Genomic DNA, 56,594 nt, shown 5'->3' with positions numbered 1-56,594 from the left:
GGGGGGGGTGCTGGCGGCGTGCTTGACGCGGCTCTGGCTGTATGTGTTTGGGGGCGCCCGGGATATCCCGGGCGCCCCCATCCACGTACAGCGAAGGAAATCAGACCTCTCGGCGGTGCTGCCCGGCCGCGGCCTTGCGCTCCTCTTCCGCCTTCTCGGCGGCCTCCATCTCGGCGAAGACGTCGATCGGCGCCGGCGCCTTCGCCAGGAAGACCCAGGTCAGCCAGACGGCGAGCAGGAACGGTGGGATCTTCAGGGCGATCAGGACCCAGCCGAACTGGGTCGTGTCCGCCCACCAGTAGAGCGGGAAGAGGATCGCGCACTTGGCGAGGAGGATCAGGCCCCAGGCCCAACTGGCCTTCGTGTACGCCTTCTTGCGGCCGGGGTTGCGGGTCCGCCAGGAGAGGTTCTCCTTGAAGACCGGGCCGAGGATCAGGCCGATCAGCGGGACACCCGCGATGGCCGTGATGATGTAGGCGAGGGCGAGGCCCAGGGTGTAGAGCATGCCCGGCAGATAGAAGTCCTTGGCGTTGCCGGTCATCATCGCGAAGACCACACCGAAGGCGACACCGAAGACGCCGCTGAAGGCGTGCTTGACGGTGTCCTTCATGACCAGGCGGACCGCCACGAGCACCAGGGACACCGCGAGGGCCGCGATGGCCGACATGTGCAGGTCCTTGTTGATCGTGAAGATGGTCACGAAGAGGAGGCCGGGGAGGACGGTTTCCACCAGGCCCCGCACGCCGCCGAAGGCCTCGAAGAGCGCGGCCTCGGTCACGGCCCTGGATGCGGTGTCCTGGTCCGTGCTTCCCTGGTCCGTCGACTTGTCGAGGGACGTCACCGGCTACTCCCGTCCGAGGGGTCTGAGTTCGTACTTGGGGTTGAAGAGCACCCGTCGGCCCCGGCTCATCGAGATCCGGCCCGACGCGATCAGCTTGCGCCCCGGTTCTATCCCCACGATGGAGCGCCTGCCGAGCCACACCACGTCCAGCGCCGCCGACCCGTCGAAGAGCTCTGCCTCCAGGGCCGGGACCCCGGCACGTGGTCGCAGGGTGACCGTGCGCAAGGTACCAGTAACCGTCACTATCTGGCGGTCCTGGCAGTCTCCGATGCGGATGCAGCCGGTCGTCTCGGAGTCCTCACGCAGCTCTTCCGACTCCAGGTCCTCCTGGGAGGAGGACAGCCGGTCGAGCATGCGCCGGAAACGGCCCGCCGGCTTCTCTGAACCAGGAACAGCACTCATACAGGAAGCGTACCGGGGGTCGCCGACAGCGCCGCAATGGGTGCGCTCATCTGTGCTTATGCCCGCTCAGTCCCGGATCGACCCTTGACTCACCGCTCGAACCTGTAACCCATCCCGGGCTCGGTGATGAAGTGCCGCGGATGCGCGGGGTCCGCCTCCAGCTTGCGGCGCAGCTGGGCCATGTAGACGCGCAGGTAGTTCGTCTCCGTGCCGTACGAGGGGCCCCACACCTCCTGGAGCAGCTGCTTCTGGCTGACCAGGCGTCCGGTGTTGCGCACCAGGACCTCGAGCAGATGCCATTCGGTGGGCGTCAGGCGTACGTCGCGTCCGTCGCGGTTGACCTTCTTGGCGGCCAGGTCGACCGTGAAGTCCTCCGTGTCCACCATCACGTCGTCCTCGCCCGCTCCGACGGGCTCGGCCCTGCGGATGGAGGCGCGAAGCCGGGCCAGGAGCTCGTCCATGCCGAACGGCTTGGTGACGTAGTCGTCGGCGCCCGCGTCGAGGGCCTCGACCTTCTCGTCCGAGCTGTGCCGTGCGGAGAGCACCAGGATCGGTACGCGGGTCCAGCCGCGAAGACCCCGGATGACCTCCACGCCGTCCATGTCGGGCAGGCCGAGGTCGAGCACGATCACGTCGGGGTGGCGTGCGGCGGCGAGCTGGAGCGCGGTGGCTCCGTCCGGGGCGGCGTCCACCTCGTACTTGCGCGCCTTCAGGTTGATCACGAGGGCGCGTACGATCTGCGGCTCGTCGTCGACCACGAGCACCCTCGTGGGGGTCCGGAGTTCTCCCCCGGGAGCGTGCAGCATGCGTACCTGCCTTTCGGGCTTATCGGTCCTGTGGATGGTGGCGGTCACGAGGTGACCTGGGCGGAGAGATCCGGGCGGACCGGCGGCCGCCCCGCCGCCGCCCGCAGCGTGAGGACCATGGTGAGGCCGCCGCCCGGGGTGTCCTCGGCCTCGAGCGTGCCGCCCATGGCCTCGACGAAGCCGCGGGCGACCGCGAGGCCCAGGCCGACGCCCGCACCGCGCGGAGCGTCACCGTAGCGCTGGAACGGCTCGAAGATACGGCTCTTCGCCGTATCCGGGACGCCGGGGCCCCGGTCGACGACGCGGACCTCGACGCGGTCGCCGAGGGCGCTCGCGGAGACGAGGACCGGTTCGGCGTCGGGGCTGTACTTGACCGCGTTCTCGACGATGTTGGCGACCGCGCGCTCCAGGAGCCCCTTGTCGACGGCGACCATGGGCAGCGTCTCGGGGATGTCGAGCTCCGCGCTGCCGTCCGGGACGCCGCCGAGCGCCATCGGGACGACCTCGTCCAGGTCGATCTCGCGGATCAGGGGGGTGACGGTGCCGGTCTGCAGGCGCGACATGTCCAGAAGGTTGCCCACCAGGTGGTCCAGGCGGTCGGCGCCGTCCTCGATGCCCTCAAGGAGCTCGGCCTGGTCCTCCTCGGACCAGGCCACGTCGTCGGAGCGCAGCGAGGTGACGGCGGCCTTGATGCCCGCGAGCGGTGTACGCAGGTCATGGCTGACGGCGGCGAGCAGCGCGGTGCGGATGCGGTTGCCCTCGGCGAGTGTGCGGGCCTGGTCGGCCTCGGACTGCAGGCGCTGGCGGTCCAGGACCACGGCGGCCTGCGCGGCGAACGCGGCGAGCACCCGGCGGTCCTCCGCGGGCAGCACCCGTCCGGAGAGGGCAAGCGCCATGTGGTCGCCGACCGGCATGTCCACGTCCGCGTCCTCGGGGCGGCCGAGCGGCTGCGGACCCACGCTGCCCGCGCAGGTCCAGGGTGCGACGTCGCTCTCGCGCTCCAGGAGGGCAACGGACTCCATGCCGAAGGTCTCGCGCACCCGCTCCAGGAGGGCGTCCAGCGAGGTCTCGCCGCGCAGCACGCTACCGGCGAGGAAGGAGAGTATCTCCGACTCGGCGCGCAGCCTGGCGGCCTGGTGGGTGCGGCGTGCGGCGAGGTCCACCACGGAGGCGACGGAGATCGCGACGCCCACGAAGACGATGATCGCGACGATGTTCCTGGAGTCGGCGATCGTCCACAGATGCAGCGGCGGCGTGAAGTAGTAGTTCAGGAGCAGCGAGCCGACCGCCGACGACGCCAGGGCGGGCAGCAGGCCGCCGAGCATGGCCGCCGCCACCGTCAGCGTCAGGAACAGCAGCATGTCGTTGGCGAGGCCGAGATCGGCGTCGACATGGGTGAGCAGCAGCGTCAGGAGCGCGGGGCCGCCGATGCCCACCAGCCAGCCCCAGATGATCCGGGACCGGCCGAGCCGTGCCCCGCGGGCCACGGGCAGTCCGCGCCCCTTGGCGACCTCGTCGTGCGTGACGATGTGGACGTCCAGGTCGGGGCCCGAGTCGCGGGCCACGGTCGCGCCGACACCGGGCCCGAAGATGTACTGCCAGGCCTTGCGGCGCGAGGAGCCGAGGACGATCTGGGTGGCGTTGACACCGCGGGCGAAGTCGAGCAGCGCGTCCGGTATGTCGTCGCCGATGACGTGGTGGAAGGTGCCGCCCAGGTCCTCCACGAGGGTGCGCTGGACCGCGAGCTCCTTGGGAGAGGCCGCGGTCAGGCCGTCGCTGCGGGCTATGTAGACGGCGAGGATCTCGCTGCCCGACCCCTTGGCGGCCATGCGGGACGCGCGGCGGATCAGGGTGCGGCCCTCGGGGCCGCCGGTGAGGCCGACGACGATGCGCTCGCGGGCCTGCCAGGTGGAGCGGATGTTGTGCTCGCCCCGGTACTGCTGGAGGTATTCGTCGACCCGGTCGGCGACCCAGAGCAGCGCGAGTTCGCGCAGGGCGGTGAGGTTGCCGGGGCGGAAGTAGTTGGAGAGGGAGGCGTCGATCCGGTCGGGCTTGTAGATGTTGCCGTGGGCCATGCGGCGGCGCAGTGCCTGGGGCGACATGTCGACCAGCTCGATCTGGTCGGCCCGGCGCACCACCTCGTCCGGCACGGTCTCGCGCTGGCGTACGCCGGTGATCGACTCGACGACGTCGCCCAGCGACTCCAGGTGCTGGATGTTCACGGTCGACACGACGTCGATGCCCGCCGACAGCAGCTCCTCGACGTCCTGCCAGCGCTTGGCGTTGCGCGATCCCGGCACATTGGTGTGCGCGAGTTCGTCCACCAGGGCGACGGCGGGCGACCGCTCCAGGACGGCGTCGACGTCCATCTCGGTGAAGAGGGTGCCGCGGTACTCCAGCTCATTGCGGGGCAGCTGTTCGAGGCCGTGCAGCATCACCTCGGTGCGCGGCCGGTTGTGGTGCTCCACAAAGGCGACCACGCAGTCGGTGCCGCGCTCGACACGGCGGTGCGCCTCGGAGAGCATCGCGTACGTCTTGCCGACGCCCGGTGCCGAACCCAGGTATATCCGAAGCTTGCCGCGTGCCATGGCCCCATTGTCTTCCTGAAACTGCTCTGTACGCAGCGTCGACCTTACGGCCAACAATTCTCGCAAAAGGTACGAGGGGGTACGGGAGGGCGCTCCTTGACGCAACCCTGATGTGTGGGTCGGGGCTCGACCGCAGGGCGTCAGTGCTCCACGATCTCGCCGTCGCTCAGTTCCAGGACCCGGTCGGCGAGGTCGAGCAGCGCCGTGTCGTGCGTGGCGACCAGGGCGGTGACGCCCTCGCTCCGGACGACGGCGCGCAGCAGCTCCATCACGGCGAGCCCGGTCTCCGCGTCGAGCTGACCGGTGGGTTCGTCGGCGATCAGGAGAGACGGCTCGTTGGCGAGCGCGCGGGCGATCGCCACGCGCTGCTGCTGCCCTCCGGAGAGCTCACCCGGCCGCTGCCCGGCATGGTCGGCGAGCCCGACGAGGGCGAGCAGGAGCTCGACCCGCTCCTCACGCGCGCGCGGATCGGTCTTCTTGAGCCGGAGGGGTACGCCGACGTTCTCGGCGGCGCTGAGGATCGGGATGAGTCCGAAGGACTGGAAGATGAAGCCGACGCGGTCGCGCCGCAGCTCGAGAAGTCCGTCCTCGCCGAGGCCCGCGAGTTCGAGACCCTCGACGGTGATCTTCCCCGCGTCCGGGGTGTCGAGCCCGCCGACGAGGTTGAGCAGCGTGGTCTTGCCGGACCCCGACCGCCCCTTCAGGGCGACGAGCTCGCCCCGCGGGACGGTGAAGGAGACGCCGCGCAGGGCGTGCACGGCGGCCGCTCCGGTGCCGTACGACCGATGCAGATCCTCGACGACGACCGCGTCCTGCGTCATGCACACTCCCCCGTACGGTCCTGTTGGGCCGGGCGCCAGTATGGTCACCGTACGCCCGGCCCAACAAGGTCCGGATCAGCTCGGGTTGTTCGCGTGGGCAGCGAGCCGTCGGACGCGAGATGGACGTAGGCGGCCGTACGGTACGGAACTTCGCCATCGCCTTGTCGTACGCCCCTTGTCGTCGAGGAAGAAGGAGATGCCGATGGCGGCCTCCATCATCGACAGCTCCCAATTGCCGTTGGAGTTGGAGCCGTTGATGATCTCGGGCAGATAGACGTTGCGCAGCAGGGCACGGACGCCCAGGCCATCGCAAGAGCCCGGTGGAGTTAGAGCTCCTGCTCCGGGCCCGGCCCGTCACCCCAGACCCCGATGTGGTCCGTCTCCTCCGTGAGCCGCACCCGCCCTTGCAGCCCATAGCGCTCCACGTACTCACGCGGCAGCTGCAACCGCCCCGCCCGGTCCAGAACCGTGAACTCCTCTCCCGTGCCGCCCTGTTCACGCAGCGTCTCCGTAGACGTACGACCGTCCCGGATGCGCACGGTGCGGCGGACCTGCCCGGAGACCAGCGGGTCGTGCGTGACGACCAGGACGGTCGCGCCGAGCTCCTCGTTGGCGCGGCGCAGCGCGGCGAACACCTCCTCGCCGCTGGCCGTGTCCAGCTCCCCGGTGGGCTCGTCGGCCAGCAGGACACGCGGCGCGTTGGCGGTGGCGACCGCGACGGCGATCCGCTGCTGCTCGCCGCCGGACAGCTCGGCGGGGCGCCGGTCGCGGCAGTGCGCGACGCCGAGCACGCCGAGCAGTTCGACGGCCCGCGCCGCGCGCTCGCGACGGGGCACGCGCGCGTACTTCATCGGCAGCGCGACGTTCTCCAGGGCGGTGAGGTAGGGCAGGAGGTTGCGCCCGGTCTGCTGCCAGACGAAGCCGACGGTGTTCCTGCGGTAGCCGAGGCGTTCGCGGCGCCCCATGGTGAGCAGGTCGTGGCCCGCGACCCTCGCCCGTCCCGCGGTCGGCAGATCGAGCCCCGAGAGGATCGACAGGAGGGTGGACTTGCCGGAGCCCGAGGCACCCACGAGGGCCACGCACTCCCCTTCCCCGACCACCAGGTCGAGCCCCTGGAGTGCCTGCACCTCCACCGCGTCGGTGCGATAGACGCGTACGAGGTTGTCGCAGACGACCATGCCTTCGTCGCCTGCGGGACGGCGCGCGGCGGTCGCCCGGGCCTCCAGGTCGGCGAGTTCAGTCATCGTTCCTCCCCAGTCGCAGGACGGCGCCGAGACCCCGTCGCCGTCCGAGCCATGTCTCCACGCCCACCGCGGCGGCCACCAGGGCAAGGGCCCCGGCGGCCGGAACCGCGGTGAACAGCGCGTCGGTCCGCAGGGTGGGCGCGGTGGGCCCGCCGGTGAACTCCCGCAGGTCGAGGGCGGGTCCGAGCAGCTCAGGCAGGGTCAGACCGAGCGTGACGCCGCCCGCCACGGCTGCGAGCACCAGCGGAAGGAGCTGGAGCAGATGCAGTCCGGCGACGGCACGGCCGCCCAGGCCGAGCGTGCGCAGCCGGGCGGCGGTGCTGCCGCGTGCGGGGGCGGACAGCAGGAGTTCGAGTACGAGGGCGAGCAGCGCGAGGAGCACGGCCACGGCGGTGCACTCGGTGTGGGCAGCGGTCACCGCGGCGATCAGGCCGTCCTCGTCGGCCTCGGCCTGCTCCTCGGCGCGGATCCGCAGCTCTCCGCCGCCGGCGCCCGGCGCGCTGCGCGGGACGACGGAACGCAGCCGGTCCGGGTCCAGGCGCGGCCCGTACAGGAGCAGGGCGGACTCCTCGAACTCGCTCGCTTCGAAGGCCTCCAGGTCCCGGTTGTCGGCGAGCAGGAGGTGCTCTCTGCCCTCGGTGCCGTCCCGTACGGGGCCGAGGGCGGGGTCGCTCTTCACCGCGTCGGGGAGGGGGCCCACGACGCGCAGGCGCCGCTCCTTGCCGTGCACGGTGATGGTCAGCACGTCGCTCGCACCGGCGGCGTCGGCGAGCACCCGGATGTCACGGCTGCCACCGCCCCCGCTGATCCCCGCGTCGATGAGCGCGCGGGCCGCGGACGAACTCCCCGCCGCGGACCGCAGTTTCACGCCGTCGACCCCGACCAGGCTCGCGATCCCGTACCGCCCGCCGTCCGTCCCGCTCATCGGGTCGACCCGCAGCTGCCGCACCGTCACCGTCTCCCGCACCCCACGCGCGCGTGCCAGGCGCTCTGCGGTCTCGGAGTCACGCCCCGCCCCCAGGAAGGAGGCATCGGCACCCACCCGCCAGGCGGCCGCGTCCCGCCGCCCCTCCGTCAGCGTCCCGGTGACCAGACCGCCGAACACGGTACCGGCGAGCGTCACCACCAGGACGAGCAGCGCGAGCGCCCGGGCGGGGGCCTCCTTGGCGGCACGGGACAGCGCGATGAGGACCACGGCTCCGCGCCACCGGGCCGACCAGCGCGCGACAAGGCGTACCGGCAGGGGATAGAGCCGCACAAGGACCACCACGGTGGCGAGCCCGAGCAGCACGGGCACGGCAGCCAGCAGCGGATCGTCCCCCGAGCCGCCGGTCGTGCCACGGGCCCGCAGCGCCAGCACACCCCCCGCCGCGACCACCACCACACCCGCCTCGGCGACGACACGGCGGCCGCCACCGGAACCCCTGTCACGGAGAAGGGCCCGGTCCCGCACGGCCCACCAGGTGAGCAAGGGCAGCAACAGCCACCCGCACAGGGCGACGAGCAGCCCACGCCCGTACGCAGACGACGCTGACGACGACACACCCGGCAGCACCGAGGCGCCCGCGCAGCCGGCCACGAACCCCAGGACCACGGCCGGCGCGGTCCACAACGCACGCCCCAGAGCGATCCCCGATGCCGATGCGCCACGCGCGCGTTGCAGACGATGAACGTCAAGCCGACGGCGTACGGAAAGCAGCGAGGCGACCACGACGGCGGCAAGGCCCACTGCCGTCACCGAGGCGAGCGCGAAGGAGATCACGACACTCGCTTGCCGCCACTGCCGCTGGAACTCGTCCAGGGTGTCCGGCAGTTGGGTCGTGGTCTCCATCTCCGTGGCCGGATGCGAGCCGAGGGCACAGGCCATGCCGCCGTACATCCCGAAGTCGCAGGTGACGCCCTGCACGGACTCCGGATAGCGGAACATGAGGCGCTCGAAGTCGCGCTGCCCCTGCTCGCCGACGAAGCGCGCGGCGTCCGCGCCGAGGTCGAGCCGCATGCCCCAGACCACGGTGAGCTCGGCACGCGACTGGTTCTGCAACACTTCGACGCCGCGCGGCGCAATAAGGGCTCCGGCATACCGCACCACATCATCCGCGCCGCCGCGCGGATCCCGTGCCGTGCGCGCGAGCAGGGGCTGCTCGCGCCAGAGCCGCCGCCCGTCATCGGCGGCGAAGAACCCGACCACCCGTGCCGGTGCGTCCACGTTCTCCAACGCGCCGGACCCGAGCCGGAGTTCCTGCCCGAGCCGCAGCTTCAGCGCGTCACGGGTGCGGGTGGAGACGGCGATCTCGACCACGCTTCCACGCGCGCGTGGGGGCCGCCCTTCGGCGTAGTCGGCAGCGGACGGCGCGTCGGAGGCGTACGACAACGACAGCGTGGTGCCGTCACCGATCCGCACACCGGGCAGCGCGATCCGGGTGGAGTCACGGACGAGCTCCCTCCGCAGGGCCGCGGGCGCGGCATTCTCGATGACGGTCGAGAACCGCCCCAGATCGGCACCCAGCGCACTCTTCTCCCCGGGCCGCTCCACCTCCGGATCGAACCGCATCCGGTGCGTGATCCCGGGCACGGCCCGCTGCTCCTGCTCAAGCCGCGACACCAACGCGTCCCCGGAAGACCGCTCAAGCACCCCGGGCCCGGCCACGACAACCCCACTGAGCACGGCGACAAGCAAGGCAAGACACCCCAGCAGCCCCAACTCCCCCCGCACCACCCACCTCATACGCCACCACACCAAACCCGCACCCGCCGGAACCGCCAGCCCCGAACTCCCCCCGCCCCCGCCCTTCACACGTCCTCCCCCGCCCGCAACACCCGCCCCAGATCCACCCGTGCCACCACCCGCGCCGCCCCGCTCACCACCGCGCAGATCACCAGCGTCACGCCCGCCGCCGCCAGGCAGACCCGGCCCCACGGAACCTCCGTGAGCAGGCCGGGGAAGACCGGGGCGCCCTCCGCGTCCACCGTCACCACCGGCATGATCACCGCGGCGAGACCCGCTCCGAGAGTCGTGCCCAGGATTGCCGCCGCCCCGGCCAGCGTCAGCTGCTCCGTCCACAGGTACGCGGCGAGCTGGCCCCGCCGTACCCCCAAGGCACGCAGCAGCGCGAACTCCCGTCCCCTGGCCCGCGCCGAGAGCACCGTGTGCAGGGTGAAGGCGATGACGGCGAACGCCGGTGCCAGCGCGAGACACAGCAAAAGGCCCGCACGCGCCCCACGCCGCAGGGGGTCCTCGCCGAGCTCCACGCGCGCGTGGGGCACGTCCACGGCCGTGCCGAGGCGAGGCCGGTCCCGCACCGCCTCCCACGCGGCCGTGGCGTCACCCCGCTCCGCCCCCGCCCACCACATGCCCTCGGACCCCGGCAGCGCCCCGCTCAGCACCAACTGGGCGGCCATCGCTCGCGAGTCGGCGAGCAGCCGGGGCCGGTCACGCGCGAGGCCCGGCACCGCCGCGATCCGCCCGACGATCTTCAGCCGCGCATCGCCACCCGTACTCCGCCGCACCGTCACCGTGTCTCCGACCCGCACCGCACCGGAGTCAAGGAGCGCACGATCGGCGAGCGCGGGCGCGGCAGGGCGCCCCTTGGCGCTGTCGGTGCCGAGGCGGACGCTCCACGTCGGGTACTTGAGCCGCGTATCGGGTCCTCGGAGCACCGCGTCGAGCAGCCCGCCTGCTCCCTTGGCCCCCTTGCCGGCCCGGTCCGCGCAGAGGACCGGGCCCGGCGCCTCGCCCACCGCCCCACGCGGTTTCTCGGCCCCGGGGCACCCCGCCCCGTACCGGTCGGGCGCATCCGCGCGCAGGTCGTGCCAGCGAGCCGCCCGGGTGAGACCGGGCACCCGGTCGACGCGGAGCCGGTAGGTGCGCCGCACCGTCTCGCCCACCATGCTCAGGTCGATCTGCAGGATGCGTACGCCACCACTGCGCACCGGCACCTTCAAGGGAAGCGTCCTGGAGCCACCTTCTTTAAGAAGAACGGCACTTGAGTGGACGAGACCGTCGTCGTCCTCGAAGAAGACGGTGAGCCGGACGGGCACCGCGCGACCGGGCCCGTCGGCCGACAGACCGACCCGGAGCGGGAGCCGACCCTCCGAAGGAACAACCGCAAGACCGTGCGACGGAATCCCCTGCCCCAGCGGCGCGACCAGCTCCCGGAGGGGCCGGTCCGCGAGATCGGCCCGCAGCGAAGGCACCGGACCACGCCCGGTGTTGACCCCCGTGACGGCCACCGCGTCCTGCCCGATGTAGCCCTCCGTGGTCACCACGGGAGTGACCGCGGTGACCCCCGGCAGCGCGCCGTACGTCACGCGCCGCGCCCCGGACGGCACGCTCTCGCCCGGCTCGATCCGCAGATCGGCGCCCACCCGGAAGGCGGCCTGGTCCTGGTCCCCCCGGTCGAGCACGGCCAAGGCGGTGCTGCTCAGCCCCGCCACGGCCAGGGCCAGCGTCACCACCAGGGCGGGCCCCGCGTGCCGCGCCGCACGCCGGCCGATCTGCCAGCCGCCGAGCGGCAGCACAAGCCCCTTGCCGCGCCGGGCCAGCGGGTCGATGGCCCGCGTGAGCAGGGGCAGCAGCCGCAGCACGAGCAGCGCCGCCGCGGTGGTCATCACCACGGGCGCGAAGACGAGCACAGGGTCGACGCTGCCGCCCGTCACCGGCGACCGGTACTGCCGCAGTTGCAGCCACCCGAGGACCGCCACCGCCGCCAGCGCCCCATCGGCCCCGACCCGCTGCACCCCCGCGAACCTCCCCACCCGCAGCCGGAGCCGGCTCACCGCCCGCCGGTCCCGCACCGCCCGCGCCGTGGGCAGCAGCACCGCGGCCCCGTGCACCAGGACGGCGAGTGCGGCGGCCACCCACCCCGCGGTGATCGCGGCCGTGTCCGGTGCGTCACCGTGCAGCAGCCCGGCCCCTTCGAGCAGCCGCAGCAGCGGCCCGGCGATGAAGGGCGCGGCGACCCCCATCGGCAGGGCGACGGCCGCCCACTGCACTCCGGCCGACACCACGAGCCGTCGCGTTCCCGCACCCCTGGCCGCCAGCAACGCCAGCTCCGGGCGCCGGTGTTCGGCGAGCTGGCGCCCGGTGAGCAGGAGGGCGGCGACCGCGAGGGCGGCCAGCAGCGTGGCCGGGACGTAAAGACCGGCACGGGCCACGGCGATGGGCGTCGTCAGCCGGTCGACGGCCCTGCGCAGCCCCGCCGACACGGTCAGATCGGCCGCGGGCCCCTTGCCCCGCAGCACCGAGAGCGAGGCATCGCTGCCGCCGAACGTCCGGGCCCGCTCCCCCAAGGCGTCGATGTCACCGAGCCGCAGCCCCCGCACATCGGGCACGCCGAGCCACAACGCCGCGGCGTCCTTCGCGAGCACCGGCCGCGCCGCGAACGCGCCGCGCGGCACCAGCGCGATGGAGTCGGCCGTGCCGAACGTGCTGCTCAGTCCTGCCCATATCGCGGGCGCGTGCCCCTCGGTCGCGTAGAGCCCGACCACCCGCATCCGCACCGGCCGCCCGCCGGCGCCGCTCACGCGCAGCTCATCACCGGTCCGCACCGCGAGTTCGGCCGCGAACACCTTGGTCAGCACGGTCTCCATGACCTCAGGGCCGGAACCTGAGGAATCCGAAGAGCCCGAAGAGCCCGCGGAGCCGCCGCGCGGCCACCGGCCCGCCACCAGGTCGGCGTGGCGCCGCGCCCCTTCCAGCGCGACCACGGACACCGTGGCGTCCTCGCGGCGGCGCCCTGCGGCCTCGGTCAGGGCGAGCTCGTCGTTGCGCGCCGCAGGCGCCCGCAGCGCGAGATGGGTCCGATGGGGTACGTCGCCATAGGTGCGGTCGACCGCGGCCCGTACGTCCGCGTCCCATTGCCGCACAGGGCCGGACCGGTAGCACCCGGCCACCTCGACGACGGCCTCCCGGTCCGCGGCGAGCCGCTGCCGCACCCCGCCCTCGACGGCCTTCTCGGTCAACGCGGCGAGCGCGGCGAGCACCGTGGCGGCCAGCAGGACGGCGAGCCCGGCTGCCCCGAGCACCATCCCGTGATACCGGCCGCTCCGCACCACGGCGGGCACGCGCCGTCCGCTCACCGCACCGGTCTCCCCCCCGCGTGACCGGCACAGTATGGACGTACGCAAATGTGGCCCGCAATGGTCCGGACAGACCGGATCACCGCGGGCCACAAGGGAGTTGAGGAGCCGTCAGTTCCCTTCGGCGACAAGCTCCTTGAGTGCGATGTTGAGCTGGAGGACGTTGACGCGCGGCTCGCCCATGAAGCCCAGGATCCGCCCGTCGACGTGCTCGTCGACCAGCTTCTGGACCTGCGCGACGCTCAGGTGGTTCTTCTCCGCGATGCGGTGCACCTGGAGGTCGGCGTAGTCCGGGGAGATGTGCGGGTCCAGGCCCGAGCCGGACGAGGTGACGGCCTCGGCCGGCACGTCGGAGGGCTTGACCTTGAAGTCGGCCGTGGAGTTGTCCTTGACGACGGCCGCCTGCGCGTCCTTCACCTGCTTGATCAGGTCCTTGTTGTCACCGGAGAGGTTGGTGGCGCCGGACAGGATCAGCTGGTACTGCGTGTTGACGCTGTTCTCCCCCAGGCCGTTGGAGGGCCGCGGCTGGAACCACTTGAGGTCCGGCTCCGCGGTCTCCTGGCCCTTCTTCAGGGGCAGGTCGTAGCGCTGGCCGATGAGTTCGGAGCCGACGACCTTGCCGTCCGCCTTCACCTCGGATCCATTGGCTTTGTCGTTGAACACGGCCTGCGCCACACCGGTCACGGCGAGCGGGTAGATGACGCCGCAGATCACGGTCAGGACGAGCAGGGCCCGCAGGCCCGCCCACAGCAACCGGCCCGTGTTTCCTACCGAGTTGTTCATAGCCATCAGCCGATTCCGGGGATGAGGGAGATGATGAGGTCGATGATCTTGATGCCGATGAACGGGGCGATGAGACCGCCGAGCCCATAGACGCCGAGGTTGCGCCGCAGCATCCTGTCCGCACTCATCGGCCGGTACTGCACGCCCTTCAGGGCCAGCGGCACAAGGGCGATGATGATCAGCGCGTTGAAGATGACGGCCGACAGGATGGCCGACTCCGGAGAGGACAGGTTCATGATGTTGAGCTTGTCCAGGCCCGGATAGACCACAGCGAACATGGCCGGGATGATCGCGAAGTACTTCGCGACGTCGTTGGCGATCGAGAACGTCGTCAACGCACCCCGGGTGATGAGGAGTTGCTTACCGATCTCCACGATCTCGATGAGCTTGGTGGGGTTGGAGTCCAGGTCCACCATGTTCCCGGCCTCCTTGGCGGCCGAGGTACCGGTGTTCATCGCCACACCCACGTCGGCCTGGGCCAGGGCGGGGGCGTCGTTGGTGCCGTCACCGGTCATCGCGACGAGCTTGCCACCGGCCTGCTCGCGCTTGATCAGCGCCATCTTGTCCTCGGGCGTGGCCTCGGCGAGGAAGTCGTCCACGCCCGCCTCGTCCGCGATCGCCTTGGCGGTCAGCGGGTTGTCACCCGTGATCATGACGGTCTTGATGCCCATCCGGCGCAGCTCGTCGAACCGCTCCCGCATGCCCTCCTTGACGACATCCTTCAGATGGATGACACCGAGGACCCGCGCCCCCTTGTCGTCCTCGACGGCGACGAGGAGGGGTGTGCCACCGGCCTGCGAGATCGTGTCGGTCAGCTCCTGGGCGTCGTCGGAGACGGTGCCGCCGTTCTCGGTGACCCAGGCGACGACCGAACCGGTCGCGCCCTTGCGGACCTTGCGCCCGGCCCCGTTCTCGACGAGGTCCACGCCGGACATGCGGGTCTGCGCGGTGAAGGCGACCCACTCGGCCCCCTCCAGCTCGCCCTGGTGCCGCTCGCGAAGCCCGTACTTCTCCTTCGCCAGTACGACGATGGAGCGGCCCTCGGGCGTCTCGTCGGCCAGCGACGAGAGCTGGGCGGCGTCGGCCACCTCGGCCTCGGTGGTGCCGCGCACCGGAACGAACTCGGCGGCCTGCCGGTTGCCGAGCGTGATCGTGCCCGTCTTGTCGAGCAGCAGCGTCGAGACGTCGCCCGCGGCCTCGACCGCCCTGCCGGACATGGCAAGGACGTTGCGCTGGACCAGGCGGTCCATGCCCGCGATACCGATCGCGGAGAGCAGCGCGCCGATCGTCGTCGGGATCAGGCACACCAGGAGCGCGGCCAGCACGATCATGGACTGCTCTGCACCGGCGTACACGGCGAACGGCTGGAGCGTCACGACCGCGAGCAGGAAGACGATGGTGAGGGACGCGAGAAGGATGTTCAGCGCGATCTCGTTGGGCGTCTTCTGCCGGGCCGCGCCCTCGACCAGGTTGATCATGCGGTCGATGAACGTCTCGCCGGGCTTCGTCGTGATCTTGATGACGATGCGGTCGGAGAGCACCTTCGTGCCACCCGTGACGGCGGACCGGTCACCGCCCGACTCCCGGATGACCGGGGCCGATTCACCGGTGATCGCCGACTCGTCGACGGACGCGACACCCTCGACGACGTCACCGTCGCCGGGGATCACATCGCCCGCCTCGCAGACCACCAGATCGCCGATGCGCAGCTCCGTACCCGGAACCGACTCCTCGGTCGTGCCGGTGAGCCGGCGCGCGACAGTGTCGGTCTTGGCCTTGCGCAACGTGTCGGCCTGCGCCTTGCCGCGGCCCTCGGCCACCGCCTCCGCCAGGTTGGCGAAGATCGTGGTCAGCCACAGCCACACCGCGATCGCCCAGCCGAACCAGTCCCCCGGATCCTTGAGCGCGAGCACGGTGGTGATCACCGAGCCGATCAGGACGACGAACATGACGGGCGACTTGACCATCACTCGCGGGTCGAGCTTCTTCATCGCGTCCGGGAAGGACTTCAGCAGCTGCTTGGGGTCGAACAGACCCCCGCCGACCCGGCCGCCGCCGTCCTTGTGCCCGCTGGGCAGATCCTGGTGCGGTGCACGGGTGGGAGTAGCGGTGGACATGGAGCCGGGCTCCTCTTGCTTCGCAATGTCGGTGGTCATGACGCCAGTCCCTCGGCCAGCGGCCCAAGGGCCAGTGCGGGGAAGTAGGTCAGACCGGTGATGATCATGATGGTGCCGACCAACAACCCGGTGAACAGCGGCTTTTCGGTACGCAGCGTGCCCGCCGTCTCCGGAACCGGCTTCTGCTCGGCCAGCGAACCGGCCAGCGCGAGCACGAACACCATCGGCAGGAACCGCCCGAGCAGCATCGCAAGCCCGATCGTCGAGTTGAACCACTGCGTATCGGCGTTCAGCCCGGCGAAGGCCGAACCGTTGTTGTTGGCCCCCGAGGTGTACGCGTACAGAATCTCGGAGAAGCCGTGCGCCCCGGAGTTGGTCATCGAATTGCCCGGCGTGGGCAGCGCCATCGCCACCGCCGTGAACCCGAGCACCAGCGCGGGCGTGATGAGGATGTAGCAGGCCGCCAGCTTGATCTCACGGGTGCCGATCTTCTTGCCCAGGTACTCCGGCGTACGCCCCACCATCAGACCCGCGATGAACACCGCGATGACCGCCATGATCAACATGCCGTACAGCCCCGAACCGACACCACCGGGCGCGATCTCACCCAGCTGCATGCCCAAAAGGTTCAGGCCGCCGCCGAAACCGGTGTTGGAGGAGTGGAAGGAGTTGACCGCACCCGTCGAGGTGAGCGTCGTGGAGATCGAGAAGATCGCCGATGCGCCGATCCCGAACCGGGTCTCCTTGCCCTCCATCGCCCCGCCCGCGACGTCGAACGCCGGGCCGCCGTGGTGGAACTCGGTCCACATCATCAGCGCGATGAAGCCGACCCAGATCGTCGCCATCGCGGCCAGGATCGCATACCCCTGCCGGACCGAGCCGACCATCCTGCCGAAGGTCCGCGTCAGCGCGAAGGGGATCACCAGGATCAAGAACACCTCGAAGAGGTTCGAGAAGGCGTTGGGGTTCTCGAACGGGTGGGCCGAGTTGGCGTTGAAGTAACCGCCACCGTTGGTGCCCAGCTCCTTGATGACCTCCTGCGAGGCCACCGCCCCGCCGTTCCACTCCTGGCTGCCGCCCGTGAACTGGCCGACCTCATGGATCCCGGAGAAGTTCTGGATCGCGCCACAGGCCACCAGCACGAGCGCGCCGATCACCGAGATCGGGATCAGAATGCGTACGACACCACGCACCAGGTCGGACCAGAAGTTGCCCAACTCCCCCGTACGGGAACGGGCGAAGCCCCGCACCAGCGCGACGGCGACCGCGATGCCCACCGCGGCCGACACGAAGTTCTGCACCGCCAGACCACCGGTCTGCACGACGTGGCCCATGGCCTGCTCGCCGTAGTACGACTGCCAGTTGGTGTTCGCCACGAAGGACGCGGCGGTGTTGAACGCCTGGTCCGGATCGATCGCCGTGAAACCCAGCGAGCCGGGCAGCGAACCCTGCAGACGCTGCAGCAGATAGAGGAAGAGCACACCGACCGCGGAGAAGGCGAGCACGCCGCGCAGATACGCGGGCCAGCGCATCTCGGTGTCGGGATTGGCGCCGATGACCTTGTAGATCCACTTCTCGGCACGCAAGTGCTTCTTCGAGCCGTAGACCTTGGCCATGTAATCGCCGAGCGGACGGTATGCCAGGCCCAGCGCCACTATCAGCGCGAGCAGCTGGAGCACACCGGAAAGAACAGGGCTCATATCCGTACTCAGAACCTCTCCGGGAACACAAGAGCGAGAACGAGATAGCCCAGCAGAGCGACGGCCACGACAAGACCGACGATGTTCTCGGCAGTCACAGCTTCGCCACCCCCTTGGCGACAAAAGCCACCAACGCGAACACCGCGATCGTGGTGACGACGAAGGCCACGTCGGCCATCGTGTGCTCCTAGGAGAGATTCGGGTTTCCTGACCCCTTGAGCAAACCCCCTCTCTGGCCGGATTCGACCGTCGTTGACGCCTCCCTTACGGCCCTTGGCGCTCCATTGACGACTCTCTTACGGGTCCCTCCGCCGCGCCCCCTCCCGCCTGCGAAAACACCGATGGGCCGCACCCCTCTAAAAGGGGTGCGGCCCATCGGCTCGCAACTTACGACCGGCGCATCTCCGCGCCCCGGAGAACGCCTCAGCGCACCTCGGTGATCTCGGGCCCGCGCGCGAGCTGGCCCATGCCGCCCGAGAACCGCGAGCCCTCCTGCTGCTCCTGCTGAACGGCGCCCTCGGCGACCATCTGGGCGTCGTCGGGCAGCTTCAGGACGATCGGGTCACGGGGAGCCATCGGGCCCTCACCGCGCACCACGACCGTGTCCCGGAAGATCTGCTCGAGCAGCCCGGCCGTCTGCGGCTGCACCGCGCCCTGGCCGGAGATGACTCCCCGCAGGAACCACCGCGGGCCGTCGACACCGATGAAGCGCACGACCTGCACCCCGCCGGTGCCGTCCGGCAGCTGCACCGGCACCTGCGCGCGCAGCTCCCAGCCGAGTGGGCCCTCGATCTCGTCGATCACACCGCCCTGCTGGGTGATGCCCGAAGCGATCTCCTCACGCACCTCGCCCCAGATGCCCTGCCTCTTGGGGGCGGCAAAGCCCTGCAGCTGGATGGCGCTGTCCTGGAGCACGACGGTCGCCGCGACGATCGCGTCACCCGCGACCTCCACCCGCAGCTCCATGCCCTCGACACCCGGTACGAAGAGACCGCCCAGGTCCACCCTGCCCTCGCCGGGCTCACGGACCTCGGAGACGTCCCAGGGTCCGTCGGGCCGGGGCTCGGGCTCGAGCCTCACACGCTCGGACTGCGCTTCCGCTGCGTCGCCGCTGTCGACGACCTGCTCGGCCTCGCCCGCCGCGTCCTCGGCGGCACTGTCCTTCTTGCGACGTCCGAACACGTCACTGTCCTTCCCGGTCAGATACGACCGATGCGTATCGATTCCCACCCGTTTTTTCACCCGAGCCGGCGCCCACGGCGGCATGTCCGCCGGTGGACCCGAAGCCCCCTTCGGCCCGCGCCGAGTCGGGAAGCTCCGCCACCTCCCGGAAGCGCACCTTCTCGACCTGCTGGACGACCAGTTGGGCAATCCGGTCGAAGCGCTCGAACCGCACTCGTTCGCGCGGGTCGAGATTCACCACGATCACCTTGATCTCCCCACGGTACCCGGCATCCACCGTCCCTGGGGCATTCACCAGAGCGACACCGCAGCGGGCGGCGAGGCCGGAACGCGGGTGCACGAAGGCCGCGTACCCCTCGGGCAGCGCGATGGACACCCCAGTGGGCAGCACCGCCCGCTCGCCCGGGGCAAGTTCGCACGCCTCGGTGGTCCGCAGATCCGCCCCGGCGTCACCGGGCTGCGCGTACGAGGGCAGCGGCACTTCGGAGTCGACGCGACGGATCAGGACGTCGAGCTCCGGGCGCGATGCGTAGGTCACGGGTTCACCTCGAAGGCGCGTGCGCGCCGGATCTGGTCCGGGTCGTCCATGGCGGCCCGGATCTCCTCCGGGCGGCCGTTCTCGATGAAGTGGTCGACCTTGACCTCGATGAAGAGTGCGTCGGCGCGGACGGCCACGGGCCCGTCGGGGCCGCCGATCCGTCCGGTGGCCCTGGAGTAGATCTTCCGCCCGGCGACGGCGGTCACCTCGGCGTCAAGGAAGAGCACGGTGTCCAGCGGAACGGGCCGTACGAAGTCGGTCTCGAGCCGTCCGGTCACCGCGATCACCCGCAGCAGCCAGTTCAGCGAGCCGAGCGCCTCGTCGAGCGCGGTGGCGAGGATGCCGCCGTGGGCGAGGCCCGGCGCGCCCTGGTGCGCCTCCCGGACCGTGAACTCGGCCGTGATGCGGACGCCTTCACCGGCACGCGCCGCGAGGTGCAGCCCGTGGGCCTGCCCTTCGCCGCAGCCGAAACAGTGCTCGTAATGGGCTCCGATGAGCTCACCGGGGGCGGGCGCGTCGGGGTGGCGGACGGGCGCTATGGCGTCGGCCGGGGGCATCAGAGCTGCTGAAGTACCACTCACAGCCGCAGACCTTACCCGCGAGTCCGAGTACACAGCTCATCGTGCCAAGCTGGACCCCATGCAGCCTTACGAAGAACGCCTGACGGCGCCCCGTTCCTGGTGGCTTGTCTCGCTCCTGGTCGGCATCGCGATGGCGCTGATCATGCTCCCCTTCGGCACCCTGCCGCTGCTCGGCGGCCTGGTCGGCGGGACGGCGGTCGCGGCGGTCGTGACCAGTTCGTACGGCTCTCCCCGCATCCGCGTGATGGCGGACTCCCTGATCGTCGGCGACGCGAAGATCCCGGTGTCCGCGCTCGGTGAGCCCGAGGTCCTCGACGCGGAAGGGGCGCGCGCCTGGCGCGGCCCGAAGGCCGATCCGCGCGCCTTCATGCTGCTGCGCGCCTACATCCCGACGGCGCTGCGCGTGGAGATCACGGATCCGCAGGACCCGACTCCGTACGTGTACGTGTCGACGAGGAACCCCGAGGGTCTCGCGGCGGCGCTGGCGGCCGTACGGGCTTCGTAACGGGCTTCGTAGAGGCTGCTCGATGCGAGGCCCTCACGGGGGCGTCCCGCGTCAGTACCCCAGCTCCTTGGGCGGCTCGCCCGGGTGCAGGGGGTCCAAGGGCTTCTCCGGCCTCTCCAGGGGCGGCAGCGCGGGCAGGGCGTCCCAGGGCACCTGCGACTTCCGCAGGTCCGCACGGACCCGCTCAGCCAGCTTCTTGGTGTCACGGCGGTTCATGACCGCCCCGACCGCGGCGCCCACCATGAAGGGCATCAGGTTCGGCAGGTTGCGCACCATGCGTTTCATGATCTGCTGGCGCAGCTCGCGCTTCATCTGGCCGCCGAGGGCCGCGTTGATCGACGCGGGCTTCACGACGTCGATGCCGCGCTCCTCGGTCCACGCGGTGAGGTAGGCGGTGCTGCGCTGTTTCAGGTTGCCCGGCGGGCGCTTGCCGTAGACCTCGTGGAGTTCGGCGATGAGCTTGAGCTCTATGGCCGCGACGCCGGTGATCTCGGCGGCCAGCTCCGCGGGCATCGCGGGCGGCACGGGCAGCATCGCCGCGGCGCCGACTCCGGCCCCGACCGTGGAGGTCGCGTTGGCCGCGCCGGCGATGAGTTTGTCCGCGAGCTGCTCGGGGCCGAGGCCCGGGAACTGCTTGCGGAGGGTGCCCAGATCGCGGATCGGGACCCGCGGGGCGTTCTCGATGATCCGGTCGGCGAGATAGCCGATGCCGGCCTTGGCGCCGCGCCCGCTCTTGCGCACGCCCGCCATGACTCCGCCGGTGACGGCGGCAACGCGGCGGCCCTTGGACGTATCGGTCCTGGTCCTGGACGCCTTGTCGGCCGCCGCCTCGTCGTGTGCCACCTCGATGGCGTTCGTCGGTTCGAGCGAGGCCGTTCCTGTGGGGGAAGAGCCCCGCTCGTCGTCACGTACGCCGTCGGGGACGGCGATTTCTTCGTCCGCCCCGCGCTTGCGGAAGCGGCGCTTCCTGGGCGGGGTCGAGCCGGTCACGGCCGACCCTGCCCTAGTCGCAGTCGCGGCAGATCGGCTGACCGTTCTTCTCCCTGGCCAGCTGGCTGCGGTGGTGCACCAGGAAGCAGCTCATGCAGGTGAACTCGTCCTGCTGCTTCGGGAGCACCCGAACGGCGAGCTCCTCGTTGGAAAGGTCCGCGCCGGGCAGCTCGAGGCCCTCTGCGGCCTCGAACTCGTCGACGTCGACCGCCGAGGTCGACTTGTCGTTCCGCCGAGCCTTCAGCTCCTCGATGCTGTCCTCATTGACGTCATCGTCGGTCTTACGTGGGGTGTCGTAGTCCGTTGCCATGTCGCTCTCCCCCTCTGGGTGTCTGCGGTGTCTCAGCGCACGTAACGCGTGAGAGGCCGGACTTGTGCCCGACCTGAGGCGGAGATTTTGCCTCACATCAAGGTCTGTTACTCAATCGACACCCAACCGCACCCCTGAAGAGGCGATCGGTTTGGATGGCGATCGGGACCGTACACGGTCCGAATGCCGCACTTCACAGGCGCCACCCCGTGTACTTCCCGTGATCAAGACCCCCGAAAACCCGGATTTTCCCGGCTTTCCAACGACTTTCACGATCACGGAGAGTAGATGGCCGAAAATTCGCCCCTGTGATCGATCACACACGAAATCCCCAGAATCAGGTCCCGAAAATTCCGCGCAAAGCGAACATCGCGGCGCGTCCGCGGCAGCATCTCAGAGGGGCAGGGTGACTCGCATCACGAGCCCACCCCCCTCGCGCGGCTCCGCGATGATACGGCCCCCGTGGGCCCGCGCCACCGACCGGGCGATCGACAGGCCGAGTCCGACGCCCTTGTCGCTGCCCGTGCGCTCCGTCCGCAGCCGCCGGAACGGCTCGAAGAGGTTGTCGATCTCGTACGCCGGGACGACGGGTCCGGTGTTGGACACCACCAGGACCGCCTGGCCGTGCTGGGCCTCCGTGGTGACCTCGACCCAGCCCTCGTCCGGCACGTTGTACCTGACCGCGTTCTGGACGAGGTTCAGGGCGATCCGCTCCAGGAGGACGCCGTTGCCCTGGACGATGGCCAGGCCCCGCTCCCCGCGGATCTCCACGCCCTTGGCGTCGGCCTCCGACCGCACCTGGTCGACGGCGCGGTTGGCGACCTCGGCGAGGTCGACCGGCTTGCGCTCCACGATCTGGTTGTCGCTGCGGGCGAGCAGCAGCAGGCCCTCCACGAGCTGCTCGCTGCGCTCATTCGTGGCGAGCAGCGTCTTGCCCAGCTGATGGAGCTCCGGTGGCGCCGCCGGGTCGGAGAGCTGCACCTCCAGGAGCGTGCGGTTGATCGCCAGCGGAGTGCGCAGCTCGTGCGAGGCGTTCCCGACGAACCGCTGCTGGGCGGTGAAGGCCCGCTCCAGGCGGTCCAGCATCTCGTCGAAGGTGTCCGACAGCTCCTTCAACTCGTCCTCGGGGCCGTCCAGTTCGATGCGCCGGGACAGGTCCGTGCCGGCCACGCGGCGCGCGGTGCGCGTGATGCGGCCGAGCGGCGAGAGAACGCGGCCCGCCATCGCGTACCCGAAGGCGAAAGCGATCACGGCGAGGCCGAGCAGGGCGAGCAGCGAGCGGCTCAGGAGGTTGTCCAGGGCGTGCTGGCGCTGATCGTTGACGCAGGTGTTCATCGCCGCGTTGAACTCGGTGGGCGAAGCCTTGTCGGGCAGGTTGCAGACGGTGCTCGTCACCCTGCCCTCGACGATCTTGAACGGCAGGTCGCTGCCCACGTTCAGCGCCTGCGCGGCGAGCAGATAGATGATCGAGAGCAGCACGATGCCCGCGATCAGGAACATGCCGCCGTACAGAAGCGTGAGGCGTATACGGATCGTGGGACGCAGCCAGGGGAAGGGCGGCTCGGCCTTTCTGGGGTCCCAGGTCGGTTTCGGAGGCGCTGCGGGTGGCGCCGGGGTCGCGGCCACCGGGGATCAGATCCGGTAGCCGGAGCCGGGCACCGTCACGATGACGGCGGGCTCGCCGAGCTTCCGGCGCAGCGTCATGACGGTCACCCGGACCACGTTCGTGAACGGGTCCGTGTTCTCGTCCCACGCCTTCTCCAGAAGCTGCTCCGCGGAGACGACCGCGCCCTCGCTGCGCAGCAGCACTTCGAGGACCGCGAACTCCTTGGGGGCCAGCTGGATCTCCTTGCCGTCGCGGAAGATCTCCCGGCGATTGGGGTCGAGCTTGATGCCGGCGCGCTCCAGGACGGGCGGCAGCGGCACGCTCGTACGCCGGCCGAGGGCACGCACGCGTGCCGTGAGCTCGCTGAACGCGAAGGGCTTGGGGAGATAGTCGTCGGCGCCGATCTCCAGGCCCTCGACACGGTCGCTGACGTCGCCCGACGCGGTGAGCATCAGGACGCGGGTCGGCATGCCCAGTTCGACGATCTTGCGGCAGACGTCGTCGCCGTGCACGAGCGGGAGGTCCCGGTCGAGCACCACGACGTCGTAGTCATTGACCCCGATGCGCTCCAGGGCGGCCGCTCCGTCGTACACGACGTCGACGGCCATGGCCTCCCGGCGTAGTCCGGTGGCCACCGCATCGGCGAGCAGCTGCTCGTCCTCGACGACGAGTACGCGCACGGCGCTGTCCTTCCTCTGTGCCCCTGCGGGCAGGTCTGTTCGTGGGGTGTGGCCTCTATCCTGCCCCTTTCGGTCATAAACCGGCTGTAAGGCGGTCTGTCGGCCCGGGAATGCGGGATTTTCTCCGCCGGTTAGGTTTCCGTGGAAGGGAGCCCGGGGAGGACGACCTCACACCCGCGATCACGCTTTGTATGTGGCACGCCACGAACTGCTGTCCCAGCGCGGCGAGAGACGTGATCGCCCCTTCTGAGGGCACACCCCCGTGCCATCGACCCACGACCCAGCCGAGGGGGCGCAACCATGGACGCATTCACCGCAGGACTCCTGCAGCGCATAAAGGCCACGGAGTCCGACCTCACGAAGGCCCGTGAGACGGGCGACGACTTCCTTGCCGAGGTCGAGCAGGCCGAACTGGAGGACCTCCACCGGCTGGCCGCCGAGCACGGCGTGGAGGTCGGCGCGTTGCGCGCCTGATCCTGTTACGCAAGCGGAATCCAGCTACGAACGCGGAAGGGCCCCGGCATCTGTGGACGAGATGCCGGGGCCCTTCCGTGTGTGTCGGTCGCTCTGCGCGTCAGTCGTGCCAGGCGCCGAGCTCCTCCAGGCGGGTCTGGAGGTCCTCGAAGAGGCCGGGCGGGGCGGCGATCGTCAGCTCGCCCGAAGGGACCTCTCCGGGGCGCCCACCGGTCAGCGCGCCCGCCTCCCGCGCGACGAGGTCACCGGCCGCGAGGTCCCAGGGGTTGAGGCCGCGCTCGTAGTACGCGTCCAGGCGGCCGATCGCGACGTCGCACAGGTCGATCGCGGCGGAGCCGCCCCGCCGGATGTCCCTGACCAGCGGGATGAGTTGGCGGGCCACCTCGGCCTGGTGGGCGCGGCGCTCGGCGACGTAGCCGAATCCGGTGCCGACCAGGGCCTGCCCGAACGGAGGTGCGGGGCGGGTCCGTGCGGGCTTGTCGTTGACGAAGGCGCCCTCTCCGAGGACCGCTCGGTACGTCTCGCCGCGCATCGGCGCGTACACGACCCCCACGAGCGTCTCGCCGTCCTTGCGGGCCGCGATGGATACCGACCAATCGGGGCGCCCGTACAGGTAGTTGACGGTGCCGTCGATCGGGTCGATCACCCACTGGACGCCGCTGCTGCCCTCGGAGCTCGCGCCCTCCTCGCCGAGCACACCATCGTCCGGCCTGCGCTCGGCGAAGAAGTCGGTGATCAGCTTCTCGGAGGCGATGTCCATCTCGGTGACGACGTCGACGGCGCTGCTCTTGGTGGCGGCGACGCCCAGATCGTCCGGGCGGCCGTCGCGCAGGAAGGCTCCGGCGCGGTGCGCCGCCTCCAGGGCGACGCCGAGGAGTTCTGTCTTCAGGTCGGTCACGTCGACATCCTTACGCGTACGTGCTGTCGGCGCCCGCGGCCGCGGGCTTCGGGGCGCGTGCCGGGCAGCAGCCGACCGGGCAGAGGTCGTGGCTCGCGCCGAGGGATCCCAGGGCGCAGGGGGTGACGGCCTTGCCGCTCTCCGCCGCGGCCCGCTCCAGGACGAGTTCCCTGATCGCCCCGGCGAACCGCGGGTCGGCCCCCACGGTGGCCGAGCGGCGGACCGGCAGGCCGAGCTCGGCGGCCTTCGCGTCGGCCTCGGTGTCGAGGTCGTACAGGACCTCCATGTGGTCCGAGACGAAACCGATCGGGACCATCACCACGGCGGGCGCCCCGGCCGCGTGCCGCTCCTCCAGGTGATCGCAGATGTCGGGCTCGAGCCACGGGATGTGCGGGGCGCCGCTGCGCGACTGGTAGACGAGCTGCCAGGGGTGCTCGACGCCCGTCTCCTCGCGCACCGCGTCGGCGATGACCCTGGCCACGTCCAGGTGCTCCTTGACGTACGCACCGCCGTCCCCGTGGTCCTCGACGCGCCCCGAGCTGTCGGCGGCCGTGGTCGGGATGGAGTGCGTCGTGAAGGCGAGGTGCGCGCCCTCGCGGACGTCGTCGGGGAGCTCGGCGAGGGACTTCAGAACGCCGTCGATCATGGGCCGGACGAAGCCGGGGTGGTTGAAGTAGTGCCGCAGCTTGTCGACGCGTGGCAGCGCGCTCTTCTCGACGCCCTCGGACTCCAGGACGGCGAGGGACTCCGCCAGGTTCTCGCGGTACTGCCGGCAGCCCGAGTACGAGGCGTACGCGCTGGTCGCCAGGACGAGCACCCGGCGGTGGCCGTCCTGGACGAGCTCGCGCAGGGTGTCGGTCAGGTACGGCGCCCAGTTGCGGTTGCCCCAGTAGACCGGCAGGTCGAGGCCGTGCTCCACGAAGTCCTTGCGCAGGGCGTCGAGCAGGGCGCGGTTCTGGTCGTTGATCGGGCTGACCCCGCCGAACAGGAAGTAGTGCTGCCCCACCTCCTTGAGCCGCTCCTTGGGGATGCCGCGGCCCCGCGTCACGTTCTCCAGGAACGGGACGACGTCGTCGGGGCCTTCGGGGCCGCCGAACGAGAGCAGCAGCAGGGCGTCGTAGGGAGTGGGATCCAGCGCATCGGACATGTCTCCGATCCTGCCACCCGTCACTGACAGCCGGAAAACGGCCTCCGCCGACCGGAAAAACACGGTGCGGCCGGATCCGCCGGAGCCGTAAGCTGTATCGGCCACCTTTACGCCTTACCGGAGCCCCTCCCGCACGGGAGCCGCCCCGGCGCCCCAGCGGAGTCCACGTGCCAAGCCCCTACCGCGCCATCTTCGCCGCCCCCGGCACCCTGGGGTTCTCGACGGCGGGCTTCCTCGGACGGATGCCGCTGTCGATGATGGGCATCGGCATCGTGACGATGGTGTCCCAGCTCACCGGGCGGTACGGACTCGCGGGCGCGCTCTCGGCGACCGTCGCCCTGTCCGCCGCCGCGATCGGCCCGCAGATCTCCCGCCTCGTCGACCGGCACGGTCAGCGCCGGGTCCTTCGGCCCGCGACGCTGGTCTCCCTGGCCGCGGTCGCCGGACTCCTCCTCGCCGCGAAGTTCGAGTTCCCGGACTGGACGCTCTTCGTCTTCGCCGCCCTCGTCGGCTGTGTGCCGAGCGTGGGATCGATGATCAGGGCCCGCTGGGCGGCCATCTACCGGGACACCCCGCAGCTGCACACCGCGTACTCCTTCGAGTCCGTGGTGGACGAGGTCTGCTTCATCTTCGGGCCGATCATCTCGATCGGCCTCTCCACGGTGTGGTTCCCCGAGGCCGGGCCGCTGCTCGCCGGGGTCTTCCTCGCCGTCGGCGTCTTCTGGCTGACCGCCCAGCGGGCCACCGAGCCGGTGCCGCATCCGCGGGAGCACCACTCCAAGGGCTCGGCGCTGCGCTCCGGAGGGCTGCAGGTCCTGGTCGCGACCTTCGTGGCGACGGGCGCCATCTTCGGGTCGATCGACGTGGTGACCGTCGCGTACGCCGAGGACCAGGGCCACAAGGCGGCGGCCAGCCTCGTGCTCGCGGTCTACGCGCTCGGCTCCTGCGTGGCCGGAGCGGCCTTCGGGCTCATGCACTTCAAGGGGGCTCCCGCCCCGAGGTGGCTGCTGGGTGTCTGTGCGATGGCCGTGAGTATGATCCCGCTTCAACTGGTCGGGAACCTTCCGTTTCTGGCCGTGGCGTTGTTCATCGCGGGCCTGTCCATCGCGCCGACCATGATCACGACGATGGCCCTCGTCGAACAGCACGTACCACGCGCGAAGCTGACCGAGGGCATGACCTGGGTGAGCACCGGACTCGCGGTCGGCGTCGCGCTCGGCTCGTCCGCGGCCGGCTGGGTCATCGACGCCGCCGGTTCGGACGCCGGGTACGGGGTTCCCGGGATCTCCGGGGCCGTCGCGGTGGCGGTCGGGTTCCTTGGGTATCGCCGGCTGAAGAAGCCGGTTCCGCAACGGGGAGGGACCCATGAGCACGGGAACGGGCACGGGCAGCGGGAAGAGCACAGCGGCGTGGCGTAACTGGGCGGGCAACGTCAGCGCACGGCCGGCCAGGGAGGTCACCCCCGCGTCGGTCGAGGAACTCGCCGCCGAGGTGCGCAGGGCCAAGGAGGACGGCCTCAAGGTGAAGCCGGTGGGCACCGGCCACTCCTTCACGGCGGCCGCCACGACCGACGGCGTCCTCGTACGCCCCGAACTCCTCACCGGCATCCGCAAGATCGACCGCGAGGCCGGCACCGTGACCGTGGAAGCGGGTACTCCGCTCAAGCGCCTGAACGCGGCCCTCGCCCGCGAGGGCCTCTCGCTCACGAACATGGGCGACATCATGGAGCAGACGGTCTCCGGAGCGACCAGCACCGGAACCCACGGCACGGGCCGCGACTCGGCGTCGATCTCCGCCCAGATCACGGCACTTGAGCTGGTCACGGCGGACGGCACGGTCCTCACCTGCTCCGAGAAGGAGAATCCCGAGGTCTTCGCGGCGGCCCGGATCGGCCTGGGCGCGCTCGGTGTGATCAGCGCGATCACCTTCTCCGTAGAGCCCGTCTTCTTCCTCACCGCCCGTGAGGAGCCGATGACCTTCGACAAGGTCACCAGGGAATTCGACGCGCTGCACGCCGAGAACGAGCACTTCGAGTTCTACTGGTTCCCGCACACCGGCAACTGCACCACCAAGCGCAACAACCGCAGCGCGGGCCCCGCGGCGCCGCCCGGCAAGGTCAGCGCCTTCATCGAGGACGAGGTCCTCTCCAACGGCCTCTTCCAGATGGTCAATTCCCTCGGCAGGGCCGTCCCCGCGACCATCCCCGGCATCGCCAAGATCTCCAGCAAGGCGCTCTCCGCCCGTACGTACACGGACATCCCCTACAAGGTCTTCACAAGCCCCCGCCGAGTGCGCTTCGTGGAGATGGAGTACGCCGTTCCGCGCGCGGCCCTGGTCGAGACCCTGCGCGAGCTGAAGACGATGGTCGAGCGCTCCCGGCTGCGGATCAGCTTCCCCGTGGAGGTCCGCACGGCGCCCGCCGACGACATCGCACTCTCCACGGCCTCGGGCAGGGAGACCGCGTACATCGCCGTACACATGTACCGGGGCACGCCCTACCAGGCGTACTTCACCGCGGCCGAGCGGATCTTCACCGCGCACGAGGGCCGCCCGCACTGGGGCAAGATCCACACCCGCGACGCCGACTACTTCGCGCAGGCCTATCCGCGCTTCGGCGAGTTCACCGCCCTGCGCGACCGGCTCGACCCGGACCGCCTGTTCGGCAACGACTACCTGCGCCGCGTCCTGGGCGCCTGACCCTCCGCCTACGGGCTGGGGGTCTCCCCCTGCTGCTGCGCGTCGCTTCCGTCCCCGCTGTCGCCGGTCTGGGTCGGCGTCGGGGTCGGGGTCGGGGTGGGCGTCGGGGTAGGTGTCGGGTCCGTCTCCGAACCGTCGTCTCCGGAGTCGGTGCCCGAGTCCGTGCCCGAGTCCGTGCCCTTGTCCGGATCCGTCTGCGAACCGGAGTCCGAGCCGCTGCCCTTGTCGGGCGTCTGCGAGGTGCCGCCGTCCGGGCCCTGTGTGGCACCGTCGCCGTTCTGCGAACCGTCGTCCGAACCCGTGGAAGCGCCGTCCGACGGCTGATCAGAGGGATCGGTCGAGGGCGTGGAGGGCTTCTTCGGCGAGGTGTTGTTACCGGTGACGCCGTTGCTGATCGTGGTGCCGCTCCCCCCGCTGAAGTCCTCGCCGGAGACGAGTTCGTACGTGGTGATCCCCGCCATCGACACACCGAAGACCACCGCGGCCGCGACCAACGGCCGCTTCCAGCTGCGGATCTGTGTGCGATGCGTCGTCCCCTCGGTGAACTCGTCCGCCGGGAGCGGAGGTTCGACCGGCCCGGCGGGAACCGCCTGACGCAGCACCCGTGTCGCGTCGTCCCCGGGCACCGGCTGCGTCGCACCGACCGACCCGAGCAGCTGGGTCCGCTCGGCGTCGGCGTCCGCCACGGGCAGCACCGTCGTACGGTCGGCGTCCCCGGCGACGGGCAGCACGGTGGTGGCGTCCGCGTCGGCCGCTCTTCCCCACGTCGTGGTGACCGGCCCCGTGGCGGAAGCGGCCCCCTTGCCGGGAACAGCCCCTGCTTTACCGGAAACAGCCCCCGTGAAGGCCGAAGCCCTGAAGGTGTCCGCGACCGGCACACCCGCGGCATCGGTCACCGGAACCTGCTGGGCCCTCGGCTTGGCCTGCACCGCGACGTCGCGTATCTGTTCGCCCGTGCGCGAGAAGAAGTGCTGGAAGACCGTGCCCCCACAGGTGGCGACCGCGCTCACCACACCGGCGCCGAGGATCGTGCCGTACACACCGAAGCTCGACGCGAGCTTCGCCGCCACGACGGCGGCCACGGCGCTCCCCGCGACCTGCGGCACGCTGAGGTCGAGGCGCCGCTTCCCCTTCGACTCCTCGTCGCCTTCCGGCTTTTCACCCATCTCCGAACCTTGCCTACCTTTCTCGACTGACTGCACGAGAAAGGGACGTATGGGCGAAGTTGTTAGTTCCGTTTCTGGTGATTCCGTGAAGTGCGCCACTCGCGCACCACCCCGCCCGGGTATCCCGATGCGCCAACTCCCGTCCCCCGTGAGAAGTTCGGCGGCGCGGCGGACCACCCGCGTGGCCCGAATGGAGTACTGTTGCGAGCCCTGGGTCCGGTCTCCCACCTGGGTGCCCGGGGCCTTCCAGGACCGCCGGGAGGGGGCTCGCTGCACAGGGTGACCAAAGTGGTCACTGAGAGTTGCGAAAAGGTAACCGTGCCATAACGGCGACCCCGGGCCCATGCCCGACACGCCGGGCAACTCGGCAAGGTTGTGGCAGGCTGCACCCGGGCAGGCCACACTCGACTAGCGGAAGCAGCGACGCACGTGACGTCGGCAGGCACCACCCGGGAGGTCCCGATGCCCGAACTGCGTGTCGTGGCCGTCAGCAACGACGGCACACGGCTGGTGCTGAAGGCTGCGGACAGCACGGAGTACACGCTTCCGATCGACGAGCGGCTGCGCGCCGCGGTGCGTGGCGACCGTCCGCGCCTCGGCCAGATCGAGATCGAGGTGGAGAGCCACCTCCGCCCCCGCGACATCCAGGCACGGATACGTGCCGGTGCCAGCGCGGAGGAAGTCGCCTCGCTCGCCGGAATCCCCGTCGATCGCGTCCGCCGCTTCGAAGGCCCCGTGCTCGCGGAGCGCGCCTTCATGGCGGAGCGCGCCCGGAAGACCCCCGTGCGCCGTCCCGGCGAGAACACCGGACCCCAGCTCGGCGAGGCCGTCTCGGAGCGGCTGCTGCTGCGCGGCGCGGACAAGGACACCGTCCAGTGGGACTCCTGGCGCCGCGACGACGGCACCTGGGAGGTCCTCCTCGTCTACCGCGTGGCGACCGAACCGCACTCCGCGAGCTGGACGTACGACCCGCCCCGGCGCCTCGTACAGGCCGTCGACGACGAGGCCCGCTCGCTGATCGGCGAGACGGACGACATCGCCGCGCCCGAGCCCAGCTTCCCGTTCGTGCCGCGGATCGCCAGGCTGCCCCGGGACAGGCCGTCGCTCGACCGGCCCATGGACCGCGCCCTGGACCGGCAGTTGGAGCGCCCGATCGTGCCGGGACCGTCGCCGGAGCCTCCCGAGGAGAGCACGGCCACCGGCGCGACGGCCGCCGTCTCCGAAGCGGAGCGCGACTCGCTCACCAGCCTCCTGGAGGCGGTGCCCAGCTTCCGTGGCGACATGGTCGTGCCGGAGCGCCCCGCACCCTCGACGACCGAGCTCCCGCCGACGACGGAGGAGCCCGAGCAGGAGCCGGAGGCCGAGGAGCCCCCGGCGGCGTCGGCAGGCGCCGGTTCCGCGTACGCGGACGTCCTGATGCCCCGTTCGGTGGCCAGCCACCGCGACCGCCTCGTCGGCTCCACGGACCGTCAGGCGGAGGCCGACGGCGTACGACCCGGCCGTCGCGCCGCGGTGCCGTCCTGGGACGAGATCGTCTTCGGCACGCGCCGCAAGAAGCAGGAGTAGTTCTCGTAGCACGTCTCGTAGTACGAGTTGGGGCCCCGCACCGTTCAGGTGCGGGGCCCCAACGGCGTTCCGCCTACTGCGGGTCCGGGCCCTTGGCCACCGGGCGGGACGCGTCCGACGACCACTCCGACCATGAACCGACGTACAGCGAGGCCGGGATCCCCGCCACCGCGAGCGCGAGCACCTCGTGTGCAGCGGAGACGCCCGAGCCGCAGTACACGCCCACCTCGGAAGTGCCGGACGCGCCCAGGGAGTTGAAGCGGGCCGCCAGTTCGGCGGCGGGCCTGAAGGTGCCGTCCGCCGTGACGTTCTCCGTGGTCGGCGCGGAGACCGCGCCCGGAATGTGGCCGCCCACGCGGTCGATCGGCTCGATGTCACCGCGGTAGCGCTCGGCCGCACGGGCGTCCAGGAGGAGGCCGGAGCGGGCCAGCGCCGCCGCGGCGTCGGCGTCGAGGAGGTCCGTGGTGTTCGTGACGGGGGCGAAGGTCCCCTCGGCCGGGCTCTCCTCCCCCGACTCCAGCGGCCCGGTCCACGCGGCGAGCCCGCCGTCAAGGACACGCACCGAGGGATGACCCGTCCAGCGCAGCAGCCACCAGGCGCGTGCCGCGGCCCAGCCCTGCCCGCCGTCGTACACGACGACGTCCCGGTCTGCCGAGACCCCGGCCGCCCGCATGACCGCTCCGAAGTGCTCCACGTCCGGCAGCGGGTGCCGCCCCGCGGGGCCCGCCTTTCCGGCCAGATCGGCGTCGAGGTCGACGAAGACCGCGCCCGGGATGTGGCCTGCCCGGTACTCGGCCCGCCCGTCGAAGGCGGGGGCGCCCGCCGCCTTGGCCATGCTGAGCTGCCAGCGGATGTCGAGCAGCACTGGCGGGTTCTCGCCCGCCAAGTCGCTCGCGAGTTCGGACGCAGAGATGATGGCATTCATAGACACCATCCTTGCGTACAGGGTGGCCGCATCGCCCCGGTCCGGCTACTCTGCTCCGCCGGACGACCGCCGAACACGCGGTGTACGGACCCGGGCACACCGTGTGCAGCAGATCGACACCACCGAGCAATCACGCGTCAACGGATGAGAGACGGCGAACCGGGCATTCTCCGTGCGGAGCCGTGGCACGACGGCGCGGCCGGGACGCGCGGCGACACAGGTGGTGCGAGCATCTGCACGGGCGGGCAAGCGCGCGGAATGAGGTACGCGCGTTCGTAAGCGGAGCCGAGCGGCCACCACGACGGGCCGAGGAGAGAGTGACGATGACGGAGGCACGGGGGTCGACGGGCCAGCGTGACGGCGCGGGGGCCGTCCGCCGCGCGCCCGGCACGCCCTGCTGGGTGAGCCTGATGGCGCACGGTCTGGCCACGACCCAAGAGTTCTACGGAGCGTTGTTCGGCTGGGAGTTCCGACCGGGACCCGAGCAGCTCGGGCCCTACGTACGGGCGCTGCTCGACGGCCACGAGGTGGCCGGCATCGGCCAGATGCCCGCAGGCCAGCATCTGCCGATCGCCTGGACGCCCTATCTGGCGTCGGACGACGTGGACGCGACCGCGGAGTTGGTGCGGCACCTCTGCGGCACGATCGGCGTCGGCCCGCTCGACGCGGGCGAGGCAGGGCGCATGGCCATCGCCGTCGACCCGGCGGGCGCGGTGTTCGGGATCTGGCAGGCGGCGGCGCACCTGGGCGCCGCGATCGTCGGGGAGCCCGGCGCACTCGCCTGGAACGAGCTGGTGACCCCGGAGACGGCGGGTGTCGTCAAGTTCTACCAAGCCGTGTTCGGCTACGAGGAAGAGGCGGTGGTCTCGGCCGACTTCGACTATGTGACGCTCAAGGTCGACGACCGGCCCGTCGCCTCGGTGCACGGCGTGGGCCAGGCACTGCCGCAGGACCGGGGCGCGCACTGGATGACGTACTTCGAAGTCGCCGATGTGGACGAGTCGGTGAACCGGGTCATCGAACTCGGCGGCCATGTCCTCAAGCCCGCCCGGGTCGGCACCCACGGCCGGGTGGCGACGGTCGCCGACCCGGAGGGCGCGGTCTTCACCCTCGTACGGTCGGACGTGCCGCCGGAGTCCTGACTCAGCCGCCGGCCGCCGTGTCGACCGGAAGCACGCCCGGCGACAGGACACCGGCACGCGAGGTCGCCGACGACGACCTGCGCGCCTTCGACAACCATCGCGCCGCCTATGGTGCGAGCGTTGTGGGTGGCGCGCACACCGCACCAGCACACCACCTCGACCTGCAACACCTCGACACGGTCGGCGAGTTCGACCAGGCGCTGCGCGGCTGGTCGATCTGCTCGACGTACGCTCGACCACATATCCAACACCCGGCCGTATTCGGCTTGTTGGAGTGGTTCTACTTCCCGGCGAGGATCCGAGGCTGCATCAGAAGTTGCCGTCCGCGACCTGAAGGACCGTCAGGCCGATGGCCCGCCAGGCCTGGACGACCTGGCTGCGGTCGTCCAGGACGCACACGACGTCGTACGCGTCACGCACGTGCGCGTCGAAAAGCTCGACCTTCACGATCGAGTCCTTCCGTGAGTCCCCGGACGGCCGCATGAACGGGCCCGTGTACGGGACCTTGACGTGTTCGGTCAACCACGCCTCGGTGGCCTCCCGGCAGCCGTCGGTGCGGCCGGACAGGAACACGATCTGGTTGTCCGCTGCGTGCAGCGCCCGTACGACATCGATCACCGGCGGATTCGGCAGGTCCTCGTGCACCCGCGTCTCGTCGAACGGGCTGCGCCCCGCCATCAGCGCGACCGTCCCGTCGATGTCCACCAGGACCGCCTTCGGGCTGCCCTGCTTCGGCTCGTACATCCGCCCCACCGGGGCGGCTTCGCGGCTCTCCTCCGGCATCGGCAGCGGCGACTGCTTCCCGGCCAGGAAGCGCAGATGGAGAGCGCGAATGGTGTCCTCGCCCACCGAGGGCTCGCGCGCCGCGTCCCGCTCCAGGCAGGTGTCGAGCGGGACATGGGTGAAGTCGTGCACCTGCAGCTCCGCCCCGGCCCGGTCCGCGAGACGGGCCAGGTCGCGGGCGACCCGCTGCGGCAGATTGGTGTCGTCGCAGACCACGTCGTAGCCGCGGCGCAGGAGGTCGAGGATCGCCGTGTCCCTGACCGCCATGACGCGCTTCTCCGTCACGCCCTTGATGTGCTCACCGGAGTCGAGCATGGCGCGCAGGTCGTCACGGTTGACGCGGGCCCGGCCGCTGCGGTTCTCCGCGGTCCAGGCGCGCGCCCAAGTCGTCTTGCCGCTGGCGGGCAGGCCTCGGGTGAAGTGCAGGGTGGGCATCAGGCGTTGTCCTCGGTGGTGAAGTTGGCGGGGCGGAGGTCGCCCTCCGGGCGCAGGGTGTGCCAGATCCGGGCCGACGGGTCACGGCCGTCCAGGAGCTGGAAGAGCCAGGCGCGCAGCGGCGAACGGCCGGCGATGGCGGCGTACTCCTTGCGTGTCCACCCCTCGGGCAGCGCACCGAGAATGCGCCGGTGCTCGGCGGTCGCCTCGGCGAGGATGGCGTCGCGCCGCCCGGTCAGATCGGCCTCGACCTCCTTGACCCAGCCGTGGAATTCGTCAGGCAGCCCGTCGCAGATCTCGGCCACGGTGTCTCCCGCGCCGAGCCGCTCCCAGACCACTCGCGCATTGAGGCCGGTGATGATCCGGTGCAGAGCCACATAGTCGTCCTGCTTGATTTTGATCATGGTGTGGCCGTGGCCGGGGAAGCGCAGCACAAGGCCTTCGGCGCCCGTGCGCGGCGCGGCGGCCAGCGCCTCGGCCAGTGTCGCGAAGTCGAAGGTGCCGACTCGGGGTCCCTCCCACGGCAGTTCGTCCGCGGGAACCGGAGCACCGGTCGCCATATCGACACCGCCGAGCAGGACGAGATCATCCAACTGTCCGTAATCGCAGACGATCCGGTTCTCCGGGAAGATGATCTCGAAGAGGTATGTGACACCGGGTTTGATTTCCGCAGTGGCCGCGTACCGCTCCTGCCACACCTTTGTCGCGTGCAGTGCCTGGTCGGAGGCGAAGGAGCCCCGGGTTGCGACCGCGTACTCGCCCTCCGACACCGGGTAGAGGATGCCGAGCGAGCCGTCAAGCTTGTCGGTCGCCACCACGGGGTCGTCCAGGCCGAAGGTCCCCTCGGGGTGCTCGGCGAAGTTGAAGAACTTCGCGTACGGCCGGGCCAGGACCTGGCCGTGCCTGTCGACCACCAGCCCGCGGCACTGCCGGGTGACCTCGTTCCACTCGCGCTCGAACTGGGCCTTCTCGGTGTAGTTGAGAATGCGCAGCGGCAGCGTGGGGTGGATCTGCTCGCGTATGAAGCCCTCGTCGAGGCAGCGCGCGAGCAGGTCAGGGTCGAGCAGGTCACCGAGGTGGGAAAGCATGGCCTCTCCAGACAGGCCGGGGCAAAGGACTGGCCGATCATGTCAGTGCCCCGTTGGGGGGCGCCTCTTCTTTTCCCGCCTCCTGTTTCCCGCCTCCTGTTTCGCACCTCGTGTTTCCTGCTGCCGGCCGGTCGCCGCCCGCAGACGGTGCCGCGGTGCACGTCGGTCGGCGGGCTGATCGGCTGGGGCAACCAGAGCGAGCCGGAGGGCGATCTGCTGACCTGGATCTGCGGCGGATTGCGGCACGGCGGCCGGGCGGGAGTCAGCGGCTCTCGCCCGGCCGTGGCAGTTTCAGTTTCAGCGGACCGCAGCCGAGGCGGGCGGCCTCGGCCTCGACGTAGCGGGGGAAGAGGGTACGCACGTCCGCGCCGGCGGTCTCGCGCTCGTTGGCCTGTACGACGAATACCGTCTCGCCCGTCTGGCAGCGGGCCTGGAAGACGCCGAGGTTGGGGCCCAGGCCGCCGAAGCCGACGGCGGAGCGCACTCGGTCGCCCTCGTACAGCGCCATCCTCGTGAAGATCCCCGCCAGCCGCGGGTCCTCGACGGTCATCAGGCGCTGCCTCGGCTGAGAGCCGGTGACGTCCCGGTCGCAGGTGCGCACCGGCCCGTGCCCATCGGTGATCATGGGGTACTTGGTCGGCTTGCGCTTCTTGCCCAGTGTCAGGCCCCTGATGCCGCAGAGCGCGTCCGGCTTCTCGGTGTGGATGTAGCGGGCGGCCTTCGGCAGGCGTTCGACCGGATCGGCAACCGCGCCGGTGCAGCCCAGGTCCGCGCTGACCTTGTTGACGAGCTTCACGACCATGCGGGCCATCGCGTCCCGCTCTTTGGCGCGCGGCTCCATGTCGCTGATCCAGCTGCCCTGGGCGATGTCCACGACGGTCGGCCCGTCGAGGTCGCCGGGGCGGCCCAGGCATCCGTCCGGGATGGCGAGCCAGGCACGGCTGTCCGATGCCATGCCGAGGCGGCCGTCGCCGAGCGGTGTGAGGCGGGCGGAGAGGAACTCGTCAGCCCACTTGCCGTCGTCGCCGGCCCGGTCGTCAAGGCGGTGCACCCGGGCGGTGAGCACCCATTCGTCGCCGTCGCTGTTCGTCAACTGGCAGTTGCCGGTGGGGCCGTCCAGGGAGCGCGCACCGTGCAGCACGGGCGCCTCGACCGCCTTGACGTCCTGCGGCTCGCGGAATATCGGGGCGAGGTCGTCGCGGGACAGCGCGCCCCAGCACAGCTCGTCCGGCGCGAACGGCCCGGCCTGCACCTGCCAGGCCGTGCCGCCGACGCCGAGCAGCACCCCGGCGAGGCCAGCGGCAAGCAGCGGCCGGACCCGGCCGCGCAGCAGTCGGCGCCAGTGCCACCGGCGCCGACGCTGACGCCGCTCGCTGAGCAACTCCCGATCGGCGGGCAGGGGCTGCTCGTAGCGGTTCGGCTCGTCCTCTGCGCTGCTCACCGAGCGGCTCCCTTCGGGGCGATGGGGGCGCAGCCCCGGCGGGCCGCGGCCGCGTTGGCGAAGGCGGCGAGGTGGTCGGGGTCGCTGGAGGCGCCCATCAGGAAGGTGGCGGGCCGGCCGCCGCAGTCGGCTCGTACGATCGCGTGCTCCTTGCCGATCATGCCCGTGCCGCGCCAGCCGCGGGCCGCGGGGCGCTCGCCCACGATGCCGTCGAACACCGCGGCCAGTCGCGGCTGCGCGACCATCGCCAGGTCCAGATACGGCACGTCGTCGCGATCGCCACGGACGCTGCACGTCTGCAGGTCGCGGGTGACCGCGCCGATCTGCTCCTCGACGTCCTCCGTGCCCAGACGCAGGCCGCGGATGCCGCAGACGTCCTCAGAGGCGCTGAAGATGTTCTCCTCCTTGCCCGGCAGGTCATAGAGCGGCGAGCTGACCCTCAGCGGCTCGTCCGGCGCGCAACCGGCCGCCGCCATCCCGCGGTTGGCCGCCGCGACGAGCAGGACTGCCGCCTCCCGGGCGCCGCCCAGATCGGCCGGATCGTTCTGCGTGTACGAGGGGCCACTGGAGTACATGCCGGACGCGTCCATAGTGACGACGGTCGGCCGACCGTCGTCCGCATCACAGGACTTCGGGAGCACCAGCAGGCCGCCGCGCCCGTTCACCGTACCCGGCAGGCCGTCCGGGAGCGGGACCATGTCGCCGCCCAGGAAACGGTCCTGGACCATCGAGAGCCGGGCCTCCGCGGCCTTGGGGACCGGGCCGTACTCGACGGACACCCGCTGGTCGACGGAGACCTCGTCGCCGTCGTAACTGCTCTTGTAGTCGCTGTCGATGGCGACCTCACAGCTGCCGGTCGGGCGCTCGCGGGTGGGCGCCGTCTCCTTGGCGGTGCGTGACCCGTCGTCATCGTCACCGAAGGCCTCGTCGCCGAGGAAGCCCGGACCGCTGTCCTCTTCCCAGGCGCCCCAGCAGTAGCGGTCCTTCGGCCACGGCCACGTGTCCGCCGCCCACGTACCGAGCCCGGTGCCCGCAAGCACGAGCACCAGCGCGGATATCAGCAGCAACCGGCCCCGCCTGCTGTGCGGCAACGCCCGGCGTAGCCGACCCGGCGCCGCGGACGCCTCGCCTGTCTCACTCACCCCGTGATCCCCTCCGACGGCGGAGTGTATCCCCCGTCAGGAGCAGCTACGGCAAGTCGTACGTTGCCGCGACCGGGCGAAGGCGAGCGCAGTTGCCGCCGACAGTGTCAGGCGGAGGTGACCGGCAGCACGTCGGGCGACAGGGCTGCCGCCCGCGCCGCGGCGCTCGTCATCCGCCTGCGGTGATGGCGGCGGCACAGCACCTCGTACCCGACCTCCGCGGCAGGCCGATCCACGTCCCCCACCACGACCTGCTCCCCCTCGACCACCATCTCCCCGTCCACCGTACGAGCGTTGTGCGTGGCCCGTGCACCGCACCAGCACATCGCCTCGACCTGCAACGTCTCGACCCGGTCAGCCAGCTCGATCAAACGCTGCGACCCCGGGAACAGCTTGGTACGAAAGTCCGTGGTGATGCCGAACGCGAAGACGTCCAACTCCAAGTCGTCCACGACCCGGGCCAACTGGTCGATCTGCTCGGGCGACAGGAACTGAGCCTCATCCACGATGACGTAGTCCACCCGGCGGCCCTGCGACATCTGGTCCACCAGAAACCCGTACAGATCCATGCCCGGAGCTGCTTCGACCGCCTCCGTCACCAGGCCAAGACGCGAGGACAACTTCCCCTCCCCCGCACGGTCGTCCCGCGTGAAGATCACACCTTGCAAGCCCCTCGCCGACCGGTTGTGACCGATCTGGAGCGCCAGAGTGCTTTTGCTTGGGTATTCGCCATGTGTGAGCTGCGTTCTCACCGGGACAATGCGCACGTCTCCTTGGCACCGATCGACCTGCTCGCCTGGACGGAACTTCTACAACTGGGCGGCGACCGACCAGCTCTAGCCGAAGAGGCTCCACCTCCAGGTCGTACAGGTGACACCGTGACCGTCATCAACAACTGGTACACCAACTGTGGTCGGGTAGCCGGAGACCATCGCCCCAGCGAAGACGACCAGGCCGACGAGAGCGGCAGCGACGGCCCGGCGGACGAGAACGCGTCTGCCCCGCAGGCAGACGCCGGACAGCAGACGGCAGAGGCAGGAGCGATCATCCTGCTGGGCGAGAAGAAGCGGCTCGTCCCCGGAGCGCTGCGGCAGATGGTCATCGACCACCTCCAGGCCCACCCCGACGAGGCGTTCACCGCCACGAAGATCAGCCGCCTGATCGAGAAGTCCTTGGGTGCGATCGCGAACTCGCTCGCCACCCTGGTGAAACAGGGCATCGCCGAACAAGTCAGTGACAGGCCGCGCACCTACCGTCTGGCAACTACAGAGAACAACGGATAACCGAACTGGTAAGAAAGCTAACCGGGCTGGCTCCCACGGAGGTTGGGACCAGTCCGGCTGCTGTGTGAGTCCTCCACCCCAAGCGGGTGGAGGCGGGGAGGCAGGGCGTGGTGGTGGCCCGACCGAGAAGCCTCGCTGCCCGAACGTAATCACCCGGATTGCGCAGGTCGGGCAGGAACTCCGGGCGGATGCAGGAGAGTTCGGGCGGCTTGTGGTCGCATCGCTCGCGGATGTGTCCGCGTAGTTGTTCACTTGTACACGGACAGCTCCGACGGTGCTGCCCCGCGAATATGTCCTCGGCGCCCACGACGAGCCCCGGCTCGCCAACGGCGGCATCCATCCAGCGTCAGCGGTTAGCGCCTTTTAGCATGATGGCGTCAGAACGGCAGGTGCTTGACCTCCCACCGCCTGGTGGTGCAGAACGCCGGGGACGCGGCTGTTACACGTCCCCGGCGCATGCCCACGTGTCTGTTATTGATCTCCGAACAGCTTCTGCTGGCGCTTTCTTTCCAGGAAGCAGAAGCCACAAAAGACCGCGCCTAGGGCGACCCCCCCTAGGAGAGAGGCCAGAATGCTGTAGGCGACTCCATTCCCCGCGCCCAGGGACGCAGGAAGCAAGACCGCAGACATGGTTACTCCTGCGTATGTCCCGATGAGCACGGGGTGCCTCGCGGAGAATCTCTGGCTTCTGGTGGGCGGGCGGCTGAAGCGTTTCTCGAAGCGCCAGTAGGCATCAGCAATGCGAGCCATCAGACCTCTTCGGTTCGGAGATCCCATCGGATTGTCATCCCCTCAGTTGGGGAGGTTCCGGTCAGCCCTCCACCGGTTTACCGCAGGGCCGAGCTTCCCGGCGAAGCTACCAGCAACCCCCCATGCCATGGGCTGCCAGGTCGCCGACCAATACCCGCCGAGGGTCTGGTTCTCCCCAGACACACGGTGGGACACCGCGCCGGCCACACCCGCTCCAACGATGACGCAACCGGCTGTTGCGGTCATGCCGGTGGCGAAGCTGCACCCGGCGGCGACCCCGATTCCGAGGATGGCGCCGCTGTGCTTCTTCCAGACCTTCTTCACCTTCCCCCACCCGGGTATGCCCCAGAGGCCGTTGGGGTCGATGATGTTGGTGGGGTCACCGGAGGCGTACAGGTAGGGGTTGGCTTCCAGGCCCGAGGGGTCGGGCTGGGTGAAGCGGCCGGTGCGCGGGTCCATGTACCGGGCCTCGTTGTGATAGAGCCCAGTCGGGTCTTGGTAGCCGCCTACGAAGCGGTACGGCTGCGGAACCTTCTCACTCATGGTGCGGGTGACGCCACGCGGGCTGTAGTCGTACGTGTTGACCTTCGCGCCCTGGCCATCGACGACGATCCTGGTGGATCCGAGGGCGTCGGTGAGGTAGTAGTACGTGCTCTGCGTCCTCGACGGACCTTCCGTGCGGAAGGAGTTGAGGTTGCCGCTCGGCTCACGGGTGAAGTTCATGTCCACCCCGGCCGTGGTCTTGGAGGACAGGCCGACCGGGCCGTGGTGGAAGGTGGTGTCGCCGAACTGCATGCGCTCGGACTGGTCGGTGGAGGCGTAGCGTCCCTTGAACTCCTGGCCGCCCTGGGTGAGGGAGGTGAGCTGGGAGAAGTCGTTCCACTGGCCACCCGTGCGGGCGGCTTCCGGGGTCGGGGCGGCCGCCGTCTCGTTGCCGGCCTTGTCGTAGGACCAGCCGTCGGTGACGCCATCCTTGCCGGTGATCTGGGAGGCGTCGTTGTAGCTGTAGGTGGTGCCGCCGGGGCAGCCTGCCTTGCGCCCCTGCGAGGTGAGGTTGCCCGCCTTGTCGTAGCAGTACAGCCAACTGTCGTTGACCGTCGCCCCCTTGGTCTCGTTGGTGAAGGTGAGACGGCCTGCCGAGTCGTAGGTGTAGGCGCGCTTGAGTCCGGCGACGGCATCGGTCTCGGTGCGGATCTGGGTGCCGTCCTTGGTGGTGCTGCCGCTGGTGTACGAGTAGTCGTAGGCGAGGTCGACCAGCGTGCCCGACGGTGAGGTCGCCTTGATGCGCTCCGCACGGTTGGCCTTGTCCGGAGTGATGGTCTCGACGGTGCCGCCGGGGAAGCTGGTCTTGGTGCGGAAGTCGTTCGCGTTGTACTCGTAGCCGGTCTTCTTGCCCTGCGCGTCGGTGAGGGATTCGAGCTTGTTGACCTTGTTGTAGGTGTACTTCACCGTGCCGGACGGATCGGTGTACGACTCGACGTTGCCCTCGGCGTAGTAGGTGAGGACGGTCTGCGAGCCGTCCTGCAGGGCACGGATCGTCTCCCGGCTCAGCGGGTCGAAGTCGTACTTGGTGATCCCGGTGGCGTCCGAGCGCTGCTTCAGATTGCCGTCGCCGTCGTACTCGTAGGTGACGGTCATGTTCGTGCTGGAGACCTTCTTGATCCGGTCCCGGTTGTCGTAGACGTAGACGGTCTTGATGCCGCGGCCGTCCACGCTGGTCTCCGCACGGCCCAGGCTGTCGTAGGTGTAGGTGGCCGCACCCGTCGGGTTCGGCGGGGTGACCTTGGACAGGTTGCCCTTGGCGTCGTAAGTGACCTTGGTCGCCTTGCCGTTGGCGTCGGTCACCTCGCACCGCTGCCCCTCGAAGCCACCGCAGGTGGGGTCCTCGGGGTTGTAGGTGAAGGTGCGGGTTCCGCCTTCGGCTCCGGCGACGATCTCCTTGGTGGTGTTGCCCGCGGTGTCGTATTCGTACGTGATGGCCATGCCGTCGGCGGACGTGATCTTTCCGGGGACGTCCGCGCCGGCGATGGTCTTGTAGCCGGTGAGCGTGGAGGTGGCGCCGGTGGGCAGCTTGGCGGAGGTGGGGTTGGACCGGGTGTCCCAGCCGTACGCGGTGACGTTGCCCGGGGTGCCGCCCACACCCATCGCGTCCACGGCCGTCTCGAGGTTGAGGTTGGCGTCGTAGGTGCTCTCACGGTTGCGGCCCAGCGCGTCGGTGACCTTGGTGATCTCGCCATCGGCGGCATGCGCGTAGGTTGTGGTGTTCCCGGCCGGGTCAGTGACCTTGGTCGTGCCCGCCCTGCCCTCGCCGGCGGTGTACGTGTAGAGGTACGTCGGTCCGGTCTCGCCGGAGCCGTCGAAGTGGGTGGCCCGCTTCATCGAGGTGACGCGGTTGTCGCCGTCATAGGTGAAGACCGTCACCCGGCCTTCCGGAGTGGTGATCTTCGTCAGTCGACGGGACGAGTCGTAGCCGAACACGGTGGCCTTGCCCTCGGTGTCGGTGACCTTGGTCAGGTCCCCGGCCGGGTTCAGGTCGTAGACGACGGTGCGCCCCGCGTTGTCCTTGGCCTGCCACTGCGACGCGTCGATCTTGACCAGGTCGACGAAGCGGCCCGAGCGGGAGTCGGTCAGCTTGAAACCCTTGTGCTCACTGCCCGCATCGTGCTGCTCGACCAGGGTGTGCCCGCCGTTGCGGTCGGAGACCTTCACCAGCGTGCCGGAGGCGCTGTAGGTGTCCTTCGAGCCCGAGCCGCGCTCGGTCACCGTGTACTCGCCCTCGGCCGTCTTCTTCAGATCCAGGCGGTAGCCCTTGGGAGTGCTGTAGGTGCCGTCCGTCTTCTTGGTGAAGGCGACGGCCCCGCCGGTGGCGTCGTACAGGACCACCTGGCTGTCCTCGATCTGCAGGTAGCGTTCGTAGTTCTGCCACCAGCGCTGCGACACCTTGCCCCACGGCGCGTCAAGGGAGTTGTAGGTGCGGGTCAACTGCAGGGACTGGCCGACCCCGGCGACCTGGAAGTCGGTTCCGGCGAGCATCAGGTTGCCGGTCGAGTAATTGATGCGGGCCACCAGCGAATCCGTCACCCGGACATCGGAGATCTGGTGCCAGGGCACGTCTCCCTGCCCCTTGGGCACGACCGCCGCGAGCGCGTCCTGGGCCTTCGCGCCGCGCTGCGGTGTGGCTTCGGCGGCACGGGCGCGTTCCTCCTGCGCCTTGCGCCACGCCGCCACCTGGTCCGAGACATTCTCGCGTACGGAGTCCGGGGCTTTGGTCTTGCCGACCTTCACCGGCGGCATCTCCGCCTTCGCGCCGTCCCTGCCCCAGGCCGAAGACGAGGGACTGACCGGCTCGGTCTGGGCCATGGCCGCCGGTATCGCTCCGGCCATGAGCGCCACGGCGACCGAAGCGGCCACGGCGATGCGTCTCGCCCGAACCTGCTTGCGTCTGTGCGGTGTTCCTGTGGTGCGTGAAGACATGCTTCTCCTCAGGAAGACAGAGCCCAGCGACCCCCACGGTCACTGGGCCCTCGCACGCTAAGCAGCACCACACAGAAATCGCACAACTTTTCCCACCGGTTGCCCCGGGTTTCAGCCCCGATCATTGCCGCGAAAGAGACAAGCGGACCACGGCTCGACCCGCCAAGACGCCTGGTTGCTCCCGGACCAGCAGTGGTTGTCCGCAGCGGGCTTCGACTCGAAACGCCCCCCATTGCCCCTGTGATCGCCTTGCTCAAGCCGCCCGGTGATACCGGATATCGACCAGTCCGGTCAAGCATGGTCGTAGACCCACGCACGGCCGGTTAACTACAGGAGCTCTTTCCCCTCTGGCACCTCTGGTTCTGGGGGGAATCTTCATGTTCCTGGAAGGTATCCGAGGGTTTGCAAGGCATATCAGTTACGTCTGGCACGTCGACGACGGTCTACCGCGCGGAGCGGGCCATCTCGCCTGCGAACGGGTCCGTCTCCTGAGTTGTGATCGACGACAGCACCTATGAGTTCCACCGCGAGGCTTCGGCCTATCTCGACTCACTCCGCACACGACACCTGTCGTGGAACACCGAACGCATCTACGCAGGCCGGTTGGCTCTGTACCTGACGTCCTAGCAGCGGTTCCGTTCGGAGGAGACCGCGAACGCGGTGATGACCACCGTCTGTGAGCTGCTGCGATTCGGTGCCCGCTACGGCTGGGTTCCGCCCGAGGTGGCCGCTCGACTGACGCAGCAGAAGTACCTCGCCTATCTCCCGCCCGGCTACAACGCCGGCGAGGACGGGCAGTTCCGCACGGTACGCGCCCGCGAGCTGAAGTTCGTCGTGGTACACGACGGCATCGACTGGCTGACGTTCGAGGAAGTCGAGCAGCTACTCAACGTCACGGTTCACGCCCGCGACCGGTTCATGGTGGCCCTCCTGTGGTGCACGGCCCTTCGCATCGGGGAAGCCCTCGGCCTTCGCCGGGAGGACATGCACCTGCTGTCGAACTCCCGCTCCCTGGGCTGTCGGGTCGAAGGCCCACACGTCCACGTACGGCGGCGGATGAACGACAACGGAGCCTTGGCGAAGTCCCGAGAGCCGCGGTCGGTGCCAGTGAGCGAGGAACTGGTCGCTCTATACACGGAGTACGTCTACGAACGCGACCAGGTCGCCGAAGCGGTCGACGGCGACATGGTGTTCGTCAACCTCTTCCGGGGCGTGCTGGGCCGGGGCATGACCTATTCGACGGCCAAGGACCTGTTCGACCGGCTGGCGCGGAGGGCGGAGCTGACGGCGCGTCCTCACATGCTGCGGCATGGGGCGGCGACGGCGTGGATCCGGGCGGGGCAGCCGCGGGATGTCGCGCAGAAGCTCCTTGGCCACTTGTCTTCCTCATCCATGGCGCCGTACATCCACGCCAGCGATGCGGACAAGCGCGCTGCGGTCGAGAATGTCGCGGCGCGTCACGGGGGTATCGCATGACGACGGCAATGCGCGCTGGTGAGAACGTCGTCGCTGCAGAATTCCCCGTCGACAACGGCGCCTGGACCATCTGGCTGGAAAAGGAGCTGCTCGATCCATGGCGGCCGGACGAGTGGCACGGTCCCAACTGGCTCTTCCGCGGTGACCTGTTCAATGCGGCCACGTGCGCGTGGCCGTGCCGCGTTGCCAACTGCGGGATCGGGATCACTACCCGCAACGGGTTGTGCATGACCTGCTCGGCTGCGTACAAGCTCAGCGGCCTGAACCAGGAGGAATTCGCCGCGACACACGTGGCCTCCGGAGCCCGGCGGGCGCCGATGCGTGCCCACGGCTGCGCGGTCACCCACGGCGCCCAGGTGTGTCCGCGGGCGGCCAGCTCTCGCGGCCTGTGCGCCGCGCATCGTGACGAATGGCGGCGCTACTTGCGGCAGAACCCCACTGCGGTGCGTGAACAGTGGAGCCGGATCGTGGCACTCCCGCTGCCGGCGCTCCCGGACTGCAGGGTGCGCGGTTGCACGGTCGCGAGCGACTCGCCCTCGGGCCTGTGCCCGAACCATTTCAGGCGATGGCGCAAGGCCGGGGAGACCGGCCGCCGTCCGGAGACCGCGGAGGAGTGGGTGGGCCGGCAGGCTCCCTGGCTGAGCATGGCCGACTTCTCTCTGGCACCGCTGGCTCCCCTGGTGCGGCGGGAAGTCCTCCATGGTCTGCAACAGCGCGACTTGCGCGGTGCCCGGATGGACCCGGGCACCGTCCGTCGTCTGGTCCGCGCGTGGGAAGGTGTCGAGAGCCTGCTCCACCTGGACCCGGAGAAGTGCCCGGTCAGCGGCTTCAACGCGGCGTCGCACCGGCGCGAGCTGATCGCCTGGGTGAAGGCCGCCTTCGACCGCTTCCGCGGCATCGACCCGGGCGCCGTGACCGAGCTCAACCTGACCACCGCCGGGGTCACGTCGCAGCTGACCAAGTCCGGTCGGCGAGCGCGGGCCAGCGCCACCGTGGACCTGGTCCCCATCCGTCAGCCGTGGCTGCGTGGCCTGCTGCTGGAGTGGGTGCACGCCGTGCAGCCGAACTCCTCCGCCTTCCGCTCCACACTCCAGGCGTGCACGCTGGCTTCGACGACGCTGTCGATGAAACCCGGGGGCGGACAGGATCCCGCTGCCCTGAGACTGCCCGACATGGACGCCGTCATCACCGCCTACGGCGACGCTCGGAAACCGGACGGCACCCTTTACAGCTACGGCGTTCGCACCGCCCTGCGGCGGCATTTCTTCGGCCTGCTGGATTTCGGCCGCGGCGATGGCCTGCTGGACGACCTGTCCCCGCGCTTCACAGCGAACGCCCACCACGCGATTCCCCGCGTCGAGGAGGACGAGGACGAAGCCGCCAAGGCAATCCCCGAGTTCGTGATCCAGCAACTCGACGCCCACTTGGGCTCCTTCGGGCGCAACGACCCGCGCTTCCCCCGCAGCGGATTGTCCGAGGACGACCTCGCGTGGATGCTGCAGACCGCCTACATCGTCATGCGCGACACCGGACGGCGTCCCCGCGAGTTCTGCGGTCTGCGGCTGGACTGCCTCAAGTACGACGAGGGCGAACACCACCTGATCTGGGATAACTTCAAGAAGAAGCGCATGCGCCGACTGCTGCCCATCAGCCGGCAGACAGTGGAGGCGATCCAGGCATGGCAGCGACGCCGACGTGAGCTGAAGGTCACCCAGGCGAGCACGAACCACCTGTTCCCCGCCGCGACCAGCGACCGGAAGTACCCGCACATGGACTCGGGAGACTTCTCCCGGGCCCTGCGGTTCTGGATCGATGGCTTGTCGGCTCTCGACTCCGACGTGCCCGGCGACGACGGGCGCCCGCTGCCCTTCGATCGCAGCAGGATCTTTCCCTACGCCTTCCGCTCCTCCTTCGCCCAACGGCACGCGGACGCGGGCACCGACATCGACGTGCTGATGGACCTCATGGACCACCGATCACCCGACGTGACCATGACGTATTACAAGGTCACTATGGAGCGGAAGCGGGCGGCAGTGCAGACACTGCGGCTCCACTCCGTCGATCGCGTGGGCCGTGCCACGCCTTTTTCCTCGAACCTGTCGTACGAATCGAAATCGGTCGCTGTCCCGTACGGCAACTGCGTCGAGCCGTCGAACGTGAAGGCCGGAGGGAAGAAGTGCCCGATCCGCTTCCAATGCGCGGGCTGCGGCTTCTACCGACCCGACCCGTCCTATCTGCCCGCGATCGAGGACCACATCCGCGCGCTGAAGGCCGACCGCGAGCTGGCCGAGGCCATGGACGCCGACGCCTTCGTCATCCGCAACATCACCGACCAGATCGAGGCGTTCCAAGGCGTCATCGAGCGCATGAACGCCCGCATGGAAGAGCTGCCGGCCGAGATCCAGGCAGAGGTAGAGGAAGCCAGCAAGGTGCTGCGCAAGATACGGGCCGGAGGACGCACCCTCCTACCGCTCTCTGTCGTCCAACGGCCGGGGGCACAGACATGACCGTGTCCCGCACGCCCGCCGAGGTCCTGGCGGAGTCCCGGCGACGGGACAGCCGGACCAAACGGCAGCGTGTCCTTGCCATCGTGGACCAACTGCTGGCCCAGGGAGATCCGGTGACCTTCGCCGCGGTTGCCCGCACGGCGGGCGTCTCGAACTGGCTGGTCTACGCCGACGGGGTGCGCGAGCACATCGACAAGGCCCGTGCCCAGCAGGCGAGCCGTCCCGCCCGCGACCGGCAGTCCGGAGGCACCGCGAGCACAGCAAGTCTGCGTACCGACCTGGAACTCTCCCGCACCGAGATACGGGCCCTGCGCGAGGAACGAGACAAACTCAAAGCTGCTCTTCAATGCAGCCTCGGCCAGCAACTCGACCAGGCTGTGACGAAGGACCTCGTCGCCCGGATCGATGAGCTGACCAGCCACAACCTCAGGCTGTCCACCCAGCTCCAGGAGGTTCAGCAGGACAGCACTCAGCTCCAGCAGCGGCTGGAGGAAGCCGAAGACGACCTCGCTGCGGCCCGCACCAGCCTCCGCCGCATGATCCGGGACGAAAGCCGTAGCAGTGGCTGCTGACCCCGCCGAGTTCTAATCCCGAGCCCCGGCGGCGGCAGCATTGGCCACGTGCCCTCCGACGCCGGGCACCTCTACCCGGCCCTGACCATAAAGCGCAAGCTCAGGACCTGTGCGGGATCCGCTGCCGGAGGAACTGGCGGCCTCCGCAGCTGCACGCTGAGCCGCTGACGGCAGTGGACTTCGTCACCCAGACCGGGGTGCGCTGATCTGTTGGATCAGATCGGCCACACTCCAGTAGGCGGCTTCCCGGGCGATGCGGCCGTCGTCGGCGAACTCCAGAATGCTCGCGCCCTCGAAGGAGAACGGGGCTTCCCCGGAACTTGGTGCCGGAACCTCCGGGATCTTTCCGATGAGTGTGCCGGACATGGTCCACTCCACCACCGCGTGGTCAGCCGTCACGATGCTCTTGCGTGTGGTGACCGCGAGGTTCGAGAACATTGGATAGAGCTGTCGGTAGAACTGCCGCAGGTTCTCGCGGCCCCGGATAGCCACCTTGATGCCCCTTTCCTCGTAGAGGGTTTCCTCGGTATAGAACGTAACGACCTCTTCGGCGCCCACGTTCAGCGCGGCTACCCAGTCCTCCAGGAAGGCGGTCCGTTCGGCGATGTCACGCATTTCCACGACGGGTCCTTTCTTTCTTTGGGTTGGTGGGTTGAGCCGGCGTGCTGATGCGTGGAGACGAGACTCCACTGGAAGTCCGCGTATACGGCCGCCCGGTCGTCTCTCGCCGCTCTCACCACACACCCCAGGCGCACCTGGTCGTCCAGGGCAGGAATGACGGATGCGGGGGTTCGCCGTGCAACACAGCGCGCGGTGAAAGCGTTTCGGCTCACTGCGATATGCACAGGTCGAACGTGGCGAGGCTGAGGCGCCGCCACCGAGCAGTCGCTCGGCTTGCCCGATGGGCCGCAGGCATGCGGCGGATGGTCAGTCATCGTCGTTGTCTCCCCGCGACGAGGAGTTGGCGGAGGACGTGTGGGCGGGCGAGGCGTCGTGGGGAGTCGATCATGCCGAAGAGTCTGACGACTGTGGCGGAAATGGCAGGGTCGTGTTCGGCGGCGGCGGTGATCCGCTGGAAGGCGGCGCTGAGCAGGCGTGCCCGCTGGTTTCCCTGGGTGAGGCTGTAGTCGCCGCACGCGGCCAGCCACCACTGTGGGTTGGTCACTCGGTGGGCGGCGCGGAAGAACTGGCGGGCCAGCGGGCCTGTCTCTGTGGCGAGACATGCGTCGAGGGCTGCGGCCTGTGCTACGGCCATGGCCATCCCGCTGCCGTAGATCGGGTTGATCGAGCACAGTGCGTCTCCGATGACCAGCATGCCGCCGGGGAATGAATGCATCCGGTCGAAGCGTCGGCGGGTGGCGTGGGGGAAGCGCTGGTGGGCGATTGGGCCCAGGGGAGCGGCGTGCCGGAGATGGTGCATGACATCGTCGGGGGCCACAGTGGCAGCGAGGGTGAGGAAGCTGTCATCGTCTGTTGGCGGTCCGTGGTTGCCGTACTTTTGCAAGGACAGCACCCAGCTCCCGTTCTCCTGGGCTACGAATGTCATCCCGTGTGGGTGTGATGCCGTGGCGCCGATGACGACGGCCCGGTCGGTGCCGAGCACATCGGGTGGGAGAGCGAAGTGGCGGCTGGCGTAGATGACGTCGATCCGGACGCGCTGTTCAGGAGCTCGCGGAAAGCCGTGTTGCTCCAGCCAGGCTCCGCTCCGGCCGCCGCGGCCGGTGGCGTCTAGGACCAGGTCGGCTTCCAAGTCGTGGCTGCTGGCGGTTCCCGATTTCGCGGAGTGCAGCCGGACCCCGCGGATGGCGTGGTGGTCTTTCGTCCTGCCGTCGGCAAGGAGACCGGCTGCCCGGGTGTCCTCCAGCAGGGTCACCGCAGGGAGCTTGAGGACACGGGCTCGGATCTTTCCCTCCAGGAAGGGCCTGGAGGCGAGCAGGAGGTTGGTGCCTGCGGGGCTCTGCCGCAACAGATGGCCGTGGAAAACCGCTCGTACCTGGGTGCCTGCCTCGGCCGCTTGGGCGCCGTCGGCCAGGCACTCCTCCAGCAGTCCCGGAAAGAGCTCCTCTAGTTGTTGCATGGCGCGCATGGTGAGCAGGCTTACGTGCATGCCCTGCGGGACCCCCCGACGTGACTGGCCGTCCACGAGCGGGCTGACCAGGTCACGTTCGACAAGGGTCACCTGCTCGAAGTGCTTGGCGAGTACGCCTGCGGCACACAGTCCCGCGATTCCCGCTCCTAATACGATGGCGTGCGTTCGGCCAGTCATGGAGTCCTCGGCGCCGAAAGGTAGTCGCGGGCCAGACCGATCCCTGAGTCCAGCGCCTGTGAGAAGTCCTGGAAGTAGCCGAGTTCGCCGTCCTTCTTCTGGATGGGGACGCGCACGTCTGACAGTTGGGCGGAGCGAGGCATCAGGTGCCATGGCCAACTGCCTGCGAGCGGCCGGAACACGATCCTTTCGGTGAGTTCCAGGAAGCGGGCCTTGAAGTCCACCCAGATGATTGCGAGTTGTCCCTGCCGTCGAGCGTCGTTCCGCAGCGCTACCAATTTCTTGGGGGCGGCCACGTAGTCCGGGGCGGTGGCGCTGCCGTGAAGGACCGCCACGATCTGGCTGTGTCGTCGTCGGGTCGGGTCCAGTGGTGCGAGCACGTCGTTTACCGTGGGCATGAAGGTGTAGACGTACAGGTTGTCGTGCCGGTATCGCCAACGTGGCAATCGATGGCTGTTGACCGGGGCCCCGTCACTGACGCGACGCTGGCCCATGAACACCAGTCCCAGGTTGGGGAACGCCGGATCGAACACCTGGAACAGCAAGATCACTGACTCGCCGGGACGACGCAGCGCCGCTCCGCAGTCGACCTCAAGACACCACACGTCGGCAGCGGTCCCAGTGAGCGGCGTGTACGCCTCGCATTCGGGGATCACGTAGTGCCGGGCGCGTACCCCGCGGGTCGTGAGGGCTTCAGCCGCCGCCGTGAAGACCTTGTCCAGGCAATCACTCACGTCACTCGTCCATGCGATTGGCATCAGGATCCTCGCCGATGGTGCGCCGGTGGGCTGAGGGCGACCGCGTAGTCGCCCATCTGGGCATCGAAGGTCTTGCGATAGAGCTCTTGATGGAAGCCGACGAAGCACAGGGCCGGAGCGCCCACCAGAGCGGTACCCAGTCGTGTCTGGAGCTCGGCGGCACCGGCGTCCAGTGACGCGAGCGTGCGACGGTACAGCGTCGTGACATCGTCGAGTCGAGTTTCGAACAGGGGCAGCGCTTCTGCTGCCGGCAGGTGGCGGATGCCGTCCAGACAGACGTTGAACTCGCCGAAGCCGACGTCCTTCTTCAGCCGCGTGAGGAGTGCGCCTTCCTCGGCTTGCGCCTTCCAGAGCACTGCTGACAGGTCAGCGCCGTGGGATGCTGCCCCCTGAGCCCGCAGCCGGGACAGCAGTAGCCGGCGGTCATCGGGCGCCTGCTCAAGCAACCGGGTCCCGACGTCATTGACGAGTCGTACGAGCAGAGCGGCATCGGTGAGGAGCCGTTCGAGGCTGCCGTCGTCCAGCACCTGTGCATAGCCCGGGAGAGGGCAGACGACTTCGTTGATCAAACCGGTGTAGTACGACAGGGTCGAGACGACCATGATGCTGTCGGTGCCGGTGGCAATCAGCTCGGCTTCGTCGGTGGGCCGCTCGGTGATGAGCCGTTGGACAGCGCTGTAGCGCCGGATAAGGCCGTTGGCGAATACATTCCAGGTGGCCAGGTCTCGCACCACGGCAGCCATGGCCAGTCCGGATTCGATGTTCGCCAGGAGGCTCGCTGCGACCGAGAACTCCAGGGGCTGAGGCTCGTCCTCGGGGTGCGCCGCCACGTACGCCGTCGCCAATGCCCGGTGCTCGGCTTCGTTGTTGCTGCAGCGGAAGGCCGACACGTCCCGCGCCATGGCCTCCCACTCGCCGAGCCTGTCCCTGGCCGGACTCGGATTCATCAGACGTAGGCTGTCCATCGCTGCAGAATTGAACGACCGAAGTAAATCCTCCCGGGCGTCTCTGACGGTGGAACCGCTCAACCCGGCGGCAAGGTTGTCGGAGACGACCTCGTAGATTTGGTGAACGCTCATGAGCGTGCCGTGATCGGTGAGAGAGTTCACCTCGGAACGATCAAGTGGCAGGTTGTCCAGAAGGGCGCCGGTCATGCGGACCAGCTCTTCCAACGCGATGAGGCGCAGCCATCGCCGCGCATAGTGGGGCTGATCCAGGAGCCAGGCACAGTACCGGCGATAGGGGCCATCCGGCAGATAGTCGAGGCTGCTGCGGTAAGCGCGAATGGTTGCCTGCAATGCGTCCCGGGACGTCATGGCTCGTCCTCCCCGCGGTCGATGCCCGCGCAGAACCCGCGGGGGGAGGCCCGCAGCACCTGGCGCCAGGGAGACGCAGCATCAGTGTTCATGTCGTCCTCACGGTGGCGACGCAGGCCAGGTGCCGCAGGCTGGTGGTTGCGGAGGGCGGGAGCGCGCCACGGTCCAGGGCGCGTTGGGCCTGGTCACAGCGGGAGGTGATCATGTTCTCCACCGTTGCGCGGGCACCGGTGTCGACCAGGACCTTGCGGATCCGGGCAGCGCCGTCCTCGCCCAACTCCGGATCACCGATCAGCGTGCGCAACAGCTGCTCCTGGTCCCTGTCGGCGCTCTGGAAGGCAACGGCGAGGAGCACGGTGTGCTTGCCATCACGCAGGTCGTCCAGGCAGGGCTTGCCGGTTGTCTCGGGGGTGCCGAAGACGCCCAGGAGGTCATCGCGGAGCTGGAACGCTTCACCGATGGGCAGCGCGTAGTCGCTCAGCGCCGCCTGGGTGGCCGGGGTCGCATTGGCGAGCGCGGCACCGGTGTGCAGGGGGCGCTCGACGGTGTATGTGGCGGTCTTGTAGCGGATGATCGTCAGGGCGCGGGCGACGTCGGCGGTGGGCCGGCCGGTGGCGGCAAGGTCGAGGTACTGGCCGTACATGACCTCGGTGCGCATGCGGTCTATCACGGGCAGGACGCGGCAGAGTTGTGCGGGGGTGAGGCCCGCGGTGTGCAAGAGCTCATCCGACCAAGTCAAAGCGAGATCCCCAATGAGGATCGCAGCGCTGGCACCCAGATGCTCGGCGCTGGCGCGAGGGCGGTCGGCGGCGTGGCGAGCGGCGAGGGCTCGGTGGACAGTGGGCTGGCCACGGCGGGTGGCACTGTTGTCCATGACGTCGTCGTGGATCAGGACGAAAGCATGGAACATTTCCAGCGCGGCACCCACCTGGATCACCGGGGCGATCGGACCATCGCCCGCCGCGGCGTGCCAGCCCAGCACACACAGCAAGGGGCGCAGGCGCTTCCCGCCGGCCGCCAGGAAATCATCCAACGCCCGGATCACCTCGCCGGGCATGCAGAGGGCACGGGCCAAGGCCGCCTTGTCCTCCAGGAAGCGGTTCAGCGTGGTGTCGACGTGCCGACGTAACGCTTCAAGGTCCGGCGGTTCGACCACTCGAGTCGCGGTCACGGCTGTTCACCCCGGCCGCCCGCGAGCGCGGTGAGACGCAGAGCTTCGCGGAGAAGCGAGTTGACGGTCTGTGATGCGAGGACATTCTTCATGACCGTCCCCTTACGCAATCTCTGGCCTTTGCCATCGCCGCAGGAGACGCCGAGGTCAGCTTCGCAGGACTCGCCGGGGCCATTGATACGTGGCGCGCGGAAGGGCACGGACCCGATGGCGTGGCCCTGCACCGCGGCGAGCCGCCGACTGCCCAAACGGCCTGCCGGCCCCTCAGGACCGGCAGGTCCCTCCCAGCACATCCCGATCCCTCGGTGCGCACGCCCGTCTCGCAGGCACACCGGTCCCCATTGCCAACTGTTCCAACAGCCCGACCGCTGGGGCGCAGTACGGGCCACACGAGCGGGCAACAGCGCGACACGGTCATGGCGAGACCCGCTCATCACTTGAAGGGACGGAATCACGCGTGGTTCGTATGGGTGCGTGCCCGTCCGGCACGCACCGCCAACCGGAAGGAGCCCGACGGAAAGAAGTGCCGGGCGCACATGGCGAACTCGCCGTGTACTGCAAATGCCACCGGTCTAATGCGTGCGCCCGCGAGCCTGCAGAACGTGCCCGCATGCTCCCTCCCGGACCGCCGTCCGGGCCGTGCCGCTTACGTGGGCGGCCCCACCTCGCACCGTCGTAGCTAAGTCAGGCCGCGATCGTGGTCGACCGGGCGGTGGCGAGATTTTTCGCCCTTGTACGCACCTCGTCGACGGCTGCTGTCTCGTACGGGCAGGCCGCGTCGAGCAGGGTGTTGAGCCGGGAGGTCACCAGTGTGGAGTCGACGCGGGCGGCGTCATCGAGCGCCTGCTGGGCCGCTGCGGCGCCCCGTTCGGCCTGGCCCTCGTCAAACAGAGCGGCGGTGAGCCCGACGCGGTCCATGACGCGCGGATGTGGTCGAACCCGGCCCGCGTCCTGCTGACCGTCGCCGAGGAGGGCACAGCCGAGGGCCAGTTGCTGGCCGGCACCGTGTCGTTCATGTCCGCGCGTGCCCACGCGGCGCCGACGTTCAGCTACCCCGCCCACTGGGCGACTGGCCTGCCGGAGAAGCCGCGGACAGGTCGGCACAGCCCCAGCGGATCACCGACGCCACCGAAGAAGCGTTCCACCTGCGGTTCCTCGCCCAAAATGCGGTGTCGGACGCGCAGATGACGACGGTCGGCGAGGTGGTGCACCTGGTCGACGTGGTGACCGCGTTCTACCGCCACCCTCACCCCGTACGACGGCGGTTGGCACGTGCGCGAGGGCCGCCCAGTGCGGCCCTGGGAGCGCATCGAGCACGTACCTGACGCCCTATGACGAGATGACGAGGCCGACCGGCCCGGACCGGAGACGTTCACCCTGCACGTCTCCGACGGCGGACAGCACCTGCGGCACCCGCAGATGGCCAGCCTGCCCCTGCCCAAGGCTGTTATGACCTATGCCCCGGAGCTCGAGCTGTACCGCCAGTTCTGTCCCGTGCCCTTGTACTCGGCCACCGAGATCGTGCTGCTGCCGGGAGCCATCCGCGCGACATACAGCACCCCGTCCAGATGATCGACTTCGTGCGCGACCAGCCGGGCGAGTCCATCCGTGAAGATCGTCGTCTGACACGTCCCGTCGAAGTCCTGATGCCGTACCCACAGTGTGCGCGGGCGGGGCACCTTGCCGCGGACATCGAAGAAGGACAGGCACCCCTCGAACTGCTCATCGGTGTCTGACGACTCCTCGACCACCACGGGGTTCAGGAGAGTGATGGCATCGCCCTCGGCCGGCCGGACGATGGCGGCACGCCGACCGACCCCGATCTGTGGTGCGGCTACGCCCATCCCCTTACTGAAGGTGTGCACTGTCGCCGCACGGTCGGCAGCCGCATGGAGCGCCGCCACGATCTCCCGGGCCTCAGCAGCCTCTCCTGGGAGTTCGAAGGGGCGCGTCAGCTCGGTGAGGACGGGCGTCCCTTCTTGGACGATGCCGATCGACTTCATGGTGTCGCTGGCGTGGACGGTGTGGTCACTGGCGTTCCCCTCGCTCAGTCCTAGAAAGGTCACGTGCCTCATGTGCCTGATACCGCCGCGGTCTGTCTGCCTGCGTAGATGCTTGACAGCTGTAGATAAGGCCGGACTGGTGGTGTCCCTCCATGGGGGTCTGCGTGACGCTGCCCCCTCGAGACCTCGGACTGTAAGCCAAGTGTGGTCGTGGCCGTGGTGTCGACGGTGATCGCCGTATATACGACCTAGTGCTGCGTTCCTGTTTGGGCGGGTATATGTGCTGGTAGCGGGGCAGATTCGGATGCTCGGGGCGGGTGCTGAGCGATGGTCTTGTGGGCG

At 69.5% G+C, this 56,594-nt stretch carries 46 protein-coding genes and 3 pseudogenes; 11 read left to right on the top strand and 38 right to left on the bottom strand.

Features of this window, described 5'->3' with window-relative positions:
- Window positions 1-100: 100 nt before the first annotated feature.
- The 16 genes and pseudogenes from AB0O76_RS38860 to AB0O76_RS38785 all read right to left on the bottom strand — a co-directional run bounded on the left by AB0O76_RS38860 (window position 101) and on the right by AB0O76_RS38785 (window position 19,681).
- On the bottom strand, window positions 101-841 hold the full coding sequence (locus tag AB0O76_RS38860) for a DUF3159 domain-containing protein (protein WP_365501544.1): 741 nt from the start codon (window positions 839-841) through the stop codon (window positions 101-103).
- A 3-nt stretch (window positions 842-844) separates the two neighbouring features.
- Complete coding sequence (locus AB0O76_RS38855; protein ID WP_365501542.1) at window positions 845-1,243, bottom strand: OB-fold nucleic acid binding domain-containing protein; 399 nt, start codon at window positions 1,241-1,243, stop codon at window positions 845-847.
- A gap of 89 nt (window positions 1,244-1,332) precedes the next feature.
- The gene (locus AB0O76_RS38850) at window positions 1,333-2,049 is read right to left on the bottom strand and encodes a response regulator (RefSeq protein ID WP_365501540.1); all 717 of its coding nucleotides are present in this window, start codon (window positions 2,047-2,049) and stop codon (window positions 1,333-1,335) included.
- Between the two features lie 44 nt (window positions 2,050-2,093).
- On the bottom strand, window positions 2,094-4,637 hold the full coding sequence (locus AB0O76_RS38845) for a sensor histidine kinase KdpD (protein WP_365501538.1): 2,544 nt from the start codon (window positions 4,635-4,637) through the stop codon (window positions 2,094-2,096).
- A 140-nt stretch (window positions 4,638-4,777) separates the two neighbouring features.
- Window positions 4,778-5,458 (bottom strand): ABC transporter ATP-binding protein, encoded by a 681-nt coding sequence (locus AB0O76_RS38840; RefSeq protein WP_365501536.1) that lies wholly within the window; start codon window positions 5,456-5,458, stop codon window positions 4,778-4,780.
- Between the two features lie 95 nt (window positions 5,459-5,553).
- Window positions 5,554-5,746, bottom strand: a pseudogene (locus tag AB0O76_RS38835) (hypothetical protein); the annotation flags it as partial.
- Between the two features lie 38 nt (window positions 5,747-5,784).
- Window positions 5,785-6,702, bottom strand: coding sequence for an ABC transporter ATP-binding protein (locus AB0O76_RS38830; RefSeq protein WP_365501534.1), 918 nt, complete (start codon window positions 6,700-6,702; stop codon window positions 5,785-5,787).
- A complete protein-coding gene (locus AB0O76_RS38825; RefSeq protein WP_365501532.1) occupies window positions 6,695-9,427 on the bottom strand; it encodes a hypothetical protein in 2,733 nt (910 codons plus the stop codon). The genes AB0O76_RS38830 and AB0O76_RS38825 overlap by 8 nt, the downstream gene beginning before the upstream one ends.
- Window positions 9,428-9,492: 65 nt before the next feature.
- Entirely contained in the window at window positions 9,493-12,780 is a 3,288-nt protein-coding gene (locus AB0O76_RS38820; protein ID WP_365501530.1) for an ABC transporter permease, read from the bottom strand.
- 111 nt (window positions 12,781-12,891) lie between these two features.
- Window positions 12,892-13,563: a potassium-transporting ATPase subunit C gene (locus AB0O76_RS38815; protein ID WP_365501594.1), complete on the bottom strand. Its 672-nt coding sequence runs from the start codon at window positions 13,561-13,563 to the stop codon at window positions 12,892-12,894.
- 5 nt (window positions 13,564-13,568) lie between these two features.
- Entirely contained in the window at window positions 13,569-15,719 is a 2,151-nt protein-coding gene (kdpB, locus tag AB0O76_RS38810; protein WP_365501528.1) for a potassium-transporting ATPase subunit KdpB, read from the bottom strand.
- On the bottom strand, window positions 15,716-17,380 hold the full coding sequence (gene kdpA, locus AB0O76_RS38805) for a potassium-transporting ATPase subunit KdpA (RefSeq protein WP_365501526.1): 1,665 nt from the start codon (window positions 17,378-17,380) through the stop codon (window positions 15,716-15,718). Before kdpA ends, kdpB begins: the two co-directional genes overlap by 4 nt.
- A gap of 8 nt (window positions 17,381-17,388) precedes the next feature.
- Window positions 17,389-17,478, bottom strand: a complete 90-nt coding sequence (kdpF, locus tag AB0O76_RS38800) for a K(+)-transporting ATPase subunit F (protein WP_033264828.1) — start codon at window positions 17,476-17,478, stop codon at window positions 17,389-17,391.
- 325 nt (window positions 17,479-17,803) lie between these two features.
- The gene (locus tag AB0O76_RS38795; protein WP_365501524.1) at window positions 17,804-18,562 is read right to left on the bottom strand and encodes a DUF3710 domain-containing protein; all 759 of its coding nucleotides are present in this window, start codon (window positions 18,560-18,562) and stop codon (window positions 17,804-17,806) included.
- A gap of 1 nt (window position 18,563) precedes the next feature.
- Complete coding sequence (gene dut / locus AB0O76_RS38790) at window positions 18,564-19,100, bottom strand: dUTP diphosphatase (protein WP_365501522.1); 537 nt, start codon at window positions 19,098-19,100, stop codon at window positions 18,564-18,566.
- Window positions 19,097-19,681, bottom strand: coding sequence for a PaaI family thioesterase (locus AB0O76_RS38785; protein ID WP_365501520.1), 585 nt, complete (start codon window positions 19,679-19,681; stop codon window positions 19,097-19,099). The genes dut and AB0O76_RS38785 overlap by 4 nt, the downstream gene beginning before the upstream one ends.
- A 58-nt stretch (window positions 19,682-19,739) precedes the next feature.
- Here AB0O76_RS38785 and AB0O76_RS38780 point away from each other — a divergent pair, with 58 nt between their 5' ends.
- Entirely contained in the window at window positions 19,740-20,186 is a 447-nt protein-coding gene (locus tag AB0O76_RS38780; protein WP_365501518.1) for a DUF3093 domain-containing protein, read from the top strand.
- 51 nt (window positions 20,187-20,237) lie between these two features.
- Here the strand turns inward: AB0O76_RS38780 and AB0O76_RS38775 are convergent, their stop codons facing one another.
- The 4 genes from AB0O76_RS38775 to AB0O76_RS38760 all read right to left on the bottom strand — a co-directional run bounded on the left by AB0O76_RS38775 (window position 20,238) and on the right by AB0O76_RS38760 (window position 23,772).
- Window positions 20,238-21,176: a hypothetical protein gene (locus AB0O76_RS38775; protein WP_365501516.1), complete on the bottom strand. Its 939-nt coding sequence runs from the start codon at window positions 21,174-21,176 to the stop codon at window positions 20,238-20,240.
- 13 nt (window positions 21,177-21,189) lie between these two features.
- The gene (locus AB0O76_RS38770; RefSeq protein WP_055544889.1) at window positions 21,190-21,486 is read right to left on the bottom strand and encodes a DUF4193 domain-containing protein; all 297 of its coding nucleotides are present in this window, start codon (window positions 21,484-21,486) and stop codon (window positions 21,190-21,192) included.
- A 393-nt stretch (window positions 21,487-21,879) separates the two neighbouring features.
- Window positions 21,880-23,112 (bottom strand): HAMP domain-containing sensor histidine kinase, encoded by a 1,233-nt coding sequence (locus AB0O76_RS38765; protein WP_365501514.1) that lies wholly within the window; start codon window positions 23,110-23,112, stop codon window positions 21,880-21,882.
- A gap of 6 nt (window positions 23,113-23,118) precedes the next feature.
- Entirely contained in the window at window positions 23,119-23,772 is a 654-nt protein-coding gene (locus AB0O76_RS38760; protein ID WP_135331070.1) for a response regulator transcription factor, read from the bottom strand.
- Window positions 23,773-24,072: 300 nt separating this feature from the next.
- Here AB0O76_RS38760 and AB0O76_RS38755 point away from each other — a divergent pair, with 300 nt between their 5' ends.
- Window positions 24,073-24,246 (top strand): hypothetical protein, encoded by a 174-nt coding sequence (locus AB0O76_RS38755; protein WP_167828776.1) that lies wholly within the window; start codon window positions 24,073-24,075, stop codon window positions 24,244-24,246.
- Between the two features lie 100 nt (window positions 24,247-24,346).
- Here the strand turns inward: AB0O76_RS38755 and AB0O76_RS38750 are convergent, their stop codons facing one another.
- Both AB0O76_RS38750 and AB0O76_RS38745 read right to left on the bottom strand, forming a co-directional pair.
- Window positions 24,347-25,144, bottom strand: coding sequence for an inositol monophosphatase family protein (locus tag AB0O76_RS38750; protein WP_365501512.1), 798 nt, complete (start codon window positions 25,142-25,144; stop codon window positions 24,347-24,349).
- A gap of 10 nt (window positions 25,145-25,154) precedes the next feature.
- Window positions 25,155-26,291, bottom strand: coding sequence for a ferrochelatase (locus AB0O76_RS38745; RefSeq protein ID WP_365501510.1), 1,137 nt, complete (start codon window positions 26,289-26,291; stop codon window positions 25,155-25,157).
- A 167-nt stretch (window positions 26,292-26,458) separates the two neighbouring features.
- Between AB0O76_RS38745 and AB0O76_RS38740 the strand changes: the two genes are divergently transcribed.
- Together AB0O76_RS38740 and AB0O76_RS38735 are read left to right on the top strand one after the other, a co-directional pair.
- Window positions 26,459-27,709: an MFS transporter gene (locus AB0O76_RS38740; RefSeq protein ID WP_365501508.1), complete on the top strand. Its 1,251-nt coding sequence runs from the start codon at window positions 26,459-26,461 to the stop codon at window positions 27,707-27,709.
- Window positions 27,657-28,988, top strand: a complete 1,332-nt coding sequence (locus tag AB0O76_RS38735; RefSeq protein WP_365501506.1) for a D-arabinono-1,4-lactone oxidase — start codon at window positions 27,657-27,659, stop codon at window positions 28,986-28,988. The genes AB0O76_RS38740 and AB0O76_RS38735 overlap by 53 nt, the downstream gene beginning before the upstream one ends.
- Window positions 28,989-28,996: 8 nt before the next feature.
- Here AB0O76_RS38735 and AB0O76_RS38730 read toward each other — a convergent pair whose 3' ends face one another.
- Window positions 28,997-30,154: a hypothetical protein gene (locus AB0O76_RS38730; RefSeq protein ID WP_365501504.1), complete on the bottom strand. Its 1,158-nt coding sequence runs from the start codon at window positions 30,152-30,154 to the stop codon at window positions 28,997-28,999.
- Between the two features lie 462 nt (window positions 30,155-30,616).
- On the opposite strand from AB0O76_RS38730, the gene sepH reads away from it, so the two are divergent.
- Window positions 30,617-31,720 carry a septation protein SepH gene (sepH, locus tag AB0O76_RS38725; RefSeq protein WP_365501502.1) on the top strand — a complete coding sequence of 368 codons (1,104 nt, stop codon included), beginning with the start codon at window positions 30,617-30,619 and terminating at the stop codon, window positions 31,718-31,720.
- 73 nt (window positions 31,721-31,793) lie between these two features.
- Here the strand turns inward: sepH and AB0O76_RS38720 are convergent, their stop codons facing one another.
- Complete coding sequence (locus tag AB0O76_RS38720) at window positions 31,794-32,645, bottom strand: sulfurtransferase (protein WP_365501500.1); 852 nt, start codon at window positions 32,643-32,645, stop codon at window positions 31,794-31,796.
- A gap of 323 nt (window positions 32,646-32,968) precedes the next feature.
- On the opposite strand from AB0O76_RS38720, the gene AB0O76_RS38715 reads away from it, so the two are divergent.
- Entirely contained in the window at window positions 32,969-33,787 is an 819-nt protein-coding gene (locus AB0O76_RS38715) for a VOC family protein (protein ID WP_365501498.1), read from the top strand.
- A gap of 56 nt (window positions 33,788-33,843) precedes the next feature.
- Here the strand turns inward: AB0O76_RS38715 and AB0O76_RS38710 are convergent.
- The 6 genes and pseudogenes from AB0O76_RS38710 to AB0O76_RS38685 form a co-directional block, all read right to left on the bottom strand.
- A pseudogene (locus tag AB0O76_RS38710) lies at window positions 33,844-33,993 on the bottom strand (thymidine kinase); the annotation flags it as partial.
- A gap of 103 nt (window positions 33,994-34,096) precedes the next feature.
- Window positions 34,097-35,005 (bottom strand): AAA family ATPase, encoded by a 909-nt coding sequence (locus tag AB0O76_RS38705; RefSeq protein WP_365501496.1) that lies wholly within the window; start codon window positions 35,003-35,005, stop codon window positions 34,097-34,099.
- Entirely contained in the window at window positions 35,005-36,093 is a 1,089-nt protein-coding gene (locus tag AB0O76_RS38700) for an RNA ligase (protein ID WP_365501494.1), read from the bottom strand. Before AB0O76_RS38700 ends, AB0O76_RS38705 begins: the two co-directional genes overlap by 1 nt.
- 262 nt (window positions 36,094-36,355) lie before the next feature.
- Window positions 36,356-37,534: a hypothetical protein gene (locus AB0O76_RS38695; protein ID WP_365501492.1), complete on the bottom strand. Its 1,179-nt coding sequence runs from the start codon at window positions 37,532-37,534 to the stop codon at window positions 36,356-36,358.
- Window positions 37,531-38,676: a hypothetical protein gene (locus AB0O76_RS38690; protein ID WP_365501490.1), complete on the bottom strand. Its 1,146-nt coding sequence runs from the start codon at window positions 38,674-38,676 to the stop codon at window positions 37,531-37,533. Before AB0O76_RS38690 ends, AB0O76_RS38695 begins: the two co-directional genes overlap by 4 nt.
- A 107-nt stretch (window positions 38,677-38,783) precedes the next feature.
- On the bottom strand, window positions 38,784-39,428 hold the full coding sequence (locus AB0O76_RS38685; protein WP_365501488.1) for a thymidine kinase: 645 nt from the start codon (window positions 39,426-39,428) through the stop codon (window positions 38,784-38,786).
- A 126-nt stretch (window positions 39,429-39,554) separates the two neighbouring features.
- Between AB0O76_RS38685 and AB0O76_RS38680 the strand changes: the two genes are divergently transcribed.
- Window positions 39,555-39,959, top strand: a complete 405-nt coding sequence (locus AB0O76_RS38680) for a hypothetical protein (protein ID WP_365501486.1) — start codon at window positions 39,555-39,557, stop codon at window positions 39,957-39,959.
- 792 nt (window positions 39,960-40,751) lie between these two features.
- Here AB0O76_RS38680 and AB0O76_RS38675 read toward each other — a convergent pair.
- Window positions 40,752-44,003 carry an RHS repeat-associated core domain-containing protein gene (locus tag AB0O76_RS38675; RefSeq protein ID WP_365501592.1) on the bottom strand — a complete coding sequence of 1,084 codons (3,252 nt, stop codon included), beginning with the start codon at window positions 44,001-44,003 and terminating at the stop codon, window positions 40,752-40,754.
- An 843-nt stretch (window positions 44,004-44,846) separates the two neighbouring features.
- Here AB0O76_RS38675 and AB0O76_RS38670 point away from each other — a divergent pair.
- From AB0O76_RS38670 to AB0O76_RS38660, 3 genes are read left to right on the top strand one after another with little or no spacing between them, the layout of a single operon-like run.
- Entirely contained in the window at window positions 44,847-45,659 is an 813-nt protein-coding gene (locus AB0O76_RS38670) for a tyrosine-type recombinase/integrase (RefSeq protein ID WP_365501590.1), read from the top strand.
- Window positions 45,656-48,166, top strand: coding sequence for a tyrosine-type recombinase/integrase (locus AB0O76_RS38665; protein ID WP_365501484.1), 2,511 nt, complete (start codon window positions 45,656-45,658; stop codon window positions 48,164-48,166). Before AB0O76_RS38670 ends, AB0O76_RS38665 begins: the two co-directional genes overlap by 4 nt.
- Complete coding sequence (locus AB0O76_RS38660; RefSeq protein ID WP_365501482.1) at window positions 48,163-48,738, top strand: DUF6262 family protein; 576 nt, start codon at window positions 48,163-48,165, stop codon at window positions 48,736-48,738. Before AB0O76_RS38665 ends, AB0O76_RS38660 begins: the two co-directional genes overlap by 4 nt.
- A 183-nt stretch (window positions 48,739-48,921) precedes the next feature.
- On the opposite strand, the gene AB0O76_RS38655 is transcribed toward AB0O76_RS38660, so the two are convergent.
- The 6 genes from AB0O76_RS38655 to AB0O76_RS38630 form a co-directional block, all read right to left on the bottom strand.
- Window positions 48,922-49,353 carry a nuclear transport factor 2 family protein gene (locus tag AB0O76_RS38655; RefSeq protein WP_365501480.1) on the bottom strand — a complete coding sequence of 144 codons (432 nt, stop codon included), beginning with the start codon at window positions 49,351-49,353 and terminating at the stop codon, window positions 48,922-48,924.
- 316 nt (window positions 49,354-49,669) lie between these two features.
- The gene (locus AB0O76_RS38650; RefSeq protein WP_365501479.1) at window positions 49,670-51,004 is read right to left on the bottom strand and encodes an FAD-dependent monooxygenase; all 1,335 of its coding nucleotides are present in this window, start codon (window positions 51,002-51,004) and stop codon (window positions 49,670-49,672) included.
- Complete coding sequence (locus AB0O76_RS38645) at window positions 51,001-51,738, bottom strand: hypothetical protein (protein ID WP_365501477.1); 738 nt, start codon at window positions 51,736-51,738, stop codon at window positions 51,001-51,003. The genes AB0O76_RS38650 and AB0O76_RS38645 overlap by 4 nt, the downstream gene beginning before the upstream one ends.
- A 23-nt stretch (window positions 51,739-51,761) precedes the next feature.
- On the bottom strand, window positions 51,762-53,078 hold the full coding sequence (locus AB0O76_RS38640) for a hypothetical protein (RefSeq protein WP_365501475.1): 1,317 nt from the start codon (window positions 53,076-53,078) through the stop codon (window positions 51,762-51,764).
- Between the two features lie 88 nt (window positions 53,079-53,166).
- A complete protein-coding gene (locus AB0O76_RS38635; protein ID WP_365501473.1) occupies window positions 53,167-54,234 on the bottom strand; it encodes a polyprenyl synthetase family protein in 1,068 nt (355 codons plus the stop codon).
- 699 nt (window positions 54,235-54,933) lie between these two features.
- The gene (locus AB0O76_RS38630) at window positions 54,934-55,281 is read right to left on the bottom strand and encodes a hypothetical protein (protein WP_365501598.1); all 348 of its coding nucleotides are present in this window, start codon (window positions 55,279-55,281) and stop codon (window positions 54,934-54,936) included.
- Here AB0O76_RS38630 and AB0O76_RS38625 point away from each other — a divergent pair.
- Window positions 55,192-55,692: pseudogene (locus AB0O76_RS38625) on the top strand (SAM-dependent methyltransferase); the annotation flags it as partial. The gene AB0O76_RS38630 and the pseudogene AB0O76_RS38625 overlap by 90 nt on opposite strands.
- An 11-nt stretch (window positions 55,693-55,703) precedes the next feature.
- Here the strand turns inward: AB0O76_RS38625 and AB0O76_RS38620 are convergent.
- On the bottom strand, window positions 55,704-56,315 hold the full coding sequence (locus AB0O76_RS38620; RefSeq protein WP_365501472.1) for a peptide deformylase: 612 nt from the start codon (window positions 56,313-56,315) through the stop codon (window positions 55,704-55,706).
- Window positions 56,316-56,594 lie beyond the last annotated feature (279 nt).

Source organism: Streptomyces sp. NPDC086554 (genome assembly GCF_040686095.1).
Classification (GTDB): Bacteria; Actinomycetota; Actinomycetes; order Streptomycetales; family Streptomycetaceae; genus Streptomyces.
This window is presented reverse-complemented; position numbering and strand designations above follow the sequence as displayed.

Excerpts from the sequence above, each read along its gene's own strand:
- AB0O76_RS38845 (WP_365501538.1), bottom strand. The coding sequence starts at position 4,637 with ATGGCACGCGGCAAGCTTCGGATATACCTGGGTTCGGCACCGGGCGTC.
- AB0O76_RS38715 (WP_365501498.1), top strand. The coding sequence starts at position 32,969 with ATGACGGAGGCACGGGGGTCGACGGGCCAGCGTGACGGCGCGGGGGCC.
- AB0O76_RS38730 (WP_365501504.1), bottom strand. The coding sequence starts at position 30,154 with ATGGGTGAAAAGCCGGAAGGCGACGAGGAGTCGAAGGGGAAGCGGCGC.
- AB0O76_RS38850 (WP_365501540.1), bottom strand. The coding sequence starts at position 2,049 with ATGCTGCACGCTCCCGGGGGAGAACTCCGGACCCCCACGAGGGTGCTC.
- AB0O76_RS38660 (WP_365501482.1), top strand. The coding sequence starts at position 48,163 with ATGACCGTGTCCCGCACGCCCGCCGAGGTCCTGGCGGAGTCCCGGCGA.
- AB0O76_RS38670 (WP_365501590.1), top strand. The coding sequence starts at position 44,847 with ATGACCACCGTCTGTGAGCTGCTGCGATTCGGTGCCCGCTACGGCTGG.
- AB0O76_RS38665 (WP_365501484.1), top strand. The coding sequence starts at position 45,656 with ATGACGACGGCAATGCGCGCTGGTGAGAACGTCGTCGCTGCAGAATTC.
- AB0O76_RS38755 (WP_167828776.1), top strand. The coding sequence starts at position 24,073 with ATGGACGCATTCACCGCAGGACTCCTGCAGCGCATAAAGGCCACGGAG.
- AB0O76_RS38770 (WP_055544889.1), bottom strand. The coding sequence starts at position 21,486 with ATGGCAACGGACTACGACACCCCACGTAAGACCGACGATGACGTCAAT.
- AB0O76_RS38705 (WP_365501496.1), bottom strand. The coding sequence starts at position 35,005 with ATGCCCACCCTGCACTTCACCCGAGGCCTGCCCGCCAGCGGCAAGACG.
- AB0O76_RS38840 (WP_365501536.1), bottom strand. The coding sequence starts at position 5,458 with ATGACGCAGGACGCGGTCGTCGTCGAGGATCTGCATCGGTCGTACGGC.
- AB0O76_RS38815 (WP_365501594.1), bottom strand. The coding sequence starts at position 13,563 with ATGAACAACTCGGTAGGAAACACGGGCCGGTTGCTGTGGGCGGGCCTG.
- AB0O76_RS38830 (WP_365501534.1), bottom strand. The coding sequence starts at position 6,702 with ATGACTGAACTCGCCGACCTGGAGGCCCGGGCGACCGCCGCGCGCCGT.
- AB0O76_RS38825 (WP_365501532.1), bottom strand. The coding sequence starts at position 9,427 with ATGAGGTGGGTGGTGCGGGGGGAGTTGGGGCTGCTGGGGTGTCTTGCC.
- kdpB (WP_365501528.1), bottom strand. The coding sequence starts at position 15,719 with ATGACCACCGACATTGCGAAGCAAGAGGAGCCCGGCTCCATGTCCACC.
- AB0O76_RS38655 (WP_365501480.1), bottom strand. The coding sequence starts at position 49,353 with ATGCGTGACATCGCCGAACGGACCGCCTTCCTGGAGGACTGGGTAGCC.
- AB0O76_RS38640 (WP_365501475.1), bottom strand. The coding sequence starts at position 53,078 with ATGACGTCCCGGGACGCATTGCAGGCAACCATTCGCGCTTACCGCAGC.
- AB0O76_RS38720 (WP_365501500.1), bottom strand. The coding sequence starts at position 32,645 with ATGAATGCCATCATCTCTGCGTCCGAACTCGCGAGCGACTTGGCGGGC.
- AB0O76_RS38700 (WP_365501494.1), bottom strand. The coding sequence starts at position 36,093 with ATGCTTTCCCACCTCGGTGACCTGCTCGACCCTGACCTGCTCGCGCGC.
- AB0O76_RS38675 (WP_365501592.1), bottom strand. The coding sequence starts at position 44,003 with ATGCCGCCGGTGAAGGTCGGCAAGACCAAAGCCCCGGACTCCGTACGC.
- sepH (WP_365501502.1), top strand. The coding sequence starts at position 30,617 with ATGCCCGAACTGCGTGTCGTGGCCGTCAGCAACGACGGCACACGGCTG.
- AB0O76_RS38780 (WP_365501518.1), top strand. The coding sequence starts at position 19,740 with ATGCAGCCTTACGAAGAACGCCTGACGGCGCCCCGTTCCTGGTGGCTT.
- AB0O76_RS38650 (WP_365501479.1), bottom strand. The coding sequence starts at position 51,004 with ATGACTGGCCGAACGCACGCCATCGTATTAGGAGCGGGAATCGCGGGA.
- AB0O76_RS38745 (WP_365501510.1), bottom strand. The coding sequence starts at position 26,291 with ATGTCCGATGCGCTGGATCCCACTCCCTACGACGCCCTGCTGCTGCTC.
- AB0O76_RS38855 (WP_365501542.1), bottom strand. The coding sequence starts at position 1,243 with ATGAGTGCTGTTCCTGGTTCAGAGAAGCCGGCGGGCCGTTTCCGGCGC.
- AB0O76_RS38735 (WP_365501506.1), top strand. The coding sequence starts at position 27,657 with ATGAGCACGGGAACGGGCACGGGCAGCGGGAAGAGCACAGCGGCGTGG.
- kdpA (WP_365501526.1), bottom strand. The coding sequence starts at position 17,380 with ATGAGCCCTGTTCTTTCCGGTGTGCTCCAGCTGCTCGCGCTGATAGTG.